The sequence below is a fragment of the Streptomyces dryopteridis genome (assembly GCF_049606955.1).
Taxonomy (GTDB): domain Bacteria; phylum Actinomycetota; class Actinomycetes; order Streptomycetales; family Streptomycetaceae; genus Streptomyces.
Window position 1 is genome coordinate 6,003,252 of the sequence record NZ_CP187113.1, and the last position, 56,480, is coordinate 6,059,731.

The following is a 56,480-nucleotide window of genomic DNA, read 5'->3' on the forward strand; positions in this document are numbered from 1 at the left end:
TGGGCTCGCTCGCCTCGGACCGGGGCGAGGCCAAGTGGGCCTTCGGCCTCGGCGCGGGGCTGGCCGGCCTCAGCTGGTTCGGGGCCCTCGGATTCGGTGCCCGCCTGCTCAGCGGGGCCCTGGCCAAGCCCCGGTTCTGGCGCGCCCTGGACGGGGTGGTCGCGGCCACGATGCTGGCCATGGGCACGATGCTGCTCGTCGGCGCCTGAGCCCGCCCGAGGTCAGAGGCCCGGGTCGGCCGTCGCCGCGTCCAGGGCCCGGGTCAGCCGGTCCAGTCGCGCCTGCAGGTCGCGGATCTCGGCGAGGTCCAGATCGGTGGCGGCCCCGATCCGGCGCGGCACCTCCAGGGCCCGTTCCCGCAGCTCACGGCCGGCCGGGGTGAGCCCGACCTCCACCGAACGCTCGTCGGCCGCGCTGCGCTCCCGCGTCACCAGGCCGGCCGCCTCCAGCCGCTTGAGCAGCGGGGACAGGGTGCCGGAGTCCAACCGCAGACGCTCCCCGAGCCGTTTGACGGGCACCGGCCCGCGCTCCTCCCACAACACCAGCATCACCAGGTACTGGGGGTAGGTGAGGTCCAGGTCCTTGAGCAGCACCCGGTAGAGCCCGTTGAAGGCGCGGGTCGCCGCGTGCAGGGAGAAGCAGATCTGCTCGTCGAGCCGGAGGAAGCCCTGCCAGGGCTCGGGGGACCGCGTCATGGCCCCAGCATACCGAGAGGCGACACGCGGGCGATTCAATTGCGCACAACTTAATTGTGTGCTCTAGTTGTGGTCGCGGCGAACCCGCCGCCGCAGCACCCTCCCCCCGCACCCAGGAGACGCCGCCATGGACGCCCTGTACACCGCCGTCGCCACCGCCAACGGACGCGAAGGCCGCGCCGTCAGCTCCGACGGCCGGCTCGACCTCCCCCTCGCCATGCCCCCGGCCCTCGGTGGCGACGGCGCCGGCACCAACCCCGAACAGCTCTTCGCCGCCGGCTACGCGGCCTGCTTCGCCAGCGCCCTGGGCCTGGTCGGCCGCGCCGCCAAGGTGGACACCTCCGAGGTCTCGGTGACGGCCGAGACCACCATCGGCAAGGACCCCGCCGGCGGCTTCGCCCTCGCCGTCACCCTGCGCGTCGAACTCCCCGAGCACCTCGCCGCCCAGGGCCCCGCCCTGGTCGAGCAGGCCCACGGGGTCTGCCCCTACTCCAAGGCCACCCGCGGCAACATCCCCGTCGAGCTCGTCATCGAGTGACCGGCTCCGCGCCCTCCCGGCCCCCGGCCCCCGCCCGGGGGCCGGTCCCGCCCGAGGCGGACGAACGCACCCGCGCGACCAGGTCGACCAGCGCCTCCGGGGCCCCCGCCTGACCGCGCACCCCCGGGAACGCGTTCACGTCCACGAGCACCGGTTCCCGCCCGTCCCCCGGATCGATCAGGTCCACCCCGAACACCGACAGCCCGAACGCCGTCCCCGCCCGCGCCACCCACCGCGCCCACGCGGCCGGCAGCCCGGCCGGATCCACCACCCGCCCCGCGTCCCGACCGCCCGGACTCAACTCCGAGCGCCGCACCGCCGCGAAGAGCCGACCGCCGATCGACCACAGCTTGTGGTCGAAGCCGTCACCGCCCGCGAACTCCTGCACCACCACCGGCTCCGCCCGCCACGCGCCCCTCGCCAACGCGGCCAGCCCCGCGCCCGACTCGACCCGGGCCACCAGGTCCCCGCGCCGACTGAACCGGCTCTTCACCACCAACGGGCCCGACCCGCGCGCCGTCTCGGCCCGCGCCGCCGCCCCCGGATCCGGGTACGCGCGCACGGCCGCGAACGGCAGCCCCGCCTCCCGCGCCACCCGCGCCATCGCCACCCGGTCCTGGACCAGCTCCGTGGCCCCGGCCCCGTTGACCACCGGCACCCCGGCCGCCTCCCAGGCCCGCGCCAGGGCCAGCGCCTCCGGGGTGCGCGCCTTGAGCAGGCACAGGTCCACCCCGGGGCGCGTCGCCGGACCGCTCGCCGCCCCCGCGCCCGGATCCAGCGCCACCACCGTGTCCCCGGCCGCCTCCCACACCCGGGCCGCGCCCGCGAGCAGCGGATGCGCCGGATCCGACGTCAACAGACCCACCCTCACCGGGTCTCACCCGCCCCGGCCGGCACCCGGGCCGCCGGCACCGTCACCGCGACGGGCCCCTGCCAGGCCGGGGCGGGCCGCCGCCCGGCCCGGGCCAACGCGAGCACCGCGTCCGCCACCCGGTCCACCGCCCGGGGGACCCGGCGGAAGGACGGGAAGTCGTTCACGTCGACCACCACCGGCCCGTCCGGCCCCGACAGCACGTCCAACCCGTACAGGTCCAGGCCGTACACCGCGCCCACCCGGGTCGCGATCCGCTCCACCTCCGCCGGCACGGGCACCGCGCGCTCCGCCGGCCCCCCGCTCTCGCGCAGCGGCGAGCACCGCCGCGTGGCGAACACCTCGCCGCCCACGCAGTACACCTTCAGGTCCACGCCCTCGTTCGGCACCCAGGGCTGCGCGATGAGCATCCCCTCGGCCGACAACACGGGCCACAGGGCGACCAGTTCCGCCGGCGAGTCCACCCGGCGCACCCCCCGGCCCGAACTGCCCTCGGCCGGCTTGACCACCAGCGGGTACGCCGACTCCGGTATTCCCGCCAGCAGTTCCGGACGGGCCGCCGCCCACGTCAGCGGCACCGGCAGCCCGGCCCGCCGGCCGATCGCGGCGGCCAGCGCCTTGTCCCGGACCCCCCGGATCGCGCGCGCGTCGTTCACGGTGGTCAACCCGGCCGACGCGGCCGCCTCCAACAGGGTCAACCCGGGCCCGCCCGAGACGGTCTTGAGCACCCAGGCGTCGTGATCGGCGCCCTCCAGCAGGTCCGTCATCTCCAACAGCGAGCCCCCGGGCCGCACCACGTCCACCCGGTGTCCCCACTCGACCAGCCGCCGCACCACCTCGACCGGCATCCCGTCGTGCCGATACTGCTCCTCGACGAGAAAGCAGAGTTTCATCGACCATCCCCGTTTGTCCCGAAGTCCGCCGTGACATCCGGCGATTGCGAGCCCACAGAATCGCACGGGTCGAACCGCCCCCGAAGCCCGGGCCCGTCCCTCGGCACACCCCTGTGACCTGCGAGCTCGCCCGGTCAGTCGGTGGAGATCAGCACATCCGCGCAGTCCTGGGGCCGGTGCGCCGCCAGATACCGGTCCTCGGCCGGCATCCACACGTCCACCCACATCGAACGCGCCGCCTCCCCGTCCCGTTCCAGACCCCGCCGCAACCGGGTCTCGCGCGCGGCCTCGCAGTGGATCCGGAAGGTGTACAGCCCGCGCAGCGAACGGTGCAGCGCGTGCACGCCCTCCACCACCACCGGCCGGCCCGCCGCGACCACCGTCTCCTCGGCCGCCGGCGCGTCCGCGTCCCAGTCGTAACGGTGGAAACGGGCCTCCCGGCCCGCCGCGAGCGGGGCCACCGCCTCGGCGCGCAGCCGCGCGAGGTCGAAGAAGGCCCCCGGCTCCTCGGCCGCCGCACCCGCCGGGCGCAGCCCGCTCGGCAGGTAGAAGTCGTCCACGTGCACCACCTCGGCGCCGATCGCCTCGGCCAGGGCCCGCGCCAGCGTGCTCTTCCCGGAGCCCCCGGCCCCGTCCACCCCCACCAACGGCACCCGCCCCGGGGGAGTGCCACGCCGCAGAACCGCCTCGGACAGAGATTCGATGTCATACACGAGGGCATTGTCCCGTACCCAACCCGGCGGGGACCGGTCACCCCCTCGCCGGTCGATCGTTGCCAGGGAGTGATCTACCCCAGCCAGGAGAAGAAGAACCGATGAGCAGACGTCAGAAGGGCCGCAAGCACCGCTCGGTCAACCGTACGCCGCGCCCCGTCGGTCCCGCCCGCACCGCCCTCCCGCCCGCCCCGCCCGAGCCCGCCGGTCCCGTCTTCCACAACACCGCGCGCAGCGGCGGACTGGGCCTGCCCGCGGCGCGGACCTGGCAGGAGGTACGGACGGCCGGCCCCGGCGGGGCCACCGTGACCGAACTCGCCGGCGCCGCCGGCTACCAGGCCGCCACCATCCTCAAGCACCTCAAGGGCATGACGCGCTTCGGACTGGTCGAACAGCGCGGGGAACGCTGGTTCTCCACCGGCAAGAGCCAGTGGACCGCCGCCCGCGAACACGGGCTGCCGGCCCGCGCCGCGAGCCGCGAACCCGCCGCCACGCCCCCGCCGGCCGAGCCGTCGGCCGCCTCGGCCGCCGCCCGGGCCGCCGGACCGCCGGTCCGGGTCGCGGTCCCGGGCCCGGGAGGGGAGCCCGTACCGGCCCCCGCGCCCCCCGTCGAGGCCCCGACCGAGGCATGGCCCGACTCCCCGACCGGCCTGCCCCGGCAGTCGGCCGGCGCCCGTACGGACACCCCGGCACCCGCACGGGTGTGAACGCGCGCCGAGGCCGCCGGTCGGGACCCCTCACGGTCCCGACCGGCGGCCCCGGTCCGCGCGTCCTCAGACGGTGTCGCCGGTCTCCGGCCCCGCCGTCACCTCGGCCGCCGTCGCCGCGAAGCCGAAGACCCGGTCCGAACCGGTCAACCGCAGCAGCCGGTCCAACCTCGGCGGCACGGTGCCCACCAGGGTCACCGGATGCGCCAGCCCCGCCTCCAACAACACGCTCAGGGTGGTGGAGTCCGCGAACTCGACCCCGCTCACGTCCACGGCGTAGGCGCGCACCCCCGCCGCCCGCGGGTCCAGGGCGGCCCGCAGCGCCGCGACGCTGTCCACGTCGAACTCGCCGCTGATCGCCACCACCCGTACCGTCCCCTCCGACAGCACTTCGACTCTGTTGCGCTGCCCGTCCATGGGTGCCGCCCTCCGGAACTCGATCCGTCGTGATCACGGCCGATCCTCTCGGCCGGGCGCGAGGTGACGCCCGCGCCCGGCACGACCGTACGGCATCCCCGCCCCACCGGCGGTCCCGGGGCACACCCGCCGGCGGGCCGGTCCCGGCACGGGGTACGGTGGGGCCATGACCACGACCCGTGCCGTGAACCTCAGCTGGTGGCGCTCCTCCTAGGAGCGGCCGACCCTCACGCACACCCAGGTCCGGGGCCGTTCACGCGAACGGCCCTTCGTCGTCTCCCCCGGCACACCCGGGAGTGGCCCGCCGCCCGTTCGCCACAGGCGGCCCGCCCACCCCGACAGTCCAGGAGACCCCCGTGACCACCGTCACCACCACCCCGGCCGACAGCACCGCCGACACCGCCGCCGGCATCGTCGACGAGGCGGCCGTGCGCGCCCACCCGGAGAACTTCCGCGTCCTCACCGGCGACCGCCCCACCGGCCCCCTCCACCTCGGCCACCACTTCGGCACCCTGCGCAACAGGGTCCGGCTCCAGGAACTCGGCGTGGAGATGTTCGTCCTGATCGCCGACTACCAGGTGATCACCGACCGGGACCGGGCCGAGCGGCTCGGCGAACGCGTCGAGGACCTGCTGCTCGACCAGCTCGCCGCCGGACTCGACCCCGAGCGCGTCACCTTCTTCGCGCACAGCGCCGTCCCCGCCCTCAACCAGCTGGTGCTGCCCTTCCTGAGCCTGGTCTCGGTCGCCGAACTCGGCCGCAACCCCACGGTGAAGGAGGAGATCGCCCACTCCCGGCAGTCCGCCGTGAACGGGCTGATGTTCACCTACCCCGTGCACCAGGCCGCCGACATCCTCTTCTGCAAGGGCGACCTCGTGCCGGTGGGGGAGGACCAACTGCCGCACCTGGAACTGACCCGGGTGATCGCCCGCCGCTTCAACGAGCGCTACGCGCCCGGACCGTCCTCGCTGTTCCCCGAGCCCGCCGCGCTGCTTTCGGCCACCCCCCGGCTCGCCGGGCTCGACGGCGGCAAGATGAGCAAGAGCCGGGGCAACGCCATCGCGCTCGGCGATGACGCCGACACCACCGCCCGGCTGATCCGCGCGGCCCGCACCGACTCCGACCGCCGCGTCACCTTCGACCCCGAGACCCGGCCGGGGGTCTCGGCCCTGCTCATCCTCGCGGCCCTGTGCGAGGAGGGCGACGGCGACCCGCGTCGGATCGCGGCCGAGATCGGCGACGCGGGGGCGGCGGCCCTCAAGCGGAGGGTGACGGACGCCGTCAACGGGCACCTCGCGCCGCTGCGGGCCCGACGGGCCGAACTCGCCCGGGACCGGGGCGCGCTGCGGTCCCTGCTGCGGGCCGGCGAGGCCCGGGCCCGGGAGGTCGCGGACGCGACCCTGGAGGAGGTCCGGGCCGCGATGGCCTGAAGCCCCCGGAGCCCGGGAGCGGCCCCGCCTTCCTCACCGGTCGGCGGCCCGCTCCCGTGCCGGGTGCCCCTCGCCGACCAGCAGCCCGTCGCGCAGTTCGACGACCCGATCGGCCAGCTCCATCAGGTTCGGGTCGTGGGTGGCCACCAGCGCGGTCACCCCCTCCTCGCGGACCACGGCCTTCAGCAGCTCCATGATCGCCCGGCCGGTCTCGGAGTCGAGCTGCCCGGTGGGCTCGTCCGCGATGATCAGGTCCGGTTCGTTGGCCAGGGCCCGCGCGATCGCCACCCGCTGCTGCTGCCCGCCGGAGAGCTCGCCGGGCAACTGCTCGGTGTGCTCGGCCAGTCCGACCAGGGCGAGCAGGGTCCGCACCCGCGCCTCGCGTTCCTTCGCGGGCACCCGGCGCATCCGCAGCGGCACCCCCACGTTCTCGGCGGCGGTGAGGACCGGGATCAGGCCGAAGGACTGGAACACGAACCCGATCCGCTCCCGCCGCAGCGCCAGCCGCCCCGCCTCGCCCAGCCCGGCCACGTCCACCCCGTCCAGGAGCACCGAACCGGCCGTGGGCACGTCGAGTCCGCCGACCAGGTTCAACAGGGTGGTCTTGCCGGAACCGGAACGCCCCTTCAGCGCCGTCAGCGTGCCCCGTTCCACGCTGAAGTCCACCCCTCGCAGGGCCCGCACCTCCCGGTCGCCCGCTTCGAAGGAACGACGCAGACCGGTCACGGTCAACATCGGCGTGGCCGGGCGGTCTCGCCCCGGCGCGGTCGCGGTCTCGGTCACGTGGACCCCCCGGATAGGGCCCCCGCCGCCGGGGGCATGGTCGGACGCGCACGATTCTGCGCAGCCCGCGCACCGCTCGCGCAAGCCTCTTCCGGCCAGTGATTTCATCTGACAACATCGTCCGCTATCCGGTGCCATGTCACCGAATCGGGGGAGGACACGCATCATGCTCGGCTTCGTCATGCGCCGGCTGCGCGGGCGACTGCCGCTCGCCGCCGCCGTTCTGGTGACCATTCTGGTCACCACCACCGTGGTCACCACGCTCACGGCCTTCACCCGCACCGCCGGCGAGGCCGGACTGCGCCAGGCGCTGGGTCAACCCGCCGACCGCTCCCGCACCACGGTCCTCGCCACCGTCGAACACGGGGTCGGCGACCGCGCGTCCGACGACGCCGCGCTGCGCGCCTACGCCGAGGACCTCTTCGGCGACCTGCCCCGACGGATCGAGCACTCGGCCCGCAGCCGCTCCTTCGCCCTGCCCGCCGCCCCCACCCCCCGAGCCGGCGCCGGCGAGGACCTCACCCAACTCGCCTCCCTCGACCCCCGCCGGGTCACCCTCGTCGCCGGTCGCGCGCCCGGCCCCGCGAGCGCCGCGTCCGGGCCCCTGACCGCGGCCGTGCCCCGCACCACCCTCGACCGGCTCGGACTGACCGTCGAGCGACTGCCCGCCGAGATCCGTCTCGTCGACCGGCTCGACGGCGCCCCCCGCACCGTGCTCGTCACCGGCGTGTACCGGGCCCGCGACCTCACCGACCCCTACTGGCGGCTCGACCCGCTCGGCGGCCGCGAACTCGCCCTCGGCAGCTTCACCACCTACGGCCCGCTGCTCGTGGACGACACCGCCTTCACCGCCGGCGGCCTGCCGCAGGACCGCCGCGCCGCCCTGATCACCCCCGACCTCTCCGGGGTCGACGCCACCGAGGCCGACCGTCTGCGCGCCGAGACCACCCCGCACGGCGACGCCCTGCGCAAGGCCCACGGATTCACCGTTCGCACCGAACTGCCCACCCTGCTGGCCGAGATCGACGCGGCCCGCACCGTGGCCCGCTCCACCCTGCTCATGGGCGCCCTGCAACTCCTCGCCCTCGCCCTCGCCGCCCTGCTCCTCGTCGCCCGGCTCACCGCCGAACGCGGCCGCCCCGAACGGGCCCTGCTCACCGCCCGGGGCGCCTCCCGCCGCCATCTCGGTCTGCTGACCGGCGTCGAGACCCTGCTCCTCGCGGTGCCCGCCGCCCTGCTCGCGCCCCTGCTCACCCCCCTGGCCCTGCGCCTGGCCACGGCCTTCGGGCCCCTCGAAGGGGTGCCCCTGGACACCTCCCTCACCCCCGACCTGTGGCCCCTGGCCGTCGGCACCGCCCTCGCCTGCGTGATCCCCGCCGCCGTGCCCGCCCTGTGGCGGATCGACCCCGGACCCGAGGCCGGCGCCCGCCGGGTCCGCCGCGCGCTGGTCCTCGGCTCGCGCTCCGGAGCCGACCTCGCCCTGCTCGCCCTGGCCTTCCTCGCCTACCGGCAACTGGCCGACCACGAGGGCGGCCTGAGCCGCGACGCCGGTGGCCGGCTCGGCGCGGACCCCGTCCTCGTCGCCACCCCCACCCTGCTGCTGTGCGCCGGCACCCTCCTCGTGCTGCGGGCCCTGCCCCCGCTGGCCCGGCTCGGCGGCCGGATCGCCGCCCGCGGCCGGGGCCTGGGCGCGGCCCTGGTCGGCTGGCAGTTCGCCCGCCGCCCCGGCCGCGTCGGCGGCCCCGTGCTCCTGCTCGTCCTCGCCGTCTCCGCCGGGGTCCTCGCCCTGGGCCAGTACACCGCGTGGACCGGCTCCCAACGCGACCAGGCCGCGTTCGAGAGCGCCGGCGGACTGCGGATCACCGGCTCCGAACTCCCCGCCTTCGGCCGCGGCGGCCGCTACCACGCCCTCCCGGGCGGCGACCGGCTGCTGCCCGTGTTCCGGCAGGACCTGCGCTTCGCCGACACCACCTCCACCGGGCACCTGCTCATCGCCGACACCGAGGCAGTCGGCGACCGCGTCCCCCTCCGTGCCGACCTGCGCGCGGACCGGCCGCTCGCCGAGATCCTCGCCCCGCTCCACACCGACCGCGCCCCCGACCGCGGCATCCCCCTGCCCGGCGCCCCCAAGCGGCTGGAACTCGACGTCAGCGCCCGGGCCGACTCCACCCTCGGGCTGCCCACCCTCAGCCTGATCCTGCGCGACGCCGACGGCCTCACCCACCGCACCCCCGCCGCCCCGGTCCCCGCCGACGGCCGGACCCGGCTCTCGGTGGACCTCGACCCGGTCGCCGGCGCCCCACTGGGCACCCCGCCCGCCCGGCTCACCCTCGCGGGCCTCGTCCTCGACTTCGGCCTCGGCCTCAACAGCCCCACGAACGGGCAGGTCACCGTGCACGGCCTGGCCGCGGCCGACCGCGCCGGCGGGGACGCCGTCCGGATCCCGCTGCCCACCCGCGCCGAGGACTGGCAGTTCGTCCCGCCCGCCCGCGAGACGCCCGAGGAGAAGCCCGCCACCTTCGCGGCCGGCCCCGAGGGTCTCACCCTCGGCTATGTCGGCGGCGGGGCCACGGGCAAGTCCTCGGTCCTGCTCGCCGGCCCCGCCGGATCCCCCCGGCAGCCGCTCGCGGCCGTCGCCACCCCCGAGTGGCTCACCGCCAACGGCGCCCGCGTCGGCGCCCTCGCCACCGTCGCCGTCGACGGCGTCACCCGCACGGTCCGGATCGTCGACGAGATCCCCGCCCTGCCCACCCTCGGCCCCGCCGGCATCGTGATCGACCTGCGGGCCCTGGCCGCCGAGACCCTCCCCGAGGGCCGCCCGCTCGACGACCCCGACGAGTGGTGGCTGCCCGCCGCCTCCGCCGACGACCCCGTCCCCGCCCGCGCCGCCGCCGCGCTCCGCGCCGAGGTGCCCGGCGGCGGCCGGGCCCTGCTGCGCGAGGAACTCGCCCGCGAACTGGAACGCGACCCGCTCGGCGCCGCCCCGCAGACCGCGCTCGCCGGCCTCGCCGCCGTCAGCGCCCTCCTGGCCGCCGTCGGCTTCGCCTCCGCCCAGGCCGCCTCCGCCCGCGAACGCGCCCGCGACACCTCCGTCCTGCGCGCCCTGGGCGCCGCCGACCGCACGCTGACCCGCGCCGCCCTCGCCGAACCCTGTCTCCTCATCGGCCTCGGCGCCGCCGTCGGGGCGGCCCTCGGGGTCGCCCTGGTGCACCTGCTCGTGCCGCTGATCGTCCTCACCCGCACCGCCGAACGCCCACGGCCCGAACTCCTCGTGGACCTGCCCGACGCGACCGGCCTGCTGCTGGTCCTGGCCATCGCCGCGATCCCCCTCGTGACCGCGCTGATCGCCACCCGACGCGACCGCGACGTCGCCGCCCGCCTGCGGTACGTGGAGGACCTGTGACCCGCCCCGACCCCACCCCCCGCGACCTGCGCCCGGCCCGGTGGCCGGCCACCCGGATCGCCGCCGGCCCCTGGACGGCGCTGCTCACCGGGGCCCTGGCCCTGGTCGCCGTGTTCGTCGCCGTCGCCCTGCCCCGGGTCCTGGACCGCGACGCCGACCGGGCCCTGCGCCACGACGTGGCCGCGGCCGGCCCCGAGCAGCGCGGCCTGTTCGGCGTCTCCCAGACCCGTCCGGGCGCCCCCGGGGGCGGTCGGGAACTCGACGAGATCCTCGACCGGTTGCGCGCCGACGTCCGGGCGAGCGGCCTGAGCCTGCGCGAATCCGAGATCGTCCACGGTACCCGGGGCACCAGGACCGGGCTCACCGGCCCCGGCCTGCCCCGCCCCGACGGTCTCGACCCGCTCCTGGACCTCCTCCACCTGCGCGGGGTCGAGAAGCGGGTGGAGTGGATCAGCGGCCGGCCCCCCGGCGCCCCCTCCGGGGGCGCGATCGAGATCGCCCTGTCCGAGGGCGTCGCCAAGACCCTCGGGATCCGGGTCGGTCAGGTCCACACCGTGCCGTCCACGGCCAAGGGCCCCGGCGCCGTCCGCGTCACCGGCGTGTACCGCGTGCCCGACCCGCAGGCCGAGCGCTGGGAGGGCCTGCCCTGCCTCCTGGCCTCGTGCCAGGACTGGGTCCAGGGCGACGGCAAGCCCCAGATGCGCTGGCTGTCCGCCGGGCTCGTCGGCGAGGCGTCCCTGCCGACGCTGAGCGCGTGGACCCCGCGCCTCACGGACTTCTGGCGACTGCCCCTGGTCTCGGGGACGCTGACCGCGGCCACCGTCCCCGAGACCAAGGGCAAGGTCACCGAATTCCTCACCGGCCCGCGCGGGGCCGACCTGCCGGCGCTCACCAACCGTCCCGACTTCCGGATCGTCTCCGACCTGCCCCGACACCTCGACGACGCCGTGGCCCGGCAGGCCGCCCTGGCCCCCCTCACCCTCATCGGCCCCCTCGGCCTCGCCGGCGTCATCGGCGTGGTCCTCTGCCTGGCCGCCGCCCTCGGCACGGACCGTCGGCGCGAGGAACTCCGGCTCCTGATCGCCCGCGGCGCCTCCCGCCCCGGCGTCCTGCGCGCCCTCCTCGCCGAACAGGCCCTGCTCGTCCTGCCCGCCGCCGTCCTGGCCGGGACCGCCGCCGTCCTCGCCTTCCCCACCCCACGACTCCTGCCCGGCCTGCTCTGGGGCGCCGCCACCGCCCTCGTGGCCCTCCTCGCCGGCCCGGTCCGGGCCGCCGCGCTGCTCGCCCCCGCCAAGGCCGCCGCCCCGGTCCGCCGGCTCGTCGGTGAACTCACCGTGCTGATCGTCACGATCGCCGCGGTCGTCGCCGTCCGCCGCCGGGGCGTCGCCCCCTCCGGCACCGACACCACCCCCGTCCCCACCACGATCGACGTGGACCCGCTGCTGGTCGCCGCGCCCCTCCTCGTGGCCCTCACCGTCGGACTCCTCCTGGCCCGCGTCCAACCCCTGGTCCTCGGGCTCGCCGCCCGGCTCGCGGCCCGCCGGCGCGGCCTGATCGGCTTCGTCGGCCTGGTTCGCGCGGCCCGACCCGCCGGCGCCGGCCGGGCCCGCCCCTCCGTGCTGCCCGCCCTCGCCCTGCTCCTCGCCGTCACCACCGCCGGATTCGGCGGCACCGTCCTGGACTCCCTGGCCGGCGCCCGACTGATCGCCGCCCGACACCAGGTCGGCGCCGACGCCACGGTCCACGGCACCTGGCGGGCCACGCTCACCCCCGAACTGGTCCGGGCCCTGGACGCCACACCGGGACTGCGCGACTCCCTCACCGCCTGGGTGGACACCGAGGGCTCCACCGTCGGCACCGAGAACGGCTCCGTCCCCACCACCGTCATCGCCGTCGACCCCGAGAAGTACGCGGCCCTGGCCCGACACGTCGGGCGCGGCACCTTCGACCCCGAGGCCCTGGCCCGCCCCGCCGCCGCCGGCACCGCCGCCGACCCCCTCCCCGCCCTCGTCGGCACCGGCCTGCGCCGCCAGGGGCTCGGCGAGGTGCACGAGATCCGCCTGCGCACCGGCCACACCCTGCGCGTCCGCCCCGTCGCCACCGTCGCCGACACCCCGGCCCTGCGACCCGACCCCGGCGCCCTGATCCTCGTGCTGCCCGCCGGCCCGACCACCCGCGCCCTCCTCCCCGAGTCCACCACCCCCACCCACTGGTTCGGCACCGGCGACGCAGTCACCTCCGACGCCCTGAACGCGGCCCTGCGCGCCGGCGCGGGCGAGCGGGCGAAGGACTACGTCGGCACCACCGCCCTCGCCACCGTCCCCACCCTCGGCGACACTCCCCTCGAACACGACGCGGGCCGGCTCTTCACCGCCTGCGCCGCACTGGCCGCCGCCTTCGCGCTGCTGGCCCTGCTCATCACCCTGGTGCGCGCCGCCCCCGAACGCGCCGCGCTCCTCGCCCGCCTGCGCACCATGGGCCTGCGGCCCCGTGAGGCCGCCACCCTCATCCTGGTCGAGGCCCTGCCCGCCGCCTGGGTCGCCGCCCTCGTCGGCGGCGCCACCGCCGTCCTGGCCGCCGCGCTCCTGGGCCCCGCCGTCGACCTCGCGGCCCTCGTCGGCACCACCGCCGTGCCCGCGCGCGTGCTGCCGGCGGCAGGCCCCGTCTGGCCGGCCGCCGCCGCCCTCGCCGGTCTGGCCGCGCTCGCCGTCCTCGCCGAGGCCCTCCTCGTCGGCCGCCGCCAGATCACCACCGAACTCAGAGCAGGAGACAACCGGTGACACCCGACGCCACCCGCACCGACCCCGCGCCCGCCCCCCGGATGGCCGAACTGCGCCGCCGGGCCGAGGCCGCCGCCGCCCCCAAGGACCGCACGGGAGGGGACGCGGCCATCGTCTGCGACCGGCTCGTGCGCGTGTTCAGCGCCGACGGCATCGAGGTCCAAGCCCTCCAAGGACTCGAACTCACCGTCGAACGCGGGGACCTGGTCGCCCTGGTCGGCGCCTCCGGCAGCGGCAAGTCCACCCTCCTCAACATCCTCGCCGGCCTCGACCTGCCCACCGCCGGCAGGGCCGCCGTCGCCGGCCGCGACCTGCTGGAGATGAGCGCCCGCGAACGCCTGCACTACCGCCGCGAGGCCGTCGGCTTCGTCTGGCAGCAGACCGCCCGCAACCTCCTGCCCTTCCTCACCATCGCCCAGAACGTCGCCCTGCCCCTGCAACTCGCCGGCGCCGGCCCCCGCGCCGGCCGCACCGCCCGCCACACCGCCCGGGTCGCCGAACTCCTCGAAGCCCTCGACATCGCCGAACTCGCCGCCCGCCGTCCCGCCGAGCTCTCCGGCGGCCAACAACAACGCGCCGCGATCGCCGTCGCCATGGCCAACGCCCCCGAGGTGCTCCTCGCCGACGAACCCACCGGCGAACTCGACTCCGACACCGCCGACACCGTCTTCGAGGCCCTGCGCACCGTCAACCGCGACCTCGGGGCCACCGTCGTCATCGTCACCCACGACCCGCTCGTCGCCGGCGAGGTCCGCCGCACCGTCGCCATCCGCGACGGCCGCACCAGCAGCGAGGTCCTGCGCCGCACCGTCACCGACGCCGACGGCACCGAGACCGTCAGCGAACGCGAGTACGTGATGCTCGACCGCGCCGGCCGGGTCCAACTCCCGCGCACCTTCCTCGAAGCCCTCGGCATGGCCGACCGGGTCGCCGTCGACCTCGCCGCCGACCACATCGAGGTCCGCCCCGACGACCACTGACCGCCGCCCCTCACACCAGCAACGACACCCCCTCCACCACCAACAACCCGGCCGCGGCCACCACCAACGGCGCCACCACCACCTTCGCCGCCACCACCCCGATCCGGTCCGCGGTCTCCTCCGGCCGCACCGGGTCGTACCAGACCCGCACCCGCGCACCCGGCCGCGGCCCCGGAAAGGTGTTGGCCGAACTCGCCGTCCGCACCACCGCGCCCGCCGCCGTCGTGAACTCGAACTCCACCCGCCCCGGCCGCGCCCCCGGCCGGGTGCCACCCCGTTCCGGCGCCGCGATCACCACCGCCTCGGCCCGCGCCCACCTCCCGCGCGCCCGCCACAACACGGCCAGCTCCGCCAGCGCGCCGTGCACCAGCGCCAACCCGATCACGACCGCCGCGATCCCCCCGTACACCTCCACCACAGCCCCCGTCCGTGACCCGCTCCCGACCGGGTTGTGCCCACCCGGGAGCCGTCCACAACGTCGGCGAGGTCAGGGCAGGCGCTCGCCCCGGGCCGCCACCCACAGCTCGTACCACTCCTCGTGCGAGAGCTCCGCCTCCCGCGTCACCGCGTCCCGGCAGGCCCGGATCCGCTCCGGCCGGGAGGTGCCGATCACCGCCTCGATCCGCGCCGGATGCCGGGTCAGCCACCACAGCACGATGGTCTCGCCCGTGGTCCCCTTCTCCTTCGCCAGCCGCGCGACCACCTCGGAGGCCGCGAGCTCGGCGGGGGACTCGGCCAGCCCCGTGTACCGACCGCCGGCCAGCGCGCCCCATGCCTGGAGACGGACCCCGGTGGCCGCGCAGTGCTCCAACAGACCGAAGGGGAAACCGTTCGCGGCGGCCGCCGGCGTGTTCACCAACACCCCGGCCTCCACCCAGTCCCGCGCCCCCAGGCTCATCTCCACCTGGTTCACCACCACCGGGATCGACAACCGGGCCTGGAGGGCCGCGATCTGCGGCGCCCCCATGTTCGACACGCCCACCCGCCGCACCAAGCCCTGCCGGTGCACCGACTCCAGGGCGCCCGCGATCTCGTCCGGGTCCGCCAGCGGATCCGGCCGGTGCAGCAACAACACGTCGAGCACGTCGGTGCGCAGCCGCTCCAGGCTCTCCGCCACGCCCCGCTCGATCCGCTCGGCCCGCAGGTCGTAGTGGCCCACCCGACCCGGCTCCGCCAACCGGATCCCGACCTTGGTCTGGAGCGTGATCCGCTCGCGCAGGCCCCGGTCCCGCGCCAACACCTCCCCGAACACCCGCTCGGCCTTGCCCCGCCGGTAGATGTCCGCGTGGTCGAACACGGTGATCCCGCTCTCCACCGCCGCCGCCACCGCGGCCTCCGCCTGTTCCACATCCGCCGCCGTCACCGGGGAGTCGTCCCACGCACCTCCCAACCCCATACACCCGTACACCACACGATTCACATCTGTCCCAGTCGCCATGACCACCACCCTAAGCGCCCCCGGCGACCCCGCGGGAGCATGAAGAATTCCTTGCCGGAACATGTCGCTCCGACCCGGTGTGTCCGCCGTGTGAAATGCGTGCGGGCCGGCCTGAAAAGGCCCCCGAATTCGTTGACGACGCCGCGCGCCGCTGCCTACCGTCAACCCCGTTCCCGGCTCTTCGCCACCGCGAGGAAAGGCCCGGGAAGGTGTCTCCCGCCCGACGCGCCGGACCCCGCGTCGGCCGCCCGAAACCCCTTTTCCGTCGCGCCCTTCCCCGGGCGGACACCCGCGCGGCGGGCCGGATGCGAAACGGCCCGCGAAATATCCGGCGGACCCCGACGCATTCACCCGTGAATCCGCCGTCGGACCCGCACGCCCACGGCCCCCTCGGGCCGATCACCAGCCCCGGGAGGCACCCATGCCGGAAACCCCGCTCACCACCGCACCACCCCCGCCCACCACCCGCGCCACCCCCGACGCAGCCGGTTCCGGTTCCACCGTCGACCCGCCGGCCCTCACCGCCCGCACCCCCCTGCCCGCGCGCCGGCCGGGCCGGATCCCCGTCGCCCTGGTGCTCCTGGTCATCACCGCCCAGATCGTCAACGGACTGGTGACCAACCCCTTCTTCCAATGGGACCGCTTCGCCCACTGGTTCCTCCAGCCCACCGTCCTCGACGGGCTCCTCATCACCCTCCAGGTCACCGCGTACAGCGCCGTGTTCGGACTGCTCGGGGGCATCGCCCTCGCCCTGGCCCGGCTCTCCGGCAACCCGGTGGCCCGCGGCCTGAGCTGGGTCTACACCTGGCTGTTCCGCTCCGTCCCGCTCATCGTCGTGCTGCTCTTCCTCTACAACTTCAGCGCCCTGTATCCGACCATCGGCGTCGGCATCCCCTTCGGCCCGGTCTTCTTCAGCGTCGACGAATCGAAGATCGCCACCGACATGGTCGTCGCCGTCGTCGGCCTCTCCCTGTGCGAGGCCGCCTACGCCGCCGAAGTGGTCCGCGCCGGCATCCTCGCCGTCGACCAGGGCCAGCACGAGGCCGCCGCGGCCCTCGGCCTGCCCCGCCGCCGCCAGTTCACCCACGTGATCTTCCCGCAGGCCCTGCGCGCCATCGTCCCCTCCTACGTCAACCAGCTCATCGGCCTGCTCAAGGCCAGCTCCCTGGTCTTCTACGTCTCCCTCCTCGACCTGTTCGGCGTGGTGCAGTCGATGGGCGCCACCAACCCCGGCGACGTGGTCCCCCTCCTCCTCGTCGCCACCACCTGGTACGTCATCCTCACCAGCGCCGTCTCCGTCGTGCAGTACCACGTGGAACGCCGCGCCGCCCGGGGCGCCCTGCGCACCCTGCCCCCCACCCCCCTCCAACGCGCCCGCGCCGCCCTGCGCGAACTGGGCGAACGCCGCGCCCTGCCCCCGACCGCCGAAACGGACCGCCGTCGATGACCACCACCGCGCCCCCGGCCGCCCCCGCCGCCATCGAACTGCGCGACGTCCACGTCCGGTTCGGCGACCACCACGTGCTGCGCGGCGTCGACCTCGCCGTCCGCCCCGGCACCGCCACCGCTATCCTCGGCCGCTCCGGCTCCGGCAAGTCCACCCTGCTGCGCGTGGTCAACCACCTCGAACGCCCCCACCGCGGCCTGGTCCGCGTCGGCGGCGAACTCATCGGGGTCCGCGTCGACGGCGACCGCCTGCGCACCCTGCCCGAACGGCAGGTCCTCGCCCAACGGGCCCGCATCGGCTTCGTGTTCCAGAACTTCAACCTCTTCCCGCACCTCACCGCGGTGCAGAACGTGACGGCCGCGCCACTGGCCACCGGCCGCCGCGACCGGGACACCGTCCGCGCCGAGGCCCTCGCCCTGCTCGACCGGGTGGGCCTCGCCGACAAGGCCGACGCCCACCCCCGGTCCCTCTCCGGCGGCCAACAACAACGCGTCGCGATCGCCCGCGCCCTGGCCCTGCGACCCGACGTGATCCTCTTCGACGAGCCGACCTCGGCCCTCGACCCCGAACTCGTCGGCGAGGTCCTCGACGTCATCGCCGACCTCGCCGCCGACGGCGTCACCCTCCTGATCGTCACCCACGAGATCGGCTTCGCCCGCCGCATCGCCGACGAGATCGTCTTCCTCGACGAAGGACGGATCGTCGAGCAGGGACCGCCCGAAGCCGTCCTCGACCACCCCGCGCACCCCAGCACCCGGGAGTTCCTCGACCGGGTCCTGTGACCCGCCCCGCCCCGCCGCCCCCCGCGCCGTCCCCGTTCCACACCCCGCCCGAAGGACCACGATGCCCAGCCGCAAGCTCGCCCCCACCGCCCTCCTCTCCGCAGCCCTCCTCACCGCCCTCACCGCCTGCGGCTCCGCCGACAAGGAGACCAAGACCGACACCGTCGCCCAGAGCACCGACGGCAAGGTCGCGGTCGGCGCCTTCTCCGGCGGCGCCGCCAAGCCCACCACCCTGGAGGTCGAGCCGGTCGAGGAACTGCGGGCCCAACTCCCCAAGGCGGTCCGCGACAAGGGCGAACTCGTCATAGCCGTCGGCGCCCTGCCCACCGGCTACCCGCCGCTCTCCTTCGTCGGCGACGACCACAGCACCCTCACGGGCAACGAACCCGACCTCGGCCGCCTGGTCGCCGCCACCCTCGGACTCAAGCCCGTGGTGAAGAACAGCACGTGGGAGAACGTGTTCGTGGGCCTCGACAGCGGCCGGGTGGACGTGGCCTTCACCAACGTCACCGTCACCGAGGAACGCAAGCGCCGCTACGACTTCGCGACCTACCGCAAGGACAACCTCGTCTTCGAGGTGCGCGCCGGCAACACCTGGAACTTCGACCAGAAGGCCCCCGCGGAGAGCCTGGCCGGCCGCACCGTCGCCGTCAGCCGCGGCACCAACCAGGAGAAGATCCTCCTCGAATGGCAAAAGGAGCTCCAGGCCAAGGGCAAGGACATCACGATCAAGTACTTCCCCGATCTCAACAGCACCTACCTCGCCCTCGACGGCGGCCGCATCGACATCCTGCTCGGCCCCGGCCCGGCCCTCGCCCACCACGTGGCCAACACCAAGAACACGCCCAAGGCCACCCGCGTCGCCGGCGAGTACTCCGGCGCCGGCGCGAGCCTCCAGGGCCTGATCGGAGCCGCCACCAAGAAGGACGGCGGACTCGTCAAGCCCGTGGCCGGCGCCCTGGAGCACCTCCAGAAGAACGGGCAGTACGCCAAGCTGCTGGAGACCTGGAGCCTGGGCGGCGAAGCCGTCCCGAAGGTCGAGATCAACCCGCCCGGCCTGCCGCTGCCCCCCACCTCCTGACCCGACCGGGAGCGTCGTCGGTGTCCCCCCGATCATGATCGGGGGGACACCGACGACCCCCGCGCACCACCCGCACCACCCGTCCCCCGAAGGAGCCCGCGTTGCCGCACCCCACCCTCGACCCGGCCCCCGTCGAGCCGGCCGGCCCCCGCGCCGCCGCGCACCCGCTGGACAACCCGGCCTGGGCCGCCCTCAGCGGACCGCACGCGGCCCTCGCCCGGACCCTGCCCCACCCCGACGGACACCCGCCCCGCGCCGCCCACTACCCCTCCGACATCGCGCACTTCGCGGCCCTCGCCGACCCCGAGGACCCCGAGTCCTGGGCCGAACTCGCCCGACTGCGCGGCCCCGACGCCGAGGTGGTCCTCGCCGGCCGGTTCACCCCGCCCCCGCACTGGACCCCGCTCATGGAGATCCCCGGCGTCCAACTCGTCGCCGAGCACGTCGACGAACGCCCCGACCCCGAGGCCGTCGAACTCGGCCCCGAGGACGTGCCCGAGATCCTCGACCTCATCGCCCGCACCCGCCCCGGCCCCTTCCTCCCGCGCACCGTCACCCTCGGCGGCTACCTGGGCCTGCGCGCGCACGGCCCCACCGGCCCCCTGATCGCCATGGCCGGCCGCCGGCTCCACCTGCCCGGACACACCGAGATCAGCGCCGTCTGCACCGACCCCGACCACCGGGGCCGCGGCCTGGCCGGACGCCTGGTCCGGGCCGTGGCCGCCGGCATCCGGGCCGAGGGCCGCACCCCCTTCCTGCACACCGGCGCCGCCAACGCCCCCGCCATCCGCCTCTACGAGAACCTCGGCTTCACCCTGCGCCACCGTCCGAACTTCCTGGGACTGCGCACCCCCGCCGCGTGATCGACCCGGCCCGCCACGGGGTAGGACTCGCCCGGCGACGACGCCCACCCCCGGCCGGAAGGCGAGACCATGACCCCCGACCCGCACCCGGACACCCCGACCGTCCCCCCGGCGGTCCGCCGCACCTACGGCGCGCTCGACCTCAGCTCCCAACCCTCCTTCGCGGGCGGGTTCATCAACTTCGGCCACTGGGCCGGCATCGACCTCGACCGGCCCCTCACCGTCCCCGACCGGATCCGCAGCCAGGAGAACCTCTACCGGCGGGTCCTGGACGCCGCGCACCCCACCGCTGGCGCCGAGACCCTGGAGATCGGCTGCGGACTCGGCCTCGGCTGCGCCCTCGCCGTCACCGACTACGGGGTGGCCCGCGCCACCGGCCTCGACATCCACCCCGACCAGCTCGAACGCGCCCACCAGGCCACCGGCGACACCCGGGCGGCCCACCCGGGCGCGCTGCGCCTGACCCTGGGCGCCGCCGAACGCGTGCCCTTCCCCCAGGCGTCCTTCGACCGGGTGGTCTCCGTCGAGGCCGTCCAACACTTCACCGACCTCGACGCATTCGCCCGCGAGAGCGCCCGCGTGCTGCGCCCGGGCGGCCGACTCGTGCTCGCCGGGTTCCTCACCCCCGACGAGGACCCCGCGCACCCCGGGGCCCTCGCCGAACTCCTGGCCTCCTACGCCGACGGCCTCGACATCGCCCGCCCGGTCCAGGCCCTGGACCGGGCCCTGCGCGAGGCGGGCCTGACCGGGCCCCGGGTGGAATCCGTCGGCGCCGAGGTGTGGCCCGGCTTCGACCGCTGGCTCGCCGACCTCTGGAAGCCCGGCAGCTGGCCGCGCAACTTCCTGCGCGCCCACCGCGAGGGCCACCTCGACTACTACCTCGTCACCGCCGACAAACCCGCCACCCGCCCTTGATCGCCCGGCCGCCGCGCCCGTCGACCACGGGACGGGGCGGCGGCCCCGTACGGTCACGCCACCGGCGCGAGGTTCAGGCCAGGTCCACCAACTCCCGGTACCCCTCGTTCCACAGGTCCTCCTCGGCCTCCGGCAGCACCAGCACCCGGTCCGGCCGCAGCGCGTCCACCGCGCCCGGATCGTGCGTCACCATCACGATCGCCCCCGGGTACGCGCCCACCGCCGCCAGCACCTCGTCCCGCGAGGCCGGGTCCAGGTGGTTCGTCGGCTCGTCCAGCAGCAGCACGTTGGCCCGCGAGTGCACCAGCCCCGCCAGCGCCAACCGGGTCCGTTCCCCGCCCGAGAGCACCTCCACCGGCTTGTCCGCGTCGTCCCCGGTGAACAGGAAGGACCCGAGCACCCCGCGCACCTCCCCGTCGGTCAGCCCCGGGGCCGCCGAGGCCAGGTTCTCGCGGACCGTCGCCGACCCGATCAGCGTCTCGTGCTCCTGCGCGAAGTACCCGAGCCGCAACCCGTGACCGGCCACCACCCGGCCCTCGTCCGGCCGTTCCACCCCGGCCAGCAGGCGCAGCAGGGTGGTCTTGCCGGCCCCGTTCAGGCCCAGCACCACCAGCCGGGACCCCCGGTCCACGGCCAGGTCCACCCCCGACAGCACCCGGTGCCCGCCGTAGGACCTGCCCAGGGACACCGCCCCCAGCGGCACCCGGCCGCACGGGGCGGGCTCGGGCAGCCGGATCCGCGCCGTCCGCTCCACCACGCGCACCGGCTCCAGCGCCGCCACCATCCGGTCCGCGCGCCGCGCCATGTTCCGCGCGGCCGTGGCCGTGGCCACCCGCGCCTTGATCCGGTCGGCCCGCGCGTGCAGCGCCGCCGCCTTCCGCTCGGCGTTCGCCCGCTCCCGCGTCTCCCGGCGCTCGCGCCCGGCCCGCTCCGCGAGGTAGGCGTCCCAGCCGGTGTTGTGGGTCTCGACGGCGGCCCGGGTCGGGTCCACCAGGAACACCCGGTTCACCAGCGCCCGCAGCAGCTCCACGTCATGGCTGATCACCACCACCGCCCCGGCCCGCTCGCGCAGGAACCCGCGCAGCCACCGCACCGCGTCGGCGTCGAGGTGGTTGGTCGGCTCGTCCAGCAGCAGGGTGCCCGCGTCCCCGGCGAACAGGATCCTGGCCAGCTCGACCCGGCGCCGCTGCCCGCCCGAGAGGGCGCCCAGGGGTTCCCGCAGCAGCCGCTCGGGCACCCCCACCCCGGCCGCGACCCGGGCGGCCTCGGCCTCGGCGGCCCACCCGCCGCCGGCGGTGAACGCGGCCTCGGCCCGCGCGTACGCGGCCAGGGCCCGCTCCAGCGCGGGACCCTCCGCGCCGGGACCGGCCATGGCCGTCTCGGCCCGGCGCAGCGCGGCCCGCGCGCGGTCCAGGCCGCGCGCCGACAGCAGCCGGTCCAGGACCGGGCGCGCGGGATCGTCGGCGTGGGCGTCCTGGGCCAGGTACCCGACGGGTCCGACCCGGGTCACGGCCCCGGCGGCCGGCGCGGCCACTCCGGCCAGCACCCGCAACAGCGAGGTCTTGCCGGCGCCGTTGCGGCCGACCAGGCCGACGCGGTCGCCGGGGGAGACGGTGAGATCGACGTTCGACAGGAGCAGGCGCGCACCCGCGCGCAGCTCGACACCACGAGTGGTGATCATGGGAAAACACTCCGAGCAAGCGAAAAAGGACACACTTCTGGCGTGGAAGCGGGTCCGTCGCTAGGAAACTCGGGGTGTGGGCATGGGCTCCACGATAACCCGGATCACCCGATGAACCCCAGATCACACCCCTCCCGCCCGGCGCTCGCCGGGTTGACGGCCGCCCCGCGCGCCCCGCCCGGCCGCCCGGCCCCGCGCCCCAACCGCCCCAAGCCCTCCGCCCCGCCCGGCCCACGCGCGCCCGCCCCGCGCCCTTCGTCCGCCGTCGCGCCGCGCGGGTGAACCCCCGCAACCGCTCCGGTCCCGCCCCGTTGAGCACGGCGCCCCACCAACGGGAACCTCGAAGGACGAAGGACACATGATCAAGAAGCTCCTGGCCACCGCCGCCGCCACCGCCGCCGCCCTGGGTGTGGGTGCCGCCGTCGCCGCCCCCGCCATGGCGATCGGCAACGACAACGGCGTCAACACCGTCAACGGCAACGGCGCCGCGCAGGTCTACGGCAACCAGGACACCCACGGCGCCATGAGCCCGCAGGCCGCCCTGGCCCAGGGCAGCCTCAACAAGCTCTGCGTGGGCCTGCCGGCCAAGGTCAACGCCCAGTCCCTGGTCGCGATCATCGCCAACGTCGGCGTGCAGGACGTCAACGTCCTGGCCAACCCGATGAACCAGCAGTGCGCCGAGAACTCCACCCAGGCCAAGGGCGACGAGTCCGCCTCGCACATCCTGGACAACATCCCGGTCCTCTCCGGCAACCTCTCCGCCGGCAGCTGACCCCCGGGCCCGTACGCGTCCGGGCCCCCGTCGCCCCCGCCGCCCTCCCGGGCCGCGGGGGCGACCCGCGTCCGGCGCGGCTCCCCCCACGCGGGGGCCCCGGGGGCCTAGGGTCGGCACCGACATCGAACAGGGGGGTGAACGGAGCCGATTCGTCATGTCCCACACACCCGCGATCCTGCTCGTGCACGGCTTCTGGGGCGGCGCCGCCCACTGGGCCAAGGTCATCGCGCAGCTCGACCGGCGCGGTTTCGGCGAGCTGTACGCCGTCGAGAACCCGCTGACCTCGCTCGCCGACGACGCCGAACGCACCCGCGAGATGGCCCGGCAGATCAACGGCCCCGTGCTGCTGGTCGGCCACTCCTACGGCGGCGCGGTCATCACCGAGGCCGGTGACCTGCCCAACGTGGTGGGCCTGGTGTACGTGGCCGCCTTCGCGCCCGACAGCGGGGAGAGCCCCGGCGCGCTCAGCGAGCGTTTCCCGCCCGCCGCCTTCCCGAACCTGGCCCCGGACTCCGACGGCCGGCTCTGGCTGCGGAAGGACAAGTTCCACGAGAGCTTCTGCCAGGACCTCACGCCCGAGGAGGGCCTGGTCATGGCGGTCACCCAGAAGGCGCCGATGGCGAGCACCTTCGGCGACGCGATCTCCACCCCGGCCTGGCGCACCAAGCCGAGCTGGTACCAGATCTCCGAGCGGGACCACATGATCAACCCGGACAACCAGCGGTTCATGTCCGAACGGCTCAGCGCCCGCAAGGTGATCTCCCTCGACTCCGGCCACGCCTCGCTCGCCTCCCGACCCACCGAGGTCACCGACCTGATCGAGGCCGCGGCCCGCGAACTGGCCTGACCGCCCCAGGACCGGGTCGGGCCGGGGGAGCACAGGCCCCCACCCGACCCGGTCCTGGGCTCAGCGCGCCCGGTCCGCGATGCGCCCGGTCCGGGCCTCGCCCAGGTCCTCCAGCAGCCCCCGCAACACCGCCACCTCCGCCTCCGGCAGCGGCCCGAGCGGCGGACGCGGGGCGCCGACCCCGCGCCCGAGCAGCTCCAGCCCGTGCTTCACGGCGCGCGGCAGCCCGAGCTCGACGATGAACCGCAGCAGCGGCAGGAGTTCGGCGAGCACCGCCTCGGCCCGCGCGTGGTCCCCGGCCCGGTGCGCCTCGTACAGTTCCCGGGGCCCACCGGGCACGAGGCAGGGCGCGGCCGTGCACCATCCGGCCGCGCCCGCCCGGAAGGCGTCCAACGCGATCGGATTGCTGCCGTTGTAGACGGAGAGGGCGCCCTCGGAGCGCTCCAGGATCTCGGTGAACCGGGCCGCCTCGCCCGAACTCTCCTTGACCATCGTCAGGTTCTCGATCCGGGCGCCGAGGGCGACGATCTCCGCCGGTGTGAGGTCGGTGCCCGAGGTGGCCGGGTTGTTGTAGAGCATCACGGGGATCCCGGCGGCCTCGGCCACGGCGCCGAAGTGCCGTTCGAGTTCGGGCCGGGTGAGCTTCCAGTAGGCGACCGGGAGCACCATCACCGCGTCCGCGCCCAGGGCCGCGGCCCGGCGGGCCCGCCGGGCGGTCTCGGCGGTGCTCCAGTGTCCGACGCCCACGAGGGTCGGCACCCGGCCCGCCACGGCCTCCAGGGCGCCCGCGCACACCGCGTCCCATTCGGCGTTCACGAGGTAGGCGGCCTCCCCGGTGCTGCCGAGCGGGGCCACGGCGTGCGAGCCGCCGGCGATCAGGTCCTCCACGAGGGTGCTCAGGGCCGGCAGGTCGGGGGCGCCGGTGGCGGTGAAGGGGGTGACGGGGTAGGAGATGATCCCGTGCAGGGCGGGGCGCTCGCTCATCGCTGGTCGGTTCCTTCGGCAGGGGTCGCGGGGGAGTCGGGGGCGAGGCAGTCGGGGTGCCGGCGCAGCGCGCGTCGGGCGTGGTAGGCGAAGTTGGCCCGGTCGCGGGCCTCGCCGGAGGTCCAGTCGTGGGCCTCGCGGGCCAGGTTCTCGGGCAGCGGGCGCGGGGTGCCGGCCGCCATCGCGAGCAGTTGCAGGCGGGCGGCGCGTTCGATGAGCACCGCCAGGTGGCATGCCTCCTCCACCGAGCCGCCGGCGACCAGCTGCCCGTGGTGGGCCAGGAGCAGGGCCCGCTTGTCGCCGAGGGCGGCCGAGATGATCTCGCCCTCCTCGTTGCCGACCGGGATGCCGGGCCATTCGGCGAGGTACGCGCAGTCCTCGTAGAGCGGGGTCATGTCCATCTGCCCGACGTGCAGGGGCACCCCGAGCATGGACAGGGCGGCGGCGTGCAGCGGGTGGGTGTGCACGATGCACCGCACGTCCGGGCGGGCCCGGTAGACCCACGTGTGGAAGCGGTTGGCGGGGTTGGGCATGCCCTCGCCCTCCAGCACGTTCAGGTCCTCGTCGACGAGGAGCAGGTTCTCCTCGGTGATCTCGTCGAAGCCCAGGCCCAGGCGCTGGGTCCAGTACGTGCCGGGCGCGTCGGCGCGCGCGGTGATCTGTCCCGCGAGCCCGGAGTCGTGTCCGGCGTCGGAGAGGATCCGGCAGGTCAGCGCGGTCTTCTGGCGGGTGGTGAGGGTGGAGGCCGAGAACTCGGTCGCCATCCGGCGGTGGGCGCGGTCGATCAGGTCGTTCTTGGTGTCGTGCAGCGTGGTGGCCACGCGGGCACCTCCCCGGGAATCGGCAGGAACACGGGAGCGGCGGGGCGGGACGGGCCCATCCCCCGATGGAAACGAGGTTCACCATAGGACACCTTGTGTCATGCGGGAAGAGCGGGCGAGGATCGTCTCGAAACCCGGCGCTACCCTGGACGCCGGCAGGCAGGCGACAGCGGGGGACGACAGCGGTGATCAACCGGGTGCGACAACTTCGGCGGGAACGCCTCATGAGCCTGGACGCGCTCGCCGACCGCTCCGGGGTCACCAAGAGCTACCTCTCCAAGGTCGAACGCGGCCTCAGTACCCCCTCCATCGCCGTCGGCGCCGCCCTCGCCCGCGCCCTCGACGTCCCCCTCGACCGCCTCTTCGTGGACTCCGAGGGACTGGGCACCGACATCACCGTCACCCGCGCCGCCGACCGCCGCCCCCTCACCCCCGCTGACGAACCCGGCACCCGCTACGAGGGCATCGCCCTCCAGGCCGGCGGCAAGCGCATGACCCCGTTCATGCTGCACCCGCCGCACGACGCCGACGCCTCCCCCTTCCGCGACCACCCCGGCGAGGAGTTCCTCTTCGTCCACGAGGGGGCCGCCGAACTCCTCTTCCCCTCCGGTTCGGTCCGCCTCGACCCCGGCGACTCCGTCTACTTCGACGCCACCACCCCCCACAAGGTCCGCAGCCTGGACCCCGAGCGGCGCGCCGCCGTCCTCCTGCTCATCAGCGAACCGGACGCCCACGCCCACCCCTGAGCGGATTCCGCTTCCCCGCCCGCGCCCCACCGGCCCGCACCGGGATCCGGCCCCGGGCGCATGGGGAGCCGCGCACCGGGCACGTGGCCCGCCACAGGGCCCGGCACCCCGCCGACCCGCCCGACCCAGAGGGGAGGTGACGGGCCGTGCCGGCCGCGTCCCCCACCACACCGTCCAGCGCGATACCGCGCCCCACCCGCCACGACGCCCGCCGGGGCGCGGGCATCGGGGCCCGCGCCGGCCTCGTCGCCCGCGGCCTCGTCTACCTGCTGATCGGCGTCATCGCCCTGCGCGTCGCCCTCGGCGACGACCCCGGCACCGAGGCCGACCGGCAGGGCGCCCTCGCCGAACTCGCCTCCCACCCCGGCGGCGCCGTCCTGGTCTGGGCCATCGGCATCGGCTTCGTCGGCATGACCCTGTGGCGGGTCACCGAGGCCGTCCTCGGCAAACGCGGACCCGACGGCGACGGAGCCGCCAAACGCGCCGGTTCGGCCGCCCGCGCCGTGGTCTACGCGGTGGCCGCGACCTCCGTGCTCTCCTTCGCGATCGGCCACGCCGGCTCCTCCGGCGACCAGCAGTCCCGCGACCTCACCGCCCGCGCCCTGGCCCTGCCCGCCGGCCCCTGGCTGGTCGGACTCACCGGCCTCGGCATCGTCATCGCCGGCGTGGTCGTCGCCGTCCAGGCATGCCGCCGCAAGTTCCGCGACCACCTCGACACCCACCGCCTGGCCGAACCCGCCCGGCACGCCGTCGACGGGCTCGGCATCGCCGGCGGTCTCGCCCGGGGCGCCGTCCTCGCCGGGGTCGGGGTGTTCGTCACCCTCGCCGCCCGCGACTACGACCCCGAGAAGGCCAAGGGCATGGACGACACCCTGCGGTCCTTCGCCGAAACCCCCGCCGGGCCCTGGCTGTTGGTCGCGATCGCCGTCGGCCTCGCCCTCTTCGGGCTGTTCTCCCTGGTCCAGGCCCGCTACCGGCGGGTCTGAACCCGCGACCCGGGCGGGGGAGGGGCGAAAACCCGTTTCCCCCGCCCCTCGCGCCTCCCTAAGCTCGGACGTGCCGGGGACGTCGACGACGTCCCGTCACCGCACGTCACGAGAGAGGGGAACCGGACCATGGGCCGCGCACGCGCCACCCTCCCGCACGTTCCCCCGCAGCGCTACGACGTGATCCCGGTGTCCCGCGCCTCGCGGTGCCCGCTGCGCGCCCGGCACCGCACGCGTCCGACCCGAGACTGAAGTCACCCGGCCCCTCCCGGTCCACCCGCCACGCCCCACGTCGACCACGCCCGCCCACCGGGCCGGTGGTCACGGGGCCGGTCGCGGGGGCCGCCGACGGCCCGACCCACCCTCCCCGGCCGGACCCCCATCGCGCATACCGCCCCACACCCACACGCCACGAAAGGCACCGGGCCATGCGCACCACCCCCACCACCCCGCGGCACACCACCGATCTCGCGCTCCTGCGCAACCTCGGCATCCTCGCCCACGTCGACGCCGGCAAGACCACCCTCACCGAACGCGTCCTCTACGCCACCGGCACCATCCACAAGCGCGGTGAGGTCCACGAGGGCACCACCGTCACCGACCACGACGCCCAGGAACGCGAACGCGGCATCACCATCAACTCCGCCGCCGTCACCTGCGCGTGGGCCGGCCACCGGCTCAATCTCATCGACACCCCCGGCCACGTGGACTTCTCCGCCGAGGTCGAACGCTCCCTGCGCGTCCTCGACGGGGCCGTCGCCGTGTTCGACGCGGTCTCCGGCGTGGAACCGCAGAGCGAGTCCGTGTGGCGCCAGGCCGACCGGCACCACGTGCCCCGGATCGCGTTCGTCAACAAGATGGACCGGGCCGGCGCCGACCTCGACACCGCCGTCCGCTCCCTGCGCACCCGACTCGGCGCGAACCCGCTCGTGGTCCACCTGCCGATCGGCCGCGAGGCGCGGTTCACGGGCGTCGTCGACCTGATCCACCGACGGGCCCTGCACTGGCCCGACGAGGCCGAACACCCCGTGGACACCCCCGTCCCCGAAGACCTGCGCGCCGAGACCGAGACCCGCCGGCGCACCCTCGTGGAGGCCGTCGCCGAACTGCACCCGGCCGCCCTGGAGGAGTACCTCGACACCGACACCCTCACCCCCGCCACCCTCGTCGGCGCCCTGCGAGAGCTCACCCTCGCCGGGACCGGCACCGTCGTCCTGTGCGGCTCCGCCTACCGCAACCGCGGCGTGGAACCCCTGCTCGACGCCGTCGTCGCCTACCTGCCCGCCCCCACCGACGCCCCACCCGTGCGCGGCGCCGCCCCCGCCCGCGCCGGCCGCCCAGCCCGAGAGGAGACCCGTCCCGCCGACCCCGAGGCCCCCCTGGCCGCCCTCGCCTTCAAGGTGACCGCCACGAGCACCGGCCGCCTCACCCACCTGCGCCTGTACGCGGGCACCCTGCGGCCCGGCGACAGCGTCCTGGACCCCGCCACCGGCCGCACCGAACGCGTCGGGCGCGTCCTGCGCGTGCGCGCCGACCGGCACGTGGACCTCGACCACGCCGTCGCCGGCGAGATCGTCGCCGTCATCGGCCCGAAGGGAACCCGACCCGGCACCACCCTGTGCGCCCCCGCCCACCCCGTGGTGCTGGAGCCGCCCACCACCGCCGACCCCGTCGTCTCGATCGCCGTCGAGGCGACCAAGGCCGGCGACAGCGGCCGGCTGGCCGCCGCCCTCGCCCGCCTGACCGAGGAGGACCCCTCCCTCACGGCGGGCACCGACCCCGAATCCGGGCAGACCCTGCTCTCCGGACTCGGCGAACTGCACCTGGAGGTGGCCGTGACCCGGCTGCGCACCGACCACGGGATCGCCCTGAGCACCGGCCGGCCCCGCGTCTCCCACCGCGAGACCGTCACCGAAGGCATCACCGGCTTCGTGTACCGACACGTCAAACAGGACGGCGGCGCGGGCCAGTTCGCCCACCTCGTCCTCGACGTGGCCCCGGGGGAGGAGCCCGGACTGGTCTTCGCCTCCACCGTCACCGGCGGTCGGGTGCCGGCCGAGTTCGTCCGCGCCGCCGAGGCCGGCTGTCGGGAGGCCCTGGCCGAGGGCCCGCTCGGCGGCCACCCCGTCACCGGGGTGCGGGTCACCCTCACCGACGGCTCCACCCACGTCAAGGACTCCTCCGACCAGGCGTTCCGCACCGCCGGCCGGCTCGGTCTGCGGGCCGCGCTGCGGGCCTGCGCCATGACCCTGCTGGAGCCGATCGCGGAGGTCACGGTGACGGTGCCCGAGGAGTTCCTCGGCGCTGTCCTCGGCGACCTCGGGGCCCGCCGCGGCCGGGTCCTGGGCACCACGACCCGCGCCGGCCACAGCGTGGTCACCGCGAGCGTCCCGGTCGCGGAACTCTTCGGGTACGCGACCCGACTGCGCGGCCGCACCCAGGGCCGGGGCGGGTTCACCACGCGCCCGCTGCCGCACGCCCCCGTCCCCGCCGGGACCCGCTGAGGGCCGGGCCGCGGGGGTGTCACACACACCGTGTGGCACCCCCGCGCGCCCGCGCCCTCACAACAACCGGTACATCACGTGCAGGCCCACGTACCCCTCGCGCGGATGCCGGAACCCTTCCGCCAAGGTCCCCACCACCTCGAAGCCCAGGGACTCGTACAGGCCCACCGCCCGCGTGTTCGTCTCCACCACGGCGTTGAACTGCATCGCCCGGTACCCCTGCGCCCGCGCCCAGGCCAGCGAGTCCTCGACCAGAGCCCGCCCCACCCCGCGCCCCTCGTGCGCCGGGTCCACCAGATAGGTAGCGCTCGCGATGTGCGAGGCGTTGCCCACGTGGTTGTTGTTCATCTTCGCCGAGCCCACCACCCGGCCCGCCACCTCCGCCACCACCGTCCGGTTCGGCGCGGGCAGCAACCACCAGCCGCTCGCCTCCTCGCGACCCAGGTCGGTCGGATACGTGAACGACTCCCCGGCCGCCGTCACCTCGTGGAAGAACGGCCAGATCGCGTCCCAGTCGGCGTCCCGCGCCTCTCTGATCATCATGGGGCCCATGATGCGTCAGACCCCCGGCAGCCGGCGCGGCGAGGGCCGCAGGTACACCCCCCAGGTCACCGACGCGCAGACCCCGTAGGCGAGCAGGAACGTCAGGTACGCGCCCTCCCCGTTCCCGCTGTCCAGGAACGACTGCCGGAACACCACGTTCACCAACACCCCGCCGAACGCGCCCACCGCCCCGGCCAGCCCGATCACCGCCCCCGTCCGCCGCCGCGCGCCCCGCTCGACGACCGCCGGATCCGCCCCGACCGGCGCCTCCCGCTCCGCCCGGGCCCGGAACACCGCCGGGATCATCTTGTACGTGGACCCGTTGCCGATCCCGCTGAACACGAACAGGGCCGTGAACCCCACCAGGAACAGGGCCAGGGACCCGCGCACCGAGGCCGTCCACACCAGCCCCGCCGCCACCGCCATCGCCCCGAAGTTCACCAAGGTCACCCGCGCCCCGCCCCACCGGTCCGCCAAGCGCCCGCCCACCGGCCGCACCAACGAACCGAGCAGGGGCCCCAGGAACGTCAGCGAGGCCACCTGCGCCGGGGAGTCGAACCGCTCCGGGAACTGCGTGGACAACACCTGCCCGAAGGCGAAACCGAAGCCGATGAAGGAGCCGAAGGACCCGATGTACAGGCCCGACAACACCCACGCGTGCGGCTCCCGGCACGCCTCGCGCACCGCGCCCCGGTCACCGCGCACCACCCGCAGGTTGTCCATGTACCGCGCCGCCCCCACCGCCGCCGCCACGATCAACGGCAGGTACACCAGCGGCAGCACCCGGGGATGGGCCGCGCCCAGCGTCCCGAGCACCGCCAGGCCCAGCAACTGCACGGCCGGCACCCCGAGGTTCCCGCCGCCCGCGTTCACACCCAGGGCCCAGCCCTTGAGCCGCTCCGGATGGAAGGCGTTGACGTTCGTCATGGACGAGGCGAAGTTCCCACCCCCCACCCCCGCCGCGCAGGCCACCGCCAACAGGGTGCCGTACCCCACCCCCGGCTCCAGGACCAGCGCCGCCAGCGCCGCCGGCACCACCAACAGCAGCGCGCTGAACACCGTCCAGTTCCGCCCCCCGAACACCGACACCGCGAAGGTGTACGGCAGCCGCAACGCCGCGCCCAGGGCCGTCGGCAACGCCGTCAACAGGAACTTCCCGGCCGGATCGATCCCGTACTCGGGGCCCAGGAACAGCACCAGCGTCGACCACAGGCTCCAGATCGAGAACCCGATGTGCTCGGTCAGCACCGACCACAGCAGGTTCCGGCGCGCCACCGCCCGACCCCCGGCCGCCCAGAACCCAGGATCCTCGGGCCGCCAGTCCACGATCTCCCGCGCCCGACCCGAGCCCGCGCCCGCATCCGGGTCGGCGCCGTCGCCTTCGGGCACCGCCCGCACCGGCCACACCCGCAACGGCGCGACCTCCTCGTCCAGGCACACCCCGGTCCGCAGGTCGAAGGACTGCCGGTACACCGGCGAGGACACCACCGGCACCCCGCCCCGACTGCCCGTGATGCCCCGCGACAACACGTGCGTCCCGCTGCACGGATCGAGGTTGTCCACCGCGTACAGCGCTCCGGCCCGGTCCCGGAACAGGGCCACCTGCTCCCCGCCGACCAACACCGCCACCCCCCGCCCCGGCACCAGCTCCGAGGCGGCGCACACCCGTCGCCAGTCCTCCCCGTCGTGCACCTGCACCGCGTCGCGGTCCGTCACGTGGTCCGTGCTCATCGGGTACGCACCTCCAGGGCGGCGCCGGCCACGAGGTCCCCGGCCCGCGCGGGCCGGATCTGCTCGCGCTCGGGCGCGAAACGAACGGTGGGATCGGGAACACCGGGCGCGTTCGCGAAGGACACGAACCGTCGCAGCCGGTCGGGATCGGCCAGGGTGGCCGCCCACTCGTCCTCGTACGTGCTCACGTGCCGGGCCATCAGCTCGTCCAGGTCCGCGCAGATCCCCAGACTGTCCTGCATCACCACGGCCCGCAGGTGCTCCAGGCCGCCGTCCAGGCGCTCCAGCCACGGCGCGGTCCGCTCCAGGGGTTCGGCGGTGCGCACGTAGAACATCAGGAACCGGTCGACGGTCCGCAGCAGGGTCTCGCGGTCCAGGTCGGCGGCCAGCAGATCGGCGTGCCGGGGCGTCATGCCCCCGTTGCCCCCGACCCACAGGTTCCAGCCCGTCGAGCTCGCGATCACCCCGAAGTCCTTCGACCGGGCCTCCGCGCACTCCCGCGCGCACCCCGAGACCGCCGACTTCAGCTTGTGCGGGGCCCGCAACCCCCGATAGCGCAGCTCCAGTTCGATCGCCAGCCCCACCGCGTCCCCCACCCCGTACCGGCACCAGCTCTCGCCCACGCAGGACTTCACCGTCCGCAGGGCCTTGCCGTACGCGTGCCCCGACTCGAACCCGGCCACCACCAACCGGGCCCAAATGGGCGGCAGTTGATCCACTCGCGCGCCGAGCAGGTCGATCCGCTGACCACCGGTGATCTTCGTGTACAGGCCGAAGTCCCGCGCGATCTCCCCGATCACGATCAACCCCTCCGGGGTGATCTCGCCCCCGGGCACCCGGGGCACCACCGAGTACGAGCCGCCCCGTTGCAGGTTCGCCAGGAAGTGGTCGTTGGTGTCCTGCAACCCGGCCCGCTCCCCGTCCAGGACGTGCCCACCGCCCGGACCCGCCAGGATCGAGGCCACCACCGGCTTGCACACCTCGCAGCCCTCCCCGGAGCCGTGCTCGTCGATCAGCCGCGAGAAGGAGTCGACGCCCCTGACCCGCACGATCTCGTACAGCTCCGACCGGGTGTGCGCGAAGTGCTCGCAGATCCCGCGCGCCGCCGTCACCCCCCGCTCGGCCAGCGCCCCGTCCACGATCCGCCCGACGAGCTTCAGACAACTGCCGCAGCTCGCGCCGGCCCGCGTGCACCCCTTCACCTCGGCCGTGGACCCGCAGCCCGCCCCGTGCACCGCCGCCCGGATCTCGCCCTTGGTGACGTTGTTGCACGAACACACCACCGCCGACTCCGGCAGCTCCGCCCGAGCCCCGCCCCCCGGCCCGGCCGGCAGCACCAGGCGCTCCGGCGGCACGGTCAGGGGCTCACCGGCGAGGGCCAGCGGCCGCAAGGACCCGAAGTCCTCCGTGTCCCCGACCAGCACCCCGCCCAGCAGCGCCCCGTCCGCGCCGATCACCAGCTTCTTGTACACCCCCGCGCGACTGTCGGCGTACACCACGTCCAGCGCCCCCGCCGTCACCCCGTGCGCGTCCCCGAAGCTCGCCACGTCCACGCCCAGCAACTTCAACTTCGTCGAGGTGTCCGCCCCGGTGAACCCCGCGCCGGCCTTGCCCGCGATCCGGGCCGCCGCCGTCCCCGCCATCGCGTACCCCGGCGCCACCAGCCCGTACACCCGCCCGTCGACCGTCAGCGCGCACTCGCCCACCGCCCACACCGCCGGGTCCGAGGTGCGACACCCCTCGTCCACCACGATCCCCCCGCGTTCGCCCACCGTCAGCCCGCACTCCCGGGCCAACGCGTCCCGGGGCCGCACCCCCGCCGAGAACACCACCAGATCGGCGGGCAGCTCCGTGCCGTCCGACAGGCCCATGGCCCGCACCCGCCCGTCCGGCCCCGTCACGATCCGCTCCGTGCCCGCGCCCGTGCGCACCCGCACCCCCAGGCCCTCCACGGCCCGCCGCAGCGTCGCCCCGCCGCCCTCGTCCACCTGGATCGCCATCAGCCGGGGCGCGAACTCCACCACGTGCGTCTCCAGGCCCAGTTCCCTCAGCGCGCCCGCCGCCTCCAACCCCAGCAGGCCGCCACCGACCACCACCCCCACCGCCGGCCGGGCCCCGGCCAGGGCCTCCGCCGTCGCCACCGCGTCCGCCCGGATCCCCGCCACGTCCTCCAGGGTCCGGTACACGTGACAACCCGGGGCCCCGCGCCCCGGCACCGGCGGCACGAAGGGGAAGGAGCCGGTCGCCAGCACCAGCGCGTCGTAGCCGAGCACCCGGCCCGAGGCCGTGGTCACCGTCCGCGCCGCCCGGTCCACCGCCACCGCCGGGTCCCCGGACACCCGCTCGATCCCGTGCGCGGCCAGGAACTCCGGCGCGCACAAGGCCAGCTCCTCCGCCGAGGTCCCCGAGAACCACGAGGTCAGCCGCACCCGGTCGTAGGCGGGCCGGGCCTCCTCGGCCACCACCGTCACCCGCCACCCCTCCCGAACCCCCGGCAGCCCCACCCACTCCTCCAGGAACCGCTGCCCGACCATCCCGTGCCCCACGAGCACCAGATCCCGCACGCCCGTCCCTCCCTCGTCCCTCGCCATCACGCCGCTCCTTCCTCGTCCGTGTCGTGCAACAGATGGGCCGGGACCGACCCCGGAGCCACCGGATCCGCGCGCAGGTACGCGCGACCGACGGCGCCGACCGTGGCCAGATCGCCCAGCAGAATGCCGCCGACGAGCCGATCGCCGCGCAGCACGAGCTTCTTGTAGGTCCCCCGGGTCGCGTCCGTCAGCCGGACCACGTCCACCCCCGCCGCGTCCCCCGCGGCCCCCTCCCACCGGGCCTCCCCGAACACCGCGTACTCGATCGGCCCGGCCGTCAACCGGGCCACCGGCCGCGAGCCCGTGTACACCGCGTGCGGATCGGCGCCCGACAGCCGCGCCGCCAACACGTCCGCCTGCTCCCAGGCCGGTCCCGACAGCCCGTGCACCCGCCCCGCGAACTCCGCGCAGTCCCCGATCGCGAACACCCCCGGAGCCACCGCCAGGCCCTCGTCCACCACCACCCCGCCGCGCACCGGCAGCCCCGCCGCGTGCGCCAGACCCGTCCGGGGCCGCACCCCACAGGCCAGGACCACCAGGTCCGTGCCGAGCACCGGCCCCACCGCCAACTCCACCCCCGACACCCGGCCCGCGCCGTCCACCCGCAGGGCCCGCGCCCGGGCCCCCGGATAGGCCGCCACCCCCAGCCGCTCCAGGCCGGCCCGCAGCAGCGCGCCGGCCCGCGCGTCCAGATGTCGCTCCACCAGGTGCGGCCCCTGGTGCACGATCTCCACGGCCAGGCCCGTCGCCGCCAGCGCACGGGCCGCGCTCACCCCCAGCACGCCCCCGCCGACCACCACCGCCCGACCCCCCGGCCGCGCAGCGGCCGCGAGCGCCGCGCAATCCGCCAGGGTCCGAAACGAGTGCACCCCCTCCACCGGCGCCCCGTCCGCCCGCCGCAGCCCCCGCAGCGGCGGCAGCACCGGATTCGCGCCCGTCGCCAACACCACCGCGTCACAGCGGGTCTCCGCGCCGTCCGCCGTCACCACCGCACCCGGCCGCAGCCCCACCACCTCCGTCCCGGTCCGCACCACCGCGTCCCCCACCGGCAACGCGATCCCCTCCGGCCCCAAGCGACCCGCCAACACCTCCGCCAACAGCACCCGGCCGTACGGGGCCGAGGACTCCGCCCCGCACAGCACCACCTCGTCCCGCCCGCCCGCCGCCGCGTACCGCTCCGCGAACCGAGCCGCCGCCATCCCCGCCCCCACCACCACGATCCGACCCACCCGCCCGCTCACGCGGCCACCCGCTCCAGCCGCACCGCGCACACCTTGAACTCCGGCATCCCCGACACCGGGTCCAGGGCCGGGTTCGTCACCGAGTTCACCCGCCCCGCCCCACCCCAGTGGAAGGGCATGAACACCGTGTCCGGCCGGATCCCCGAGGAGATCCGCGCCACCCCCACCGCCCGCCCCCGCCGCCCGCACACCGCGACCTCCTCGCCCTCCGCCACCCCGAGCGCCGCCGCCACACTCGGGTGCAACTCCACGAACGGCCCCGGCGCCGCCCGGTTGAGCACCTCCACCCGCCGGGTCTGCGCCCCGCTCTGGTACTGCGCCGCCACCCGCCCCGTGGTCAGGTACAAGGGGAACTCCGCGTCCGGTTCCTCCGCCGCCGGCCGGTGCGAGACCGCCGCGAACCGCGCCCGCCCGTCCGGGGTCGCGAACCGCTCCAGGAACAACCGGGGCGTCCCCGGATGCCCCGGATCCGGACAGGGCCAGAACACCCCGTCCTCCCTCTCGATCCGCGCGTAGTCGATCCCCGCGTAGTCCGCCGGACCCCCCGCCGAGGCCCGCCGCAACTCCTCGAACACCTCCTCCGCCTCCGCCGGGAACCCCCGCTCCACCCCCAACCGGGCCGCGACCTCCCGCAACACCCACAGATCACTCCGCACCCCGGCCGGCGGGTCCACCGCCCGCCGCCGCAACACCACCCGCCCCTCCAGGTTCGTCAGCGTCCCCGTCTCCTCCGCCCACTGCGTGGAGGGCAACACCACGTGCGCCGCCCGCGCCGTCTCCGACAGCACCAGGTCCGAGACCACCAGGAAGTCCAGCGCCCCCAGCCGCTCCTCCACGTGCGAGGCGTGCGGGGCCGACACCACCGGGTTCGACCCCATCACCCACAGCGCCCGCAGCCCGCCCGGCCGACCCGCCGAGTCCAACAGCTCGTACGCCGACCGCCCCGGCCCCGGCAGGGACTCCGGATCCACCCCCCACACCCCGGCCACGTGCGCCCGCGCCACCGGATCGGTGATCGACCGGTACCCGGGCAACTGGTCCGCCTTCTGCCCGTGCTCCCGCCCGCCCTGACCGTTGCCCTGGCCGGTCAGGCACCCGTAACCGCTGAACGGCCGCCCCGCCTTCCCCGTCGCCAGCGTCAACCCGATCCACGCCCCCACCGTGTCCACGCCCTTGCTGTGCTGCTCCGGCCCCCGCGCCGTCAACACCATCCCGCTGGGCGCCCGCGCGAACATCCGCGCCGCCTCGCGCACGCGGGCCGCCGGCACCCCCGTGATCGACTCCACCCGCTCCGGCCAGTGCGCCATCGCCGCCGCCCGCGCCCCCTCGAACCCGACCGTGCGCTCCGCCACGAAGGTCTCGTCCACCCACCCCTCGGCGATCACCACGTGCAACAGGCCCATGGCCAGCGCCAGATCCGTTCCCGGCGCCGGCCGCAGGTGCAGATCCGCGAGCTCCGCCGTCGCCGTGCGACGCGGGTCCACCACCACCAGCCGGCCGCCGCCCGCCCGCAACTCCCGCAGGTACCGCAGGGCGGGCGGCATCGTCTCCGCCGGATTGGCCCCCACCAGGATCAGACAGCCCGTCCCCGCCACGTCCTCCAACGGGAACGGCAACCCCCGGTCCAGCCCGAAGGTCGCCCGGTGCGCCGCCGCCGCCGAGGACATGCAGAACCGCCCGTTGTAGTCCACGTGCGGGGTGCGCAGCACCACCCGGGCGAACTTGCCCAAGGCGTACGCCTTCTCGTTGGTCAGCCCGCCCCCGCCGAAGAGCCCCGCCGAGTCCCCCGCCGCCGACAACCCCGCCGCCACCCGGTCCAGGGCCTCCTCCCACGAGGCATCCCGCAACACCCCGCCCTCCCGCACCAGCGGCCCCGTCAACCGCACCGCCCGCGACAACACCGCCGCCGCCGACCGCCCCTTCCCGCACAACACCCCGCGGTTCACGGGGAACTCCGGGCGTTCCAGCACCCGCACCGGGCCGGCGGCCAGCCGCATCCCGCACTGGAGCGAGCAGTAGGGGCAGTGGGTATCGGTCGTCTTCATGACGGCGATCCTGCGACCACCCCGTTTCACCCCCGAGTCCCGCGTGTTGCGGCCAGGGCAGACAGTTCTCACGCCCCACCGGCGACCCCGCCGGCTTCACGACATCAGCCGTAACACCACGGCCGCCTTCCCTAACCCCCGCGTGATGGCGGGGCAACACCGGCGCAACGCCCCTGCCCCAGCCTGCGAGCCATGAGCACCCGCACCCCCGACCGGCCGCTGTGCGGCTTCACCGTCGGCGTCACCGCCGCCCGCCGCCGCGAGGAACTCACCGCCCTCCTCGTCCGGCGTGGAGCCCGCGTGATCGAGGCCCCCAGCCTGCGCATCCTCCCCCTCGACGACGACGCCGCCCTGCGCACCGCCACCGAACGCTGCCTGGCCGCGCCCCTCGACTACGCGGTCGCCACCACCGGCGTCGGCTGGCGCGGCTGGCTCAGCGCCGCCGACGGCTGGGGCCACGGACCCGCCCTGCACCACACCCTCACCCGGGCCCGCATCCTCTCCCGCGGCCCCAAGGCCACCGGAGCCGTCCGCGCCACCGGCCTCGACGAGACCTGGGCCCCGCCCTCCGAGGGCATCGACGAACTCCTCGCCCGACTCCTCGCCGAAGGCGTCACCGGCCGCCGCGTCGCCGTCCAGGAGCACGGCGCCCCCCTGCCCGGCCTGACCACCGCCCTGCGCGAACGCGGCGCCCACGTCATCGAGGTCCCCGTCTACCGCTGGGCACCCCCCGAGGACCCGCACGCCGTCCGCCGCCTCGCCGAACTCACCACCCGCGGCGAGGTCCACGCCCTCACCTTCACCAGCGCCCCCGCCGTCACCGCCTTCCTCGACGCCGCCGACGCCGCCGGCCACTACCCCGAGATCCTCACCCGCCTCACCGACGGCACCACCCTCCCGGTCTGCGTCGGCGAGGTCTGCGCCCGCCCCCTGGCCCGACTCGGCGTCCCCGCCCTGGTCCCCGAACGTGGTCGGCTCGGCGCCCTCGTGCGGATCCTCACCGACACCCTCCCCGAACGCGGCCGACACCGCTTCACCACCCCCGACGGCACCCTCACCCTCCAGGGCAACGCCCTCCTCGTCGACCCCGAACCCCTGTGGCTCCCGCCCCTGTCCGCCGCCGTCCTGCGGGCTCTGGCCGAACACCCCGGCCGGGTCCTATCCCGCGCCGAACTCCTGCGCCGCGTCTGGACCCCCCGCCCCGGCACCCGCCCCGACGAACACGCCGTCGAAACCGCCGTCGCCCGACTGCGCGCAGCCCTCGGCCCGCACGCCCCCCTCGTGCGCACCGTCCCCAAACGCGGCTACCGGCTCACGGCGGAGCCCCCACGATGAGCGCCCACCACCCCACCACCCTGGTCCTGGTCGGCCACGGCACCCGCGACCCGGCCGGTGTCGCCGCCATCGAGACCCTCGCCGCCCGCGTCCGCGCCCTGCGCCCCCGACACCCCGTCGCCCTCGCCTGGCTCGACCTGGCCCGCCCCACCCTCGCCGAAACCCTCCACCACCTCACCGGCACCGTCGTCCTGGTGCCCCTGCTCCTGGCCACCGGCCACCACCTGCGCGTCGACCTCCCCGCCCACATCGCCGCCGCCCGCCACCTGCGCTGCCTGCCGGCCCGGGCCCTGGGCCCGCACCCCCTGCTCGCCGAGGCCGTCGCCGACCTCCTCGGCCCGCTGCCGCCCACCACCCCCGTCGTCCTCGCCGCCGCCGGTTCCACCGACCCCGACGCCGCCGCCGAGACCACCCGCACGGCCGCGCTCCTCGCCCATCGCACCGGCCGCCGCGTCCTGCCCGCGCACCTCTGCGCCACCGGCCCCACCCCCGCCGAGGTCGTCGCCGCCCTGCGCGCCCGCGGCCACCGGCACATCGCCCTGGCCCGCCACCTCCTCGCCCCCGGCCACTTCGCCCGCCGCGCCGAGGCGGCCGGCGCCGACCAGGTCTCCGCGCCCCTGGCCCAACACCCCGCGCTCGCCCGCCTGATCCTGCTCCGACACGAGGAGGCACTGCGCTCCGTCACCCACATCCCACGAGCAAAACCGTTCCACCACAGGGCCATTCGGATGGGCGAGGACGGTTGACGGGTCGGCGCCGCGACACGGGCCCGGCCCCGCCCTAAGTTCGGGAACCGTCCGCTTGTTCCTGTTTTCTGTCGAAAGGCGTGTTCCCATGCGATCCCTCCGTTCCGGCCTCATGACCCTCGCCGCCTGCGCCCTCGTCCTCGGCTCCGCCGGCGTGGCCTCGGCCGACGTGAACGTCGTGATCCCCGAATCACCCGCCGTGAACCTCGTGTTCGGCGACTGGGGCCAGTTCGCCGGCGACGACGTGTTCACCGCCGGCCACGACAACCAGGTCGGCTCCAACAACTGACGCCCGCACCACCACCGGGGCGGCGCGGGTCACCACCCGCGCCGCCCCGGCGCGTGCCGACGGCGCCGTACGCCCCCTGTCACCACCACCCCCACCACCCCTACGCTCGGTCGACACCCGACCACCCGCGCCGTCGAGGGGCCCCGTGAATCCCGAACTCCTGCACGCCTTCCTCGCCCACCACGTCGACCGCCGAGACGCCCTCAAGGCCGCGGGCGCCGCCCTCGCCGCCGGCGCGGTCACCGCCACCGGAGCCGCCCCCGCGACGGCCGCCGCGCCCCCGGGCCCCGCCGGCCGCCACCCCGACGACGTGCCCTTCGACTACGCCGACCCGGCCAACCTCCCCGACTGGACCCCCAGCCGCTACGGCCCCCGCGACCAGCGCGGCACCTTCAACGAGATCACCCCCGCCAAGACCGCCGCCGCCCTGGCCCTCCTCGACACCCGCCGCCCGGTCACCACCTACAACCTCGGCGAACTCATGTGGAACGGCTTCCCGGCCTACAAGACCGAGCCCCGCCGCAGCTACGAACAGCGCCTCAGCGTCCTCGGCTACACCCCACCCGCCGAGTTCACGGCCCAGGGCGGCATCCTCAACTCCCCCCACCCGCTGGGCACCAACAGGCTGAGCATCCACGAGGAACGCTTCGCCGCCGAACTCTCCCCCAAGCACCCCGTCCCGCTGGCGACCACCTACCAAATCGGCTGCCAACTCGACAACCTCAACCACATCGGCGCCGGCGAGTACTTCTACAACGGACTGCGCGGCCCCGACATCGCCCGCGGCCACGGCACCCTCGCCCTCGGCGCCGAACACATGGGGCCCGTCGTCACCCGCGCCGTCGTCCTCGACGTCCTCGGCGTCAAACTCGCCCGCAACGCCCGCCGCGACCTCGGCGCCCCCGCCGCCGACGGCCGCCCCGTGCTGCGCGGCGACTACCGCATCACCGTCGAGGACATCCGCGACGCGATGGACTTCGGCCGCATCCGCTCCGTCGAACCCGGCGACGCCGTCCTCTTCCGCACCGGCTGGAACCACCTCCTCGCCCGCCGCGACCCCGCCGACATCCGCCGCTGGGAGGGCTCCGAGGGGGTTCCCGGCATCTATCTGCGTGAGGCCCGGCACCTGGCGCGGCTGCGCCCCGCCCTGATCGGGGGCGACACCTGGGCCCTGGAGGTGATGGGCAACGCGGTCAACGAGGACGGCGCCGCCTACCCCGTCCACCAGGAGCTGATCATGCGGCACGGCATCCGCATCGCCGAGTCCTACGTCCTGGACGGGCCGGCCGAGGACGGGGTCCACGAGTTCGTCCTCGTCATCACCCCCCAGTTCGCCGAGGGCGCCACCGCCGGCAACACCCCGCCCGCCGCCCTGGGACAGCCCCGCCGGAGGCCGTGAAAAGATTTCCTCGAAAGATCGGCAACCCCGACCCGTCCGGGACGTCGTGAGGGGGTGAGGGACGCGAACCGGCGTCCCCACGACGTTCGAGGAGTTCAGTGGTGAACGGATTCAAGCAGGTCACGGTCAGCGCCGCCGTCCTGGGAACACTGCTCGCCGGCGCCGCGACGGCCCAGGCCGCCGACGCCGCGCCGAGCCCGGTCCCCAGCCGCTCGGCCGCCCCCGTCGCCACCCCCTCGGTGAGCCCCGCCCCCGCCGAGCCCTCGGCCGGCGCCACCTCCCGCCCCGTCCCGTCCGGCTCGGCCACCCCCACCCTCCCGGCCTCCCAGGCCCCGAGCGTCTCCCCGGCCCCCTCCGGTGCCGCCGGTTCCGCCACCCCCTCCGGCGACCACTCCGCCACCCCCACCCCGGCCCCCTCCGGCGCCGGTGAACTGGCCGAGACCGGCTCCGACGACAGCGCCGGCCTGCTCACCGCCGGCGCCGTCGGGCTCCTCGTCCTGGGCGGGGCCACCGTGCTCCTCGCCCGCCGCAGGACCCGCGCCTGACGTGATGCCCGCCCCCACCGCGAGCCTCGACCTCGCGGCCCCGGCCCGCCCGCTCGCCCCCGGAACCCTCCGGGGGCGAGCGGGCCTCGCCCGTCTGGGCCCCGCCCTGCGCAACCTGCTCGCCAGGACCACCCCCGACACCCCGGACACCGCCCACGCCCGTCCCACGGCGGCCGCCGCCCGCGCCGACCGGCCGGCCGTCGACGGCGAACGCCCCACCATCGGCGCCCTCTACGCCGCCCACCGCCTGGCCATGGTCCGCCTCGCGATCCTCCTCGTCGACGACCTCCACACCGCCGAGGACGTGGTACAGGACGCCTTCACCGCCCTCCACCGACGCCACGGCGCGCACATCACCGAGGTCGACAACGCCCTCGCCTACCTGCGCACCTCCGTGGTCAACCGGGCCCGGTCCGTGCTGCGCCGGCGCCGCGTGGCCCGCGCCTGGACCCCGCCGGTGGAACGCCCCGCGAGCTCCGCCGAGGAGCACGTCGTGCTCGCCGAGGAACACCGCGAGGTCCTCGCCGCCCTCACCCGCCTCACCACCCGGCGGCGCGAGGTCCTCGTCCTGCGCTACTGGTCCGGCCTCAGCGAGGCCGAGATCGCCCGCACCCTCGGCATCAGCCAGGGCGCCGTCAAATCCAACGCGAGCCGAGCCCTGGCGGCCCTGGCGAAGGAACTCACCCCATGACCGACCGACCCGACCCCGCACTCGAACACCGGCTGCGGGCCGCGCTCACCGCCCGCGCCGACGCCCTCACCCCCCGCGACCTGCGGCACGCCGAACCCCCGCATCCCACCCGCCGGATCCGCACCGCCCGCCTGGCCCTGGCCGGCCTCGCCCTCACCGCCGTCGCCGTCACGGCCTGGGCCCTGCTGCCGGCCTCGGCCCCGACCCCGTCCCCCCGTCCCGTGCCCCCGGCCGCCCCGGAACCCACCCGCACCCCCACCCCCTCGCCCTCCGCGCACAGCCCCTCCCGCCAACCCCCCTCCGTCACCCCCAGCCCCTCGGCCACCGTGCCCACCCCCGAGGGCACCCCCACCGGCACCCGCCCCCCGGCCCCGAACCCGCTCACCCCGAGCTCGGCCGCACCCGACCCGCTCACCCCGAGCGCGGGAGCCTCCGGCTCGCCACCCCCCGACTCGGCCGCCGCCCCCACCCCGTCGACGAGCCCCTGAGGGAACCCGCGCGGGGGAGGGGCGGCGGGCCGGTCAGATCACCAGGCGCCGTCGTTCAGCGGCCGCACCTGGAACCGCTGGTGGGGCTGGTCCGCCCAGTCCCACTGGTGGATCACCGTGCCGTCGTCCCCCTTGCCCCATCCGACGGTCAGGGCCTTCCCGCTGTGCTTGGCGGTGATCCGGAACCAGCCGCCGCCCAGCGGGTCGAGCCGGAACATCTGGTTCGGGGTACCGGCCCAGTCCCGCTGGACGAGCGGGGTCTCGTTGTCCTGCCAGGCCCCGTCGATCTCCAGCACCTTGCCGCTGTGCTTGGCGATGATCCGGAAGTGCCCGTTGCCGAGCGGGTCCATCCGGAACTTCTGCTGGTCCACATCGGCCCAGGACCACAGGTCCACCGCGCCGCCCCCGTCCTGGGAGGCGCCCGCGACGTTCACGACCTTCTCCACGTGCCCGGCCACCAAGTGCGCCCGCTCCGGCACCACCACGTGCGCGAGGTCCACCTGCTGCGTGAAGCTCGCGTGGTAGGTGCGCGGCGAGTTGAACAGACGGTTGTCGAAGGCGTCGGCACGCAGCGTGGCCTCGACCACCCAGGCCCCGCCCTCACCCACCGCGAGGGTCTGGTCCCCCCAGGACTGGACCGGGGTCGAGCCGGGGGTCTTCTTCTGCTCGAACGTGCCCTTGACCTTGGAGCCGTCCGGGGCCCGCAGCGCGTACTCGCCCTTGATCGTGACGCTCTCCACGTAGGGCCACCGGCCGTTCGCGTTGATCTTCACGTGCTTGAGGTTCACCGCGGGCCACATCCGGCCCTGCTCGTCGCTCATCACCCCGACCTGCCACACGTACTCCAGGTCCTCGGAATAGCTCCAGATGTCATCGCTCCACACGTACACGCGGGTCCCCTCCCGACAGGTGATTCCGGTGGTCGGAATCGGCTTTCCGGACGCTAGAACTCCGTCGGTCCCCGCGACAGAACCGATAAGGCCAACCCGAAACCGGCCGAATCACCACGGATCCACTTCAAGCCGGCCCCGCGCCGCGCACCCGGCACCGCCCGTGACGCCAAAAACGCCGGTGCCCCACGAAGCTCGTGGGGCACCGGCGTGACGGGTCTCAGAGCGCGGGACGGGCCTGCGCCAGGGCTTCCCGGACCTCCCGCACGACACGCGCCGCGTCCTCGGGCCTGTTCACCACGTCGGTGCGGTTCATGTCGATCACCAGCACCTCGCTGGCCGAGTAGTGCTCGTGCACCCAGTCGTCGTACCCGGACCACAGGATCCGGTAGTACTCGACCAGGCCCTCGTCCTGCTCGAAGTCACGCCCCCGCAGCCCGATCCGGTGCATCACCGTCTCGAAGTCCGCCTTGAGGTAGACCATGAGGTCGGGCGCCTTGCGGTACGGCAGGCCCTCGATCTCGCGCATCATCTCGTTGAGCAGGCCCTCGTAGACCCGCATCTCCAGCGAGCTGATCCGTCCCAGGTCGTGGTTGACCTTCGCGAAGTACCAGTCCTCGTAGATGGACCGGTCCAGGACGTTGTCACCCCGCTTGTACGCCTCCTTGATCGCGGCGAACCGGGTCTGGAGGAAGTAGAGCTGGAGCAGGAAGGGGTACCGCTTGGCCTGGATCTCCTCGGCGCTCGCCGTGTAGAAGAGCGGCAGGATCGGGTTGTCGTCCACGCTCTCGTAGAAGACCTCGCTGCCGAGCTCCTTGGCGATCAGTTCGGCCACACTCGTCTTGCCGATCCCGATCATGCCTCCGACGCAGATCACCGACATACCTCACTTCTCCCTGGGGGTCTTCTCGTTCACGGGCGGGTGGGCCGAGGCTCCACACCACGAGGACGCGCCCCGGGGATCCCCGCCCGGACCGGGGTCCGAGGAGTGGTCCGAGTCCGCCGGCCGTCGCTCCGCGGCTGTCGCACCCAGCGACACGCCACCGCCCCACAGCCGCCTTGAAGCATAAAGGAAGAATCCCGCCGGTCCGCCCGCCCGCGCGGCCCCGGGACGCGGCCCGCCGCGCTCACTACCCTGGGTCGGACGACCGAGGCCGGCCCCGCCCCCACACCGGGGCCGTGCCACCACCGTCGACGCGGCACGGCGCCCCGCACGGCGCCCGGGCCGCCGAGGAGGACGCATCCGCCATGCCCGTCCCCGAAGCACCCTTCCGTTCCTTCGTGGAGGAGATCCTCGACGGTCTCGCCCACACCCCCGAACGCGAGAAGATCGTGGGGGAGGAGACCCGCCTGACCGGGGCGCGGGCCCTCGACCTCGTCCACCGCACCGCGCGCGCCCTGCGGGACCTCGGCGTCGACCGGGGTACCACGGTCGCCCTCCTCGGCGACAACGAGCCCCACCTCATGACCACCCGCTACGCGGCCAATCTGCTCGGCGCCGCCGTCACCCAACCGCACCTCGGGCTCGCCGCCGACACCCAGGCCCGGATCCTCGCCGACGCCGACACCGGCGTGCTCGTGGCCGCCGCCCCCGCCGTCGACCGGGCCGCCGCGCTCACCCGGCTCACCCCGATCCCCACCACCCTCGTGCTCGGCCCCGTGCCCCCGACCGCCCCGCCCGGGGCCCTCGACCTCCTCGCCCTCGCGCGGGACCGCGACCCGGCGCCGCTCGCGAGCCGGGCCCGGCCCGAGGACGTGTGCGCCATCCGACACACCGGCGGCACCACCGGCACCCCCAAGAGCATCCGCACCACCTTCGGCCGGGTCCGACTCGCCGGCCTGGTGCGCCGCTTCTTCGGCGACACCGTCCCCCGCGACCTCGTGTGCACCCCCCTCGCCCACCTCGCCGGACACATGGCCGACCTGGCCCTCGCCGCCGGCGGCACCGTGATCCTGCAACCTTCCTTCGACCCGGGCGCCGTCCTGGCCGCCGTCGCCCGCGAGGGCGTCACCCACACCTTCCTGCTGCCCCCGCTGCTCTACCGGCTCCTGGACCACCCCGACCTCGACCGCACGGACACCTCCACCCTCCGACTGATCAACTACGGCGGCACCCCGGCCGCCCCGGCCCGCGTGGCCCAGGCCGTCCGCCGCTTCGGCCCGATCCTGCAACAGGGATACGGGCAGGCGGAGGCCGGCAGCGTCAGCGTCCTGACCCCCGCCGAACACGATCCGGACCGCCCCGACCTCCTCGGCTCGGCGGGCCGGCTGCTGCCCGGCGTCGACGTGGAGATCCGCGACCCCGAGGGCCGGCCCCTGCCCCCGGGCGAGGTCGGGGAGATCTGCGTGCGCTCCGCCCAGACCATGCCGGGCTACTGGCGGGCCCCCGAGGCCACCGCCCGGGTCCTGCGGGACGGCTGGATCCACACCGGCGACCTCGGCCGACTCGACGACGGCGACCTCCTCACCCTCGTGGACCGCGCCCACGACGTCATCGTGGTCGTCGGCGGGCACGTGTACCCCACGGAGGTGGAACGCCTCCTCGACGGCGTCCCCGGGGTCCGCGAGAGCGCCGTCTACGGGGTCGTGGACGAGGACCGGGTGGAACGCGTCCACGTCACCGCGGCCCTCACCCCCGGCAGCGCCCAGACCCCGGACACCCTCGCCGCCCTGATCCGCGACCGGCTCGGCGCCACCCACGACCCGCACCGCGTGGACCTCGTCGACGCCCTCCCCCTGACCCCCACCGGCAAACCCGACAAGCGGGAACTGCGCCGCCGAGCACGGGCGAACCCCTGACCACCGGGCGCGCCGCCCTCACCCCTCGGGCACCACCCCGGCCCGGTCCGTGACCCGCCGCGCCACGACCGCCGTCGACTCCACCTCGGCCCCCGCCGCCCCCCACGCCGAGGCCCGCAGCAACACCGTGCGCGTCCCGAGGTACGCCAGACTCCCCGCGTCGAAGATCCATTCCCGGCGCTCCCCGCCGTGCTCCCGCGCCACCGCCACCCCGGGCCTGCCCGCCGCGTCCACGACCCCCGGCACCAGCACCACCCCGGGAAGACGGGTCGCGACCCGGTAGAGCGTGGCACTGGTCCGCGCCGAGGCCCGCCCCCCGCCCAGCAGGTCGCCGACGGCCACGAACACCGCCTGGTCCACCCCGAGCGTGGAGTCGCTGCCCGGCCCGTGAGCACGCTCGGCCTCCGCCCGCAACAAGCCGAGCAACTCGTCCGGGTCCTCGGTCAACCCGGCCAGGTAGGCGGGGGTGGGTGCGCCGAGCGAGGGCGGCCCCGGGGCGAAGGGCTCCTCCGAGGTGCCGCCCCCCGGGGTCCGCACGAGGGTGGGCGCGCTCCCGTCGGCGGGGATCCACCGCTCGGCGGACTGATCGGTGCGCCCCAACTCCATGGTCCCGTCGGGCCGTTCGGACAGGGAGGAGGAGTGGCCCACGGTGCGCACGTACACGAACCGTCCCGCACCCGCCGCCTCCGCCGGCCGGGACCCGGCGGCCAGCGCCGCGCGGTCCAGGAACCGCACCACCGCCGCGTCGATCCGCCCCTCCTCGGGCGGGCCGGCCGCCCCCCGCCCCAGCACGACCGCGACCGTCACCGCGCACACCGCGACCGCCGAACCGAGCGAGACCACCCACCCCCGCCCGCCCCACCGTCCGCGCGCGCTCCCCTCCCGTCCGGACGCGAGCGCCTCGCGCGCCAGGAACTCCCCGACCCGCTCCCGCCCCGCGAAGGCCAGCCGCTCGTCCGCGACCACCGCCAGCAGCTCCCGCTCGCCGCCCCCCTCCGGCACGGAGGGCACCTCACCCGTGAAACGCCTCATCGACTTCCCTCCCGTACCGGCCGGGCCCACGCCCGTCGAGCGGCCTCGCGCCCGGCCCCGACCTGCTCGTCCGTCAGCTTCCGCAACCGGCTCCTGGCCCGCGACAACCGCGACCGCGCCGTGCCCACGCTCACCCCACAGGCACGGGCGACCTCCTCGTGCGTCAGTCCCGACACCAGGTGCAACAGCAGCACCTCACGGTCCGACCTGCGTAACCGCCCCAGCGCCCGCAGCGCCGCCTCCATCCGTCGCCGGTCCTCGATCCCCGACACGACGCCCTCGGAGAAGTCCGGGACCTGCGGGGGCGGCGGCATCCGGGACATCGCCGCCCGGTGCCGGCGCGCGGCCCGCCGGTGGTTGCGCAACACGTTCGTCGCCACCCCGAACAACCAGGCCCGCCGGTTCTCGACCCCGGAGAAGCCCTCGCGCAGCCGCCACGCCTCCAGGAAGGTCAGGGACACGATGTCCTCGGCCGCCACGGGATCGGCCGTCATCCGCACGACGTGCCCGTGGATCGCCCGGGCGTGCTCCCGGTAGATCTCCGCAAACAGGTGATGGTCCACACCGGGTAGTGTCCGCACCCCCCGGACCGCTGCACGTGACCCCGATCACACCACGCGCCGGGCCCCGCTCAGCTCGGCCCGCCGATCCGGTACCCGGACCCCGACACGTTCTCGATCAACGACGGGTCCCCGAGCTTCGCCCGCAACCGGCTGACGGTCACCCGGACGGCGTTGGTCGCGTACGAGGTGCCCGCCTCCCACACCTGGTCGATCAGGTCCTCGGGCGCCAACACCGCCCCCCGCGCCCGCAGCAGCGCCTCCAGCACCGCGAACTCCTTGGGGGAGAGGGCCAGCCGCCGCCCGTCGTACGCCGCGATCCGCCGCGCCGAGTCCACCGTGAGCCCGGCCCGCTCCAGCACCGGCGGCAGCGCCGGCTGCGCCCGCCGGCCCAGGGCCAGGACCCGGGCGAGCAGCTCGTCGTAGGCGAAGGGCTTGGTCAGGTAGTCGTCCGCGCCCAGCCCCAGGCCCTCCACCCGGTCGCTGACGGTGCCCGACGCGGTGAGCATCAGGATCCGGGTGGGCAATCCCTCCCGCACGACCTGCCGGCACACCTCGTCACCGTGCAGACCGGGCAGGTCCCGGTCCAGCACGAGCACGTCGTAGACCTCGGCCCGCAGCCGTTCCAGGGCCTGCAGCCCGTCGGCCGCCTCGTCCACGGCCAGCGCGTCCCCGCGCAGCCCCTCCGCGAGCATCTCCCGGAGGAACTCCTCGTCCTCCACCACCAGAACTCTCATCCCCCCTCCCTACCGGAACCGGACATTTCCATGTTGTAACAGGGGCCGGAAAGGGAATCGAAACACGCTTCCGGTGCAGGCTCCGGCCCATGAACCGATCCACGACCCTGATCGCCGCCGGGCTCATCACCGGCCTGACACTGTTCGCGACCGCCTGCTCGGGCGCCGCCGGATCCTCCGACTCCGCCGGCTCCTCGGGCGACTCCTCGGCCTCCTCCGGCACCTCCGGAAACGGTTCGGGCTCGGGTTCGGGCTCGGGGGCCGACGCCGACAAGGCCCTCAAGATCCGCAAGTGCCTGCGCGACCAGGGTCTCGACGCCCCCGACCCCAAGGCGGGCGAGGACCCGCGCGGCATGACCATGGGCGGTGGCGGGGACCCCGAGAAGACGGCGGCGGCCCTGAAGAAGTGCGGGGTCACCCCGCCCGGCTCCGGCCCGGAGGTCTCCCAGGCCCAGAAGGACAAGGCCCTCAAGCAGGCCAAGTGCATGCGCGAGCACGGATTCGACGTGGCCGACCCCACCTTCAACGGCAACGCCATGACCGGCCTCGCGGTACCCGAGGGCGCGGACGCGGACGCGTTCGTCAAGCAGCTCAACAAGTGCTCCGGCTGATGGGCAAGCGCGCCAAGTGGACCGTCGCCGCGGTGGCCGTCGTGGTCGTCGCCTCCGGCGCCGGCTACGCGATGACCGCCAGCGACCACGGCACCGGCAAGGCCCCGGCCGGCTCGGCGACCGGCCTCCCGAAGGCCACCGCCCCCGTCACCCGGGGCGACCTCGGCTCGGGCGTCAGCGTCGACGGCACCCTCGGCTACGCCAAGGAACGCAAACTGAACGCGGTCGGATCCCCCGGCACCGGCGCGGGCGACGCCACCCCGAGCCCCGCCCCCTCCGGCAGCGCGGGCACCGGCGGCACCGGCACCGGCACCGCCCCGGGCCCCGCGATCCTCACCTGGACCGCCGAGAACGGCGCCACCCTCGAACGCGACGGGAAGCTGTACGAGGTCAACGGCCACCCCGTCCGCCTCTTCTACGGCACCACCCCCGCCTACCGGGCGCTGAAACAGGGCGACAAGGGCGAGGACGTCAAACAGCTCAAGCGCAACCTCCAGGCCCTCGGCTTCGGCACCGGCCTGGACGCCTCCGACGGCACCTTCACCACCGGCACCACCACCGCCGTCAAACGCTGGCAGAAGTCGCACGACGCGAAGCAGACCGGCGAGATCGCCCTGGGCGACATCGCGTTCGCCTCCGGCCCCCAACGCGTCCAGAAGAACGACATGGCGGTCGGCGACGAAGCCGCCTCCGGCAAACCCGTCCTGACCCTCACCGGCACCGAACGCATGGTGCACCTCCAACTCGACGCCGCCAAGGCCGCCACGATCAAGACCGGGGACGCCGTCAGCGTCCGCACCTCCGACGGCAAGACCGCCAACGGCACCGTCGACTCCGTCGGCGCCACCGCCGACACCGGAAGCGAGGCCGGCGCCGCGTCCGGCGGCGGGGGCGGCGGCGACAAGAAGCCGAAGATCACCGTCGAGATCACCCTCGACAACGCCGGCTCCCTCAAGGGACCCGACCGCGCCCCGGTCTCCGTCAACCTGCCCGGCCCCGTCCGCAAGGACGTCCTCTCCGTCCCCGTCAACGCGCTCCTCGCCCTGTCCGGCGGCGGCTTCGGCGTCCAGGTCGTCGAGAACGGCAAGGCCCACGAGGTCACGGTGGAACTCGGCGCCTTCGGCAAGGGCCGCGTCGAGATCACCGGCGGCGCCCTCAAGGAGGGCATGCTCGTGGGGGTGCCCTCCGCGTGAACCACCCGACCGCGCCCCTGCCCGTCGTCCCGAACGAGCCCACCGACCGGGTCCACGCCCCGCACCCCGTCGTCGAACTGACCGGCGTCACCAAGGAGTACCCCGGCGGGGTCACCGCCCTCGGCGGCGTCGACCTCACCATCGCCCCCGGCGAACTCCTCGCCATCGTCGGGCCCTCCGGCTCCGGGAAGTCCACCCTCCTGCACATCGTCGGCACCCTCGACCGGCCCACCGCCGGCCGCGTCGCCATCGCCGGCCACGACATCTCCCGACTCTCCGACCGCGCCCTGTCCGCGCTGCGCTCCCGCCACGTCGGCTTCGTCTTCCAGTCCTTCCACCTCGTCCCCGGGGTCAGCGCCCGCGCCAACGTCGCCGAGGGACTCCTCTACTCCGGGCTCTCCCGCGCCGAACGCGACCGCCGGGCCCGCACCGCACTCGAACGCGTCGGCCTCGGCGACCGCATGGACCACCGCCCCCACGAACTCTCCGGCGGCCAGAAACAACGCGTCGCCATCGCCCGCGCCGTCGCCGGCGAACCCGACCTCCTGCTCGCCGACGAACCCACCGGCGCCCTCGACACCGCCTCCGGCACCGCCGTCATGGAGCTGCTGCACGAACTCAACCGGGACGGGGCCACCATCGCCGTGATCACCCACGACAACGAGATCGCCGAGAGCCTGCCCCGCCAGGTCCGCATCCGCGACGGCCACGTCGTCGCCGACGTGTGGAACCGGACAGGAGGCCACTGATGGGACGCCGCGCCCACACCGCACCCCCCAAACTCGCCCCGCCCCGCCTGACCCCCCGCGACGTGCTGCACGTCGGCTCCGCCGGGCTGCGCTCACGGCCCATGCGGGTCTTCCTCTCCGCCCTGGGCATCGCCATCGGCATCGCCACGATGATCGCCGTGGTCGGCATCTCCTCCTCCAGCCAGGCCAAGCTCCTGCGCGAACTCGACAAACTCGGCACCAACATGCTCCTGGTCACCCCCGGCCAGTCCCTGGTCCCCGACCAGCCCGCCAAACTGCCGCCCGAGGCCCCCGCGATGATCGCCCGGATCGACGGCGTCGAATCCGTGGGCACCACCGGCGACGTGCCCGAATCCGTCCGCCGCAGCGAGAACATCTCCCGCGACGAGACCGGCGGCATCACGGTCAAGGCCGTCAAGGACGACCTGCCCGGCACCCTCCGGGCCCACCTCACCTCCGGCACCTGGCTCAATGCGGCCACCGGCCGCTACCCCTCCGTCGTCCTCGGCCACGTCTCCGCCGACCGCCTGGGCATCACCGCCCCCGGCCAACAGGTGTTCATCGGCGGCCGCTACTTCACCGTCCTCGGCATCCTCGCCCCGATCCCCCTGGCCCCCGAGATCGAACGCTCCGCCCTCGTCGGCTGGGACGTGGCCCGAGACCTTCTCGGCTTCGACGGCCACCCCACCGGCATCTACGAACGCGCCGACGACCACCGCGTCCAGGCCGTCCGCGACCTGATCCCGCGCACCGCCGACCCCGAGACCCCCACCTCCGTCGCCGTCACCGACCCCTCCGCCGCCCTCCAGGCCAAGGCCGCCACCGAAGGCGCCTTCAGCACCCTCCTGCTCGGCCTCGGCGGCATCGCCCTCCTCGTCGGCGGCGTGGGTGTCGCCAACACCATGATCATCTCGGTGCTGGAGCGCCGCCACGAGATCGGCCTGCGCCGGTCCCTGGGCGCCACCAAGGGCCAGATCCGCGTCCAATTCGTCACCGAGTCCCTCCTCCTCTCCGGCCTCGGCGGCCTGGCCGGCATCGCCCTCGGGGCCCTGGCCACCGCCCTCTACGCCCACGCCGGAGACCTCCCCTGGGTGGTACCCCTGTGGGCGGTCACCGGAGGTTTCGGCGCCACCCTCGTCATCGGCACCGTCGCCGGCCTCTACCCCGCCGTCCGCGCCTCCCGCCTCTCGCCCACCCTCGCCCTCCAAGCGAGCTGAGCCCCCGCGCGCACTCCCGGCGCACGACCATCGCGCGGGCCGGGGCGCGCGCCCTACCCTGACGCCATGACCCCACTCAGGCGCCGCGCAAGGGAGTTGACGCTCGCGCTGGTGGGCGTGCTCGCGCTGTCCCTCCCCTCGGCCGCGATCCCGGCCGCGACGGCCCAGAGCCCCACCGCGCCCGGCCCCACGAGAACCACCGAGGCCACCCACGGGGCGAACCGGGTCCCGACCGGGCCCACGACCGGGCCCACGACCGCACCCGCGACACCGGACCGCCCGAAGTACGAGCTCCGCCTGCGCGCCGACGAGGACGGCACCCGGTGGACCGGCCGGCAGGAGATCACCTTCCGCAACGCCGCCGCCGCGCCCCTGCGCTCCGTGGACCTGCGCCTGTGGGGCAACGCGGGCGCCCCCGGCGGCGGTTGCGGCACCCCCGACTCGCCCGCGCCGATCCGCGTGGACCACGTCACCGGCGGCGCCGCCCGCCCCCTCACGGTCGGCTGCACCGCCCTGCGCATCGACCTGCCGGCCCCCGTGCCGCGCGGCGCCCGCGCCACCGTCGCCCTCGACCTGTCGATCACCGTCCCGGACCGGATCCACCGCTTCGGCCGCGACGGCGCGCACCGCTTCCTCGGCAACGCCCTGCCCCTCCTCGCCGTCCGCGACGGACACGGCGAGGGCCTGGACCCCGACGTCGGCTTCGGCGAGAGCTTCCACAGCCTCGCCGGCGACTTCCACGTGGTCCTCGACCACCCCTCCGCACTCCTCGTGCCCGCCACCGGCGACACCGTCCGACGCCCCGGCCCGCCCGGGCGCACCATCAGCGTCTCCACCGCCCGGGGCGTACGGGACTTCGCGTGGGCGGCCGGCCCGTTCCGCTCCCGGACGCTCACCTCACCCGGCGGCGTCGCCGTCAGCGCGTACTGGACCGCCGGCACCCCCGCCGAAGGCGTCGAGGCGAGCCTGCGCGAGGCGATCGGCTCCGTCGACGCCCTCGGGAAACGCTTCGGGCGCTACCCGTACGCGGAACTCGACCTCGTCATGAGCGACGCCCTCGACGAGTTCGGGAGTATGGAGTTCCCCGGGCTGGTCCTGTTGTGGACGGAGACCGAGGGCTTCGCCGTCGCCCACGAGGTCGCCCACCAGTGGTTCTACGGGATCGTCGGCAACGATCAGTACGCGGAGCCCTGGCTCGACGAGTCCTTCGCCCAGTACGCGAGCGAGCTCTACTACGGCGACGACGGGACCGGCTGCCTGGAGGACGGGCCGGCCTGGCCCTCCGACACGGCCGCCCTGACCCGCTCCATGGGCTACTACGCGCAGGGTCGGCGCTCGGAGTACGGCCGCGTGGTCTACGCCCGGGGCGCCTGCGCGCTGCACGAACTCGAACGCGTCCTCGGGCCGACGGCGATGGCCCGCATGATGCGCGGGTACGTCCGGGACCACTGGCTCGGCGTCGCCGACACGAGCGACTTCACCCGCGCCGCGCAGGCCGCCACCACCGTGGACCTCACCCCGTTCTGGCGCGAACACCGGGTGTGAGCGCCCCCGGTCGGCCGTCGTCCAGGCCCCGGCGTCTCAGGCGCCACCGAGATCGGCGGAGAGCCAGTGCTCGGGCCGCATCCGGATCGTGAGCTGCGGACCGTGCTCACGCTCCGCCATCGCGAGGAAGGAGTCCACCGCCTCCGCCGGCAGGTAGCGGGCGGCCATCGACCGCTTCTCCGCGTCCGTCGTGGGCTCCGTCGACACCACCGGCCCCTCCACCGACACGTACCGCACCGTGGGCTCCACCCGCTCGACCATCAGCGAGAACCGGCCGGCCCCGGCCAGGGCCCGCGCCTTGGCGGAATCCCGCCCGGTGGTGATCCACAACTCACCACCGGGCTCGTACGCGTACCAGATCGGCACGTTCAGCGGCGCCCGATCGGGCTCGGGCCGGGTCACGGCGAGCGCCCCGATGCGGGGCTCGGCGAGGAAGAACCGTCGGTCGGCTTCGGACAGGGGCACGAGGGTCTCCAGGTGTGTCGAGGACGGATCATCGCGGTGCCGGGCCCTTCGATCCTCGCGCCTGCCCCGCCACGAGCCCCGCAACCACCGCCCACGACACGCGGACACCCCACGACCGAGGCCCCAGGCCCCCACCTCGGACCGCCCCGTCACCGCCCGTTATCCTGCCCGGTATGTCGATACGTCCGGTCATGGAACTCGGGGCCGATCGGGACCCGATCAGCGTGCTCACCCTGCGTCACCACGTCCCCGACGCCCGGCACGCCCTCGACCCCGTCGAGGTGCGCCCCCTGATCGACGGCCGCGACCTGCTGGAGGAGATCCACCCCGAGGGGTACGCGAGCGGGGTCCGCGAGTGGGCCGGCCCCGCCGATGAACGCCCCCTGGCCGCCTTCGAGGAACCCCGCCGGGTGACGTTCTCCGAGGCGGACTGCGGAGCCGCCTGCTGCGGCGCGGTGTGGGCGACCGTACGGCGCGAGGGCGATCTGGTCATCTGGTCCGACTGGGAGAACCTGGGGGACACCGAGATCACCCTCCCGGAACTCCGCTTCGACGCCACCCGCTACGACGCCGAACTCGCCCGCTGCGCCGCCGACCACACCTGGGAGCAGCCGGTCGACACCACGGCCCGACTCCTCGAACAGGCCGTCAAGGACGCCGACGCCCTCGCCCCCTGGGACTGCGCCCTGACGGGCGTCCACGTCCGCCGCGACCGCCTCGACCGCGTCCACGCGAACTTCCGCTACCCCCGACAATGGGACGGGGACGGCCCGTGGCTGCACTTCGAACTCGCACTGCCCCTTGACGACCCCTCGGACCCGCCGATCGAGCAACGGGTCCGAGACCTCGCCAACCGGCTCCTCGACGGGGACCCCCGCCCCCGCGCCGTGGTCCGCGGCGGCACCGGAGAACTCGCCGTACGCCTCGGATACCGCTGGATGCCCTGAGCCCCCGCGAG

53 protein-coding genes and 1 pseudogene (1 of these 54 only partly in view) are annotated in these 56,480 nt (G+C 75.2%); 31 read left to right on the forward strand and 23 right to left on the reverse strand.

Features of this window, described 5'->3' with window-relative positions:
- Positions 1-209, forward strand: partial view of a LysE/ArgO family amino acid transporter gene (locus tag ACN20G_RS26035; RefSeq protein WP_424215248.1) — the final stretch only. The gene continues 418 nt to the left of window position 1, outside the view; 209 of the gene's 627 nt are visible here — the last part of the coding sequence; its start codon lies off the left edge, out of view; it ends in the stop codon at positions 207-209.
- Between the two features lie 12 nt (positions 210-221).
- On the opposite strand, the gene ACN20G_RS26040 is transcribed toward ACN20G_RS26035, so the two are convergent.
- A complete protein-coding gene (locus tag ACN20G_RS26040) occupies positions 222-695 on the reverse strand; it encodes a MarR family winged helix-turn-helix transcriptional regulator (protein WP_424215249.1) in 474 nt (157 codons plus the stop codon).
- Positions 696-822: 127 nt separating this feature from the next.
- Between ACN20G_RS26040 and ACN20G_RS26045 the strand changes: the two genes are divergently transcribed.
- A complete protein-coding gene (locus ACN20G_RS26045) occupies positions 823-1,233 on the forward strand; it encodes an organic hydroperoxide resistance protein (protein ID WP_424215250.1) in 411 nt (136 codons plus the stop codon).
- Here ACN20G_RS26045 and ACN20G_RS26050 read toward each other — a convergent pair.
- The 3 genes from ACN20G_RS26050 to ACN20G_RS26060 form a co-directional block, all read right to left on the reverse strand.
- On the reverse strand, positions 1,223-2,098 hold the full coding sequence (locus tag ACN20G_RS26050; protein WP_424215251.1) for an ATP-grasp domain-containing protein: 876 nt from the start codon (positions 2,096-2,098) through the stop codon (positions 1,223-1,225). The two genes, ACN20G_RS26045 and ACN20G_RS26050, sit on opposite strands and share 11 nt — an antisense overlap.
- A 2-nt stretch (positions 2,099-2,100) precedes the next feature.
- Complete coding sequence (locus ACN20G_RS26055; protein ID WP_424215252.1) at positions 2,101-2,997, reverse strand: ATP-grasp domain-containing protein; 897 nt, start codon at positions 2,995-2,997, stop codon at positions 2,101-2,103.
- A 134-nt stretch (positions 2,998-3,131) separates the two neighbouring features.
- On the reverse strand, positions 3,132-3,710 hold the full coding sequence (locus tag ACN20G_RS26060; RefSeq protein WP_424215253.1) for a uridine kinase family protein: 579 nt from the start codon (positions 3,708-3,710) through the stop codon (positions 3,132-3,134).
- Positions 3,711-3,811: 101 nt separating this feature from the next.
- On the opposite strand from ACN20G_RS26060, the gene ACN20G_RS26065 reads away from it, so the two are divergent.
- Positions 3,812-4,417, forward strand: a complete 606-nt coding sequence (locus ACN20G_RS26065; protein ID WP_424215254.1) for a hypothetical protein — start codon at positions 3,812-3,814, stop codon at positions 4,415-4,417.
- A 66-nt stretch (positions 4,418-4,483) separates the two neighbouring features.
- Here ACN20G_RS26065 and ACN20G_RS26070 read toward each other — a convergent pair whose 3' ends face one another.
- Positions 4,484-4,834 carry an STAS domain-containing protein gene (locus ACN20G_RS26070; protein WP_424215255.1) on the reverse strand — a complete coding sequence of 117 codons (351 nt, stop codon included), beginning with the start codon at positions 4,832-4,834 and terminating at the stop codon, positions 4,484-4,486.
- 410 nt (positions 4,835-5,244) lie between these two features.
- Between ACN20G_RS26070 and trpS the strand changes: the two genes are divergently transcribed.
- On the forward strand, positions 5,245-6,264 hold the full coding sequence (trpS, locus tag ACN20G_RS26075; protein WP_424215683.1) for a tryptophan--tRNA ligase: 1,020 nt from the start codon (positions 5,245-5,247) through the stop codon (positions 6,262-6,264).
- Positions 6,265-6,297: 33 nt separating this feature from the next.
- Here trpS and ACN20G_RS26080 read toward each other — a convergent pair whose 3' ends face one another.
- On the reverse strand, positions 6,298-6,999 hold the full coding sequence (locus tag ACN20G_RS26080; RefSeq protein ID WP_424215684.1) for an ABC transporter ATP-binding protein: 702 nt from the start codon (positions 6,997-6,999) through the stop codon (positions 6,298-6,300).
- A gap of 214 nt (positions 7,000-7,213) precedes the next feature.
- Between ACN20G_RS26080 and ACN20G_RS26085 the strand changes: the two genes are divergently transcribed.
- The 3 genes from ACN20G_RS26085 to ACN20G_RS26095 are packed head-to-tail and all read left to right on the forward strand — an operon-like array spanning position 7,214 to position 14,210.
- Positions 7,214-10,450 (forward strand): FtsX-like permease family protein, encoded by a 3,237-nt coding sequence (locus ACN20G_RS26085; protein WP_424215256.1) that lies wholly within the window; start codon positions 7,214-7,216, stop codon positions 10,448-10,450.
- Positions 10,447-13,230, forward strand: a complete 2,784-nt coding sequence (locus tag ACN20G_RS26090) for a hypothetical protein (RefSeq protein ID WP_424215257.1) — start codon at positions 10,447-10,449, stop codon at positions 13,228-13,230. The genes ACN20G_RS26085 and ACN20G_RS26090 overlap by 4 nt, the downstream gene beginning before the upstream one ends.
- A 41-nt stretch (positions 13,231-13,271) precedes the next feature.
- Positions 13,272-14,210, forward strand: coding sequence for an ABC transporter ATP-binding protein (locus tag ACN20G_RS26095; RefSeq protein ID WP_424215685.1), 939 nt, complete (start codon positions 13,272-13,274; stop codon positions 14,208-14,210).
- A 10-nt stretch (positions 14,211-14,220) separates the two neighbouring features.
- On the opposite strand, the gene ACN20G_RS26100 is transcribed toward ACN20G_RS26095, so the two are convergent.
- Together ACN20G_RS26100 and ACN20G_RS26105 are read right to left on the reverse strand one after the other, a co-directional pair.
- Entirely contained in the window at positions 14,221-14,625 is a 405-nt protein-coding gene (locus ACN20G_RS26100) for a DUF3592 domain-containing protein (RefSeq protein ID WP_424215258.1), read from the reverse strand.
- A gap of 72 nt (positions 14,626-14,697) precedes the next feature.
- Positions 14,698-15,648: an aldo/keto reductase gene (locus ACN20G_RS26105; protein WP_424215259.1), complete on the reverse strand. Its 951-nt coding sequence runs from the start codon at positions 15,646-15,648 to the stop codon at positions 14,698-14,700.
- 421 nt (positions 15,649-16,069) lie between these two features.
- Between ACN20G_RS26105 and ACN20G_RS26110 the strand changes: the two genes are divergently transcribed.
- The 5 genes from ACN20G_RS26110 (at position 16,070) to ACN20G_RS26130 (ending at position 20,736) form a co-directional block, all read left to right on the forward strand.
- Positions 16,070-17,095: an amino acid ABC transporter permease gene (locus ACN20G_RS26110; protein ID WP_424215260.1), complete on the forward strand. Its 1,026-nt coding sequence runs from the start codon at positions 16,070-16,072 to the stop codon at positions 17,093-17,095.
- The gene (locus ACN20G_RS26115; protein ID WP_424215261.1) at positions 17,092-17,877 is read left to right on the forward strand and encodes an amino acid ABC transporter ATP-binding protein; all 786 of its coding nucleotides are present in this window, start codon (positions 17,092-17,094) and stop codon (positions 17,875-17,877) included. The genes ACN20G_RS26110 and ACN20G_RS26115 overlap by 4 nt, the downstream gene beginning before the upstream one ends.
- Before the next feature lie 61 nt (positions 17,878-17,938).
- On the forward strand, positions 17,939-18,958 hold the full coding sequence (locus ACN20G_RS26120; RefSeq protein ID WP_424215262.1) for an ABC transporter substrate-binding protein: 1,020 nt from the start codon (positions 17,939-17,941) through the stop codon (positions 18,956-18,958).
- 101 nt (positions 18,959-19,059) lie between these two features.
- A complete protein-coding gene (locus ACN20G_RS26125; RefSeq protein WP_424215263.1) occupies positions 19,060-19,821 on the forward strand; it encodes a GNAT family N-acetyltransferase in 762 nt (253 codons plus the stop codon).
- A gap of 69 nt (positions 19,822-19,890) precedes the next feature.
- Positions 19,891-20,736: a class I SAM-dependent methyltransferase gene (locus ACN20G_RS26130; protein ID WP_424215264.1), complete on the forward strand. Its 846-nt coding sequence runs from the start codon at positions 19,891-19,893 to the stop codon at positions 20,734-20,736.
- 73 nt (positions 20,737-20,809) lie between these two features.
- Here ACN20G_RS26130 and ACN20G_RS26135 read toward each other — a convergent pair whose 3' ends face one another.
- Positions 20,810-22,417 (reverse strand): ABC-F family ATP-binding cassette domain-containing protein, encoded by a 1,608-nt coding sequence (locus ACN20G_RS26135; RefSeq protein WP_424215265.1) that lies wholly within the window; start codon positions 22,415-22,417, stop codon positions 20,810-20,812.
- A gap of 358 nt (positions 22,418-22,775) precedes the next feature.
- Between ACN20G_RS26135 and ACN20G_RS26140 the strand changes: the two genes are divergently transcribed.
- Complete coding sequence (locus ACN20G_RS26140; protein ID WP_424215266.1) at positions 22,776-23,189, forward strand: rodlin; 414 nt, start codon at positions 22,776-22,778, stop codon at positions 23,187-23,189.
- A 157-nt stretch (positions 23,190-23,346) separates the two neighbouring features.
- The gene (locus ACN20G_RS26145) at positions 23,347-24,039 is read left to right on the forward strand and encodes an alpha/beta hydrolase (RefSeq protein ID WP_424215267.1); all 693 of its coding nucleotides are present in this window, start codon (positions 23,347-23,349) and stop codon (positions 24,037-24,039) included.
- A 60-nt stretch (positions 24,040-24,099) separates the two neighbouring features.
- On the opposite strand, the gene ACN20G_RS26150 is transcribed toward ACN20G_RS26145, so the two are convergent.
- Both ACN20G_RS26150 and ACN20G_RS26155 read right to left on the reverse strand, forming a co-directional pair.
- Positions 24,100-25,023 carry a dihydrodipicolinate synthase family protein gene (locus ACN20G_RS26150; protein WP_424215268.1) on the reverse strand — a complete coding sequence of 308 codons (924 nt, stop codon included), beginning with the start codon at positions 25,021-25,023 and terminating at the stop codon, positions 24,100-24,102.
- Positions 25,020-25,844 (reverse strand): aldolase, encoded by an 825-nt coding sequence (locus ACN20G_RS26155; protein ID WP_424215269.1) that lies wholly within the window; start codon positions 25,842-25,844, stop codon positions 25,020-25,022. The genes ACN20G_RS26150 and ACN20G_RS26155 overlap by 4 nt, the downstream gene beginning before the upstream one ends.
- A 197-nt stretch (positions 25,845-26,041) precedes the next feature.
- Here ACN20G_RS26155 and ACN20G_RS26160 point away from each other — a divergent pair, with 197 nt between their 5' ends.
- The 3 genes from ACN20G_RS26160 (at position 26,042) to fusA (ending at position 30,080) form a co-directional block, all read left to right on the forward strand.
- Complete coding sequence (locus ACN20G_RS26160; protein WP_424215686.1) at positions 26,042-26,590, forward strand: helix-turn-helix domain-containing protein; 549 nt, start codon at positions 26,042-26,044, stop codon at positions 26,588-26,590.
- A 146-nt stretch (positions 26,591-26,736) separates the two neighbouring features.
- On the forward strand, positions 26,737-27,576 hold the full coding sequence (locus tag ACN20G_RS26165; RefSeq protein ID WP_424215270.1) for a DUF1206 domain-containing protein: 840 nt from the start codon (positions 26,737-26,739) through the stop codon (positions 27,574-27,576).
- Positions 27,577-28,004: 428 nt separating this feature from the next.
- Entirely contained in the window at positions 28,005-30,080 is a 2,076-nt protein-coding gene (fusA, locus tag ACN20G_RS26170) for an elongation factor G (protein ID WP_424215271.1), read from the forward strand.
- 57 nt (positions 30,081-30,137) lie between these two features.
- Here fusA and ACN20G_RS26175 read toward each other — a convergent pair whose 3' ends face one another.
- The 6 genes and pseudogenes from ACN20G_RS26175 to ACN20G_RS26200 all read right to left on the reverse strand — a co-directional run bounded on the left by ACN20G_RS26175 (position 30,138) and on the right by ACN20G_RS26200 (position 38,231).
- The gene (locus tag ACN20G_RS26175; protein WP_424215272.1) at positions 30,138-30,623 is read right to left on the reverse strand and encodes an N-acetyltransferase family protein; all 486 of its coding nucleotides are present in this window, start codon (positions 30,621-30,623) and stop codon (positions 30,138-30,140) included.
- A 15-nt stretch (positions 30,624-30,638) separates the two neighbouring features.
- The gene (locus tag ACN20G_RS26180; RefSeq protein WP_424215687.1) at positions 30,639-32,012 is read right to left on the reverse strand and encodes an MFS transporter; all 1,374 of its coding nucleotides are present in this window, start codon (positions 32,010-32,012) and stop codon (positions 30,639-30,641) included.
- A gap of 9 nt (positions 32,013-32,021) precedes the next feature.
- A pseudogene (nirD, locus tag ACN20G_RS26185) lies at positions 32,022-32,354 on the reverse strand (nitrite reductase small subunit NirD); the annotation flags it as partial.
- A complete protein-coding gene (nirB, locus tag ACN20G_RS26190; protein WP_424215273.1) occupies positions 32,351-34,945 on the reverse strand; it encodes a nitrite reductase large subunit NirB in 2,595 nt (864 codons plus the stop codon). The pseudogene nirD and the gene nirB, both read right to left, overlap by 4 nt.
- Positions 34,945-36,144, reverse strand: coding sequence for an NAD(P)/FAD-dependent oxidoreductase (locus tag ACN20G_RS26195; protein WP_424215688.1), 1,200 nt, complete (start codon positions 36,142-36,144; stop codon positions 34,945-34,947). Before ACN20G_RS26195 ends, nirB begins: the two co-directional genes overlap by 1 nt.
- A 38-nt stretch (positions 36,145-36,182) precedes the next feature.
- Positions 36,183-38,231 carry a molybdopterin oxidoreductase family protein gene (locus tag ACN20G_RS26200; protein WP_424215274.1) on the reverse strand — a complete coding sequence of 683 codons (2,049 nt, stop codon included), beginning with the start codon at positions 38,229-38,231 and terminating at the stop codon, positions 36,183-36,185.
- Between the two features lie 192 nt (positions 38,232-38,423).
- Here ACN20G_RS26200 and ACN20G_RS26205 point away from each other — a divergent pair, with 192 nt between their 5' ends.
- The 7 genes from ACN20G_RS26205 to ACN20G_RS26235 all read left to right on the forward strand — a co-directional run bounded on the left by ACN20G_RS26205 (position 38,424) and on the right by ACN20G_RS26235 (position 43,724).
- On the forward strand, positions 38,424-39,566 hold the full coding sequence (locus ACN20G_RS26205; RefSeq protein WP_424215275.1) for a uroporphyrinogen-III synthase: 1,143 nt from the start codon (positions 38,424-38,426) through the stop codon (positions 39,564-39,566).
- Positions 39,563-40,312: a sirohydrochlorin chelatase gene (locus ACN20G_RS26210; protein WP_424215276.1), complete on the forward strand. Its 750-nt coding sequence runs from the start codon at positions 39,563-39,565 to the stop codon at positions 40,310-40,312. The genes ACN20G_RS26205 and ACN20G_RS26210 overlap by 4 nt, the downstream gene beginning before the upstream one ends.
- An 88-nt stretch (positions 40,313-40,400) precedes the next feature.
- A complete protein-coding gene (locus tag ACN20G_RS26215; RefSeq protein WP_424215277.1) occupies positions 40,401-40,601 on the forward strand; it encodes a hypothetical protein in 201 nt (66 codons plus the stop codon).
- 145 nt (positions 40,602-40,746) lie between these two features.
- Positions 40,747-42,000 carry a cyclase family protein gene (locus ACN20G_RS26220; RefSeq protein WP_424215278.1) on the forward strand — a complete coding sequence of 418 codons (1,254 nt, stop codon included), beginning with the start codon at positions 40,747-40,749 and terminating at the stop codon, positions 41,998-42,000.
- A gap of 101 nt (positions 42,001-42,101) precedes the next feature.
- The gene (locus tag ACN20G_RS26225; protein WP_424215279.1) at positions 42,102-42,545 is read left to right on the forward strand and encodes an LAETG motif-containing sortase-dependent surface protein; all 444 of its coding nucleotides are present in this window, start codon (positions 42,102-42,104) and stop codon (positions 42,543-42,545) included.
- Positions 42,546-42,549: 4 nt separating this feature from the next.
- Entirely contained in the window at positions 42,550-43,236 is a 687-nt protein-coding gene (locus tag ACN20G_RS26230) for an RNA polymerase sigma factor (protein ID WP_424215280.1), read from the forward strand.
- Positions 43,233-43,724 carry a hypothetical protein gene (locus tag ACN20G_RS26235; RefSeq protein ID WP_424215281.1) on the forward strand — a complete coding sequence of 164 codons (492 nt, stop codon included), beginning with the start codon at positions 43,233-43,235 and terminating at the stop codon, positions 43,722-43,724. Before ACN20G_RS26230 ends, ACN20G_RS26235 begins: the two co-directional genes overlap by 4 nt.
- A 38-nt stretch (positions 43,725-43,762) precedes the next feature.
- On the opposite strand, the gene ACN20G_RS26240 is transcribed toward ACN20G_RS26235, so the two are convergent.
- A complete protein-coding gene (locus ACN20G_RS26240; RefSeq protein ID WP_424215282.1) occupies positions 43,763-44,614 on the reverse strand; it encodes an RICIN domain-containing protein in 852 nt (283 codons plus the stop codon).
- Positions 44,615-44,834: 220 nt separating this feature from the next.
- Positions 44,835-45,497, reverse strand: a complete 663-nt coding sequence (locus tag ACN20G_RS26245) for a deoxynucleoside kinase (RefSeq protein ID WP_424215283.1) — start codon at positions 45,495-45,497, stop codon at positions 44,835-44,837.
- 365 nt (positions 45,498-45,862) lie between these two features.
- On the opposite strand from ACN20G_RS26245, the gene ACN20G_RS26250 reads away from it, so the two are divergent.
- Positions 45,863-47,413 carry an AMP-binding protein gene (locus ACN20G_RS26250; RefSeq protein ID WP_424215284.1) on the forward strand — a complete coding sequence of 517 codons (1,551 nt, stop codon included), beginning with the start codon at positions 45,863-45,865 and terminating at the stop codon, positions 47,411-47,413.
- Between the two features lie 18 nt (positions 47,414-47,431).
- On the opposite strand, the gene ACN20G_RS26255 is transcribed toward ACN20G_RS26250, so the two are convergent.
- The 3 genes from ACN20G_RS26255 to ACN20G_RS26265 all read right to left on the reverse strand — a co-directional run bounded on the left by ACN20G_RS26255 (position 47,432) and on the right by ACN20G_RS26265 (position 49,742).
- Positions 47,432-48,445 (reverse strand): CU044_5270 family protein, encoded by a 1,014-nt coding sequence (locus ACN20G_RS26255; RefSeq protein WP_424215285.1) that lies wholly within the window; start codon positions 48,443-48,445, stop codon positions 47,432-47,434.
- Positions 48,442-49,008, reverse strand: a complete 567-nt coding sequence (locus ACN20G_RS26260) for an RNA polymerase sigma factor (protein ID WP_424215286.1) — start codon at positions 49,006-49,008, stop codon at positions 48,442-48,444. The genes ACN20G_RS26255 and ACN20G_RS26260 overlap by 4 nt, the downstream gene beginning before the upstream one ends.
- Positions 49,009-49,076: 68 nt before the next feature.
- Positions 49,077-49,742: a response regulator transcription factor gene (locus ACN20G_RS26265; protein WP_424215287.1), complete on the reverse strand. Its 666-nt coding sequence runs from the start codon at positions 49,740-49,742 to the stop codon at positions 49,077-49,079.
- An 89-nt stretch (positions 49,743-49,831) separates the two neighbouring features.
- Here ACN20G_RS26265 and ACN20G_RS26270 point away from each other — a divergent pair, with 89 nt between their 5' ends.
- The 5 genes from ACN20G_RS26270 to ACN20G_RS26290 all read left to right on the forward strand — a co-directional run bounded on the left by ACN20G_RS26270 (position 49,832) and on the right by ACN20G_RS26290 (position 55,057).
- Positions 49,832-50,353 carry a hypothetical protein gene (locus ACN20G_RS26270; RefSeq protein ID WP_424215288.1) on the forward strand — a complete coding sequence of 174 codons (522 nt, stop codon included), beginning with the start codon at positions 49,832-49,834 and terminating at the stop codon, positions 50,351-50,353.
- Complete coding sequence (locus ACN20G_RS26275; protein ID WP_424215289.1) at positions 50,341-51,546, forward strand: peptidoglycan-binding protein; 1,206 nt, start codon at positions 50,341-50,343, stop codon at positions 51,544-51,546. The genes ACN20G_RS26270 and ACN20G_RS26275 overlap by 13 nt, the downstream gene beginning before the upstream one ends.
- Before the next feature lie 17 nt (positions 51,547-51,563).
- Positions 51,564-52,295, forward strand: a complete 732-nt coding sequence (locus ACN20G_RS26280; protein ID WP_424215689.1) for an ABC transporter ATP-binding protein — start codon at positions 51,564-51,566, stop codon at positions 52,293-52,295.
- The gene (locus ACN20G_RS26285; RefSeq protein ID WP_424215290.1) at positions 52,295-53,512 is read left to right on the forward strand and encodes an ABC transporter permease; all 1,218 of its coding nucleotides are present in this window, start codon (positions 52,295-52,297) and stop codon (positions 53,510-53,512) included. The genes ACN20G_RS26280 and ACN20G_RS26285 overlap by 1 nt, the downstream gene beginning before the upstream one ends.
- Before the next feature lie 66 nt (positions 53,513-53,578).
- The gene (locus tag ACN20G_RS26290; RefSeq protein ID WP_424215291.1) at positions 53,579-55,057 is read left to right on the forward strand and encodes a M1 family metallopeptidase; all 1,479 of its coding nucleotides are present in this window, start codon (positions 53,579-53,581) and stop codon (positions 55,055-55,057) included.
- Positions 55,058-55,093: 36 nt separating this feature from the next.
- On the opposite strand, the gene ACN20G_RS26295 is transcribed toward ACN20G_RS26290, so the two are convergent.
- Positions 55,094-55,522, reverse strand: coding sequence for a pyridoxamine 5'-phosphate oxidase family protein (locus ACN20G_RS26295; protein WP_424215292.1), 429 nt, complete (start codon positions 55,520-55,522; stop codon positions 55,094-55,096).
- A 173-nt stretch (positions 55,523-55,695) separates the two neighbouring features.
- Here ACN20G_RS26295 and ACN20G_RS26300 point away from each other — a divergent pair, with 173 nt between their 5' ends.
- Positions 55,696-56,469 (forward strand): hypothetical protein, encoded by a 774-nt coding sequence (locus tag ACN20G_RS26300; protein ID WP_424215293.1) that lies wholly within the window; start codon positions 55,696-55,698, stop codon positions 56,467-56,469.
- Positions 56,470-56,480 lie beyond the last annotated feature (11 nt).

Coding starts and splice junctions, on each gene's coding strand:
- ACN20G_RS26040 (WP_424215249.1), bottom strand. CDS start 695: ATGACGCGGTCCCCCGAGCCCTGGCAGGGCTTCCTCCGGCTCGACGAG.
- ACN20G_RS26045 (WP_424215250.1), top strand. CDS start 823: ATGGACGCCCTGTACACCGCCGTCGCCACCGCCAACGGACGCGAAGGC.
- ACN20G_RS26055 (WP_424215252.1), bottom strand. CDS start 2,997: ATGAAACTCTGCTTTCTCGTCGAGGAGCAGTATCGGCACGACGGGATG.
- ACN20G_RS26065 (WP_424215254.1), top strand. CDS start 3,812: ATGAGCAGACGTCAGAAGGGCCGCAAGCACCGCTCGGTCAACCGTACG.
- ACN20G_RS26070 (WP_424215255.1), bottom strand. CDS start 4,834: ATGGACGGGCAGCGCAACAGAGTCGAAGTGCTGTCGGAGGGGACGGTA.
- ACN20G_RS26080 (WP_424215684.1), bottom strand. CDS start 6,999: ATGTTGACCGTGACCGGTCTGCGTCGTTCCTTCGAAGCGGGCGACCGG.
- ACN20G_RS26085 (WP_424215256.1), top strand. CDS start 7,214: ATGCTCGGCTTCGTCATGCGCCGGCTGCGCGGGCGACTGCCGCTCGCC.
- ACN20G_RS26095 (WP_424215685.1), top strand. CDS start 13,272: ATGGCCGAACTGCGCCGCCGGGCCGAGGCCGCCGCCGCCCCCAAGGAC.
- ACN20G_RS26105 (WP_424215259.1), bottom strand. CDS start 15,648: ATGGCGACTGGGACAGATGTGAATCGTGTGGTGTACGGGTGTATGGGG.
- ACN20G_RS26110 (WP_424215260.1), top strand. CDS start 16,070: ATGCCGGAAACCCCGCTCACCACCGCACCACCCCCGCCCACCACCCGC.
- ACN20G_RS26115 (WP_424215261.1), top strand. CDS start 17,092: ATGACCACCACCGCGCCCCCGGCCGCCCCCGCCGCCATCGAACTGCGC.
- ACN20G_RS26120 (WP_424215262.1), top strand. CDS start 17,939: ATGCCCAGCCGCAAGCTCGCCCCCACCGCCCTCCTCTCCGCAGCCCTC.
- ACN20G_RS26130 (WP_424215264.1), top strand. CDS start 19,891: ATGACCCCCGACCCGCACCCGGACACCCCGACCGTCCCCCCGGCGGTC.
- ACN20G_RS26135 (WP_424215265.1), bottom strand. CDS start 22,417: ATGATCACCACTCGTGGTGTCGAGCTGCGCGCGGGTGCGCGCCTGCTC.
- ACN20G_RS26140 (WP_424215266.1), top strand. CDS start 22,776: ATGATCAAGAAGCTCCTGGCCACCGCCGCCGCCACCGCCGCCGCCCTG.
- ACN20G_RS26145 (WP_424215267.1), top strand. CDS start 23,347: ATGTCCCACACACCCGCGATCCTGCTCGTGCACGGCTTCTGGGGCGGC.
- ACN20G_RS26150 (WP_424215268.1), bottom strand. CDS start 25,023: ATGAGCGAGCGCCCCGCCCTGCACGGGATCATCTCCTACCCCGTCACC.
- fusA (WP_424215271.1), top strand. CDS start 28,005: ATGCGCACCACCCCCACCACCCCGCGGCACACCACCGATCTCGCGCTC.
- ACN20G_RS26175 (WP_424215272.1), bottom strand. CDS start 30,623: ATGATGATCAGAGAGGCGCGGGACGCCGACTGGGACGCGATCTGGCCG.
- nirB (WP_424215273.1), bottom strand. CDS start 34,945: ATGGCGAGGGACGAGGGAGGGACGGGCGTGCGGGATCTGGTGCTCGTG.
- ACN20G_RS26195 (WP_424215688.1), bottom strand. CDS start 36,144: ATGGCGGCGGCTCGGTTCGCGGAGCGGTACGCGGCGGCGGGCGGGCGG.
- ACN20G_RS26200 (WP_424215274.1), bottom strand. CDS start 38,231: ATGAAGACGACCGATACCCACTGCCCCTACTGCTCGCTCCAGTGCGGG.
- ACN20G_RS26205 (WP_424215275.1), top strand. CDS start 38,424: ATGAGCACCCGCACCCCCGACCGGCCGCTGTGCGGCTTCACCGTCGGC.
- ACN20G_RS26210 (WP_424215276.1), top strand. CDS start 39,563: ATGAGCGCCCACCACCCCACCACCCTGGTCCTGGTCGGCCACGGCACC.
- ACN20G_RS26215 (WP_424215277.1), top strand. CDS start 40,401: ATGCGATCCCTCCGTTCCGGCCTCATGACCCTCGCCGCCTGCGCCCTC.
- ACN20G_RS26230 (WP_424215280.1), top strand. CDS start 42,550: ATGCCCGCCCCCACCGCGAGCCTCGACCTCGCGGCCCCGGCCCGCCCG.
- ACN20G_RS26235 (WP_424215281.1), top strand. CDS start 43,233: ATGACCGACCGACCCGACCCCGCACTCGAACACCGGCTGCGGGCCGCG.
- ACN20G_RS26245 (WP_424215283.1), bottom strand. CDS start 45,497: ATGTCGGTGATCTGCGTCGGAGGCATGATCGGGATCGGCAAGACGAGT.
- ACN20G_RS26250 (WP_424215284.1), top strand. CDS start 45,863: ATGCCCGTCCCCGAAGCACCCTTCCGTTCCTTCGTGGAGGAGATCCTC.
- ACN20G_RS26255 (WP_424215285.1), bottom strand. CDS start 48,445: ATGAGGCGTTTCACGGGTGAGGTGCCCTCCGTGCCGGAGGGGGGCGGC.
- ACN20G_RS26265 (WP_424215287.1), bottom strand. CDS start 49,742: ATGAGAGTTCTGGTGGTGGAGGACGAGGAGTTCCTCCGGGAGATGCTC.
- ACN20G_RS26270 (WP_424215288.1), top strand. CDS start 49,832: ATGAACCGATCCACGACCCTGATCGCCGCCGGGCTCATCACCGGCCTG.
- ACN20G_RS26285 (WP_424215290.1), top strand. CDS start 52,295: ATGGGACGCCGCGCCCACACCGCACCCCCCAAACTCGCCCCGCCCCGC.
- ACN20G_RS26290 (WP_424215291.1), top strand. CDS start 53,579: ATGACCCCACTCAGGCGCCGCGCAAGGGAGTTGACGCTCGCGCTGGTG.
- ACN20G_RS26300 (WP_424215293.1), top strand. CDS start 55,696: ATGTCGATACGTCCGGTCATGGAACTCGGGGCCGATCGGGACCCGATC.